The following is a 57,671-nucleotide window of genomic DNA, read 5'->3' on the forward strand; positions in this document are numbered from 1 at the left end:
GCCCGTCATGCCATATACGGCTTCAATCGCCGTCTCAAGCTCGAAAGCTTCTCCGCTGAAAGGCAGACCCGCAAGCCATTTCCGCTCGGAAATAAGCAAAGCAGCACCGCTGTCCTCCAAAATGTAGCGAATCCGGTCAGTAGGGAACGTCGGATCAATCGGCAAGTACGCGCCTCCGGCTTTCAAAATAGCCATAATGCCAATCATCATGCCGAGAGATCGCTGCGTAACAATCGGGACAACGGTATCGGCGCCGATTCCTTTTTCGATAAGCAGCTTTGCCAGTCCGTTTGAACGGTCGTCCAGCTCCTTGTAAGTCAGCTCACCGCCGCTCGTTCTAACGGCAATCGCTTGAGGCGTCTTAGCCGCCTGCTTCGCGAACATGCCATGAATCGTTTCTCCTTGCGGATAGTCGAACTCCGTCCCGTTCCATTGACTCAAAATAAGCTTTTTGTCCTTTGGCGAAGCCAACTCGTATAGAGCTGAGTCCTCCTCAAAAGAAATCGCTGCTTGCTCCAGAAGGGAAAGCCATCTCTCCGCGAATCGCTCCATCGTCGATCTGCGGAACAAGCGGGTGCTGAATTCCAGCTCTGCCGCAAAGCCTCCTTCCCCGGAAGGATAAAGATCGAGCTTAAAGTCCAGCTTCGCTGTTGTTCCTTCTCCCAGCCTTTCCAGTTGAAGAAGACGGCCCTCTCCTTCGAGCTGCAAGCCATTCTCCAGTTGGTTATGCACAATGAGCATTGTATCGAACATCGCATTGCGGGAAGGATCAAACGGCAGTTGGGCTGCTTCGACTATCGTTTCGAAGGCCGCTTCTTGATGCTCGTAAGCGTCCAGTAGCCTGTCATGCGTCGCTTTGGCGTACTCCGCAAAGCTTGTTCCTTCCGGCACATGAAGCCGAATCGGCAAAAAGCCGTTGAACATACCGACCGTCTCCGCAGCGTCCGGATGTGTTCTGCCCGCCGTCAGCGCGCCGACGACCAGCTCTCTTTGGCCGGTATGCTTTTGAAGAAGCAGCCCGTAGGAAGCAAACAGCAAGCTGCTTAAGCTGATGCCGCTTTCGTCCGCGAGCTTTTGCAACGATTGTCCCAGCCTGCCCGGAACGGAAAACGGGACCGTTTCCCCTTCGAACGTTTGTCGTTCGCCGCGGGCATAATCAAGCGTCATATCGAGCGCCGGCAGCGGAGCGGCAAGCGCCTCCCGCCAATAACGGCCATGCGCGAGCATCCGTTCCGACTCGTTCTGACGCTCCCTCCATACAGCGTAGTCCTTGTACTGCACTTTCACTTCAGGAAGCGGCTCCCCGGTGAGAAGTTTCTCAAGCTCCTCAATCAAAAGCGCCATCGATAGGCCGTCTGCCGCGATATGATGCACATTGAGGAATAAATAATGGTCGTTCACGCCGTCATCCAACCATGCCGCATCCAGCAGCGGAGCTTGGGACAGTTTCAGCGGTTTAACAAACGAGCTGAACTTCTCCCCCTTCCCGCCTGTACCGTCCGCTTCTTTAAGCGCGAAAGCGACGTCGGAATGAATCGTTTGGCGCGCCTCACCCGCGTGCAAATGGAAGGAGGTTCTAAGCGATTCATGCCGGGCAATGAGCTGCTGAAGCGCCCGTTCTATCCGTTTCCGGTCGATAGAAGAATCAACGCGAAGTGCCAGCGGAATATGATACGCGATGCCGGCCCCGCCCATTTGCTCAATTAGGAAAATACGCTGCTGAGCCGGGCTGAGCGGATAAGACGACTGCTCCGCAGCGGGAACAATCGAATCGAGAATCTCCGATTCCGCTTGATCGATCCATGCAGCCTGTTCCCTAATTGTGGGATGCAGAAAAATATCTTTGATCGGCATGCGTACTTGGAACTGCTTCTGAATTTCCGCAGCCAGCGTCGCAGCTTTGAGCGAATGTCCGCCATGATCGAAGAAATGATCGCACACGCCGATTTCTCCGGGATGAAGCACCGCTTGCCATACGGCCTTAAGCTTAGACTCCGTCCGCGAGGCCGGCGCTTCAAACGCTCCGCCTCGGCCGGCTCCGAAATCGGCTGCTTCCGGCTCGGGCAGCTTCTTTTTGTCCACTTTGCCATTTGCCGTAAGCGGAAGCTTGTCCATCCGGACAAATGCAGCCGGCATCATAAAGCCCGGCAGCTTCTCGCCAAGCTCGGCGCGGAGCCGCTCAATTGACCACTCCTCCGTATCGACAACCGCATAAGCGGTAAGCACGGATTGCCCGTCCCGCTCCCGTACCACAACGACCGTTTCACGTACGCCCGCACATTCCAGCAGCCTGCTCTCGATTTCACCAAGCTCAATTCGGAAGCCGCGAAGCTTCACTTGCGAGTCGATTCTATCGAGAAACTCCAGCTGCCCGTCCGGCAGCCATCTGACGAGGTCGCCCGTCCGGTACATATATTCCCCTTCCTTGAAAGGATGGGGCACAAATTTCTCCGCCGTCATGTCGGGAAGGTTCAAATAACCCTGAGCAACTCCTTCTCCGGCAATGCACAGCTCGCCGGTCATGAGCGGCGGCAGCCATTCTCCCCGCTCATCCAGAACGAGCGCATCCGAAAGCGCAATCGGCCGCCCGATTGGAATCGTCGCCGAATCCTCTTTCCTCTCCCGGACCGGATAACAAGTGGCAAAAACGGTCGTTTCGGTCGGTCCGTAAACATGCAGCAAAACGCCGGGGCCGAACGCTCGCAGAGCCTTTTTGACATGCGCCGCAGAAGCCCTCTCTCCACCGAATAAAACATGCCGGATATGGCTGAGAAGATGGAGTCCATTATCGACCAGCACATTAAACAAGGCCGTCGTTGTAAAAAAGACGGTCACTTCCTGATCCTTAATCCGCTGGAGCAATGCGCCCGCATCCAGCACATCCTCTTCGCTTGCCAGCACCAGCTTGGCTCCATTCAGCAGCGCGCCGTATAGATCGAAAGTAGAGCCGTCGAACGCATAATTGGACAATTGCAGCAAAACATCATTTTCCGAAAGGCGAATATAATCGGCTTCCACCGCAATTCGCGAAACATTGCGATGAGTCGTCAAAATCCCTTTCGGCTTGCCGGTCGAACCGGACGTATACATGATATAAGCGAGATCGGCGTTCGTAACTTCAGCCTTGAACTCGGACGGGTCCGCTCCCATCCATTCCTCTCTCCGCTCGTCCAAATCGTAAACTTGAACGTTGCTTAGCGATTTTGCCGCGAGCTCGCGGCTCTTTGCGGCATCGGCCGCACCCGTTAACAGCATTCCAGCCGCTCCGTCCTCGAGCATAAAGGAAATCCGTTCCTCAGGATACGTCGGGTCGATCGGCACATAGGCTGCGCCTGTTTTCAATACGGCTAGTATCGCTAGCGGAATGGAAAACGAGCGGCGAAGCATAAGCGCTACCCGCGATTTCGGAGCGACGCCGCGATCTCTCAGCCAGCTTGCAAGAGCGTTCGAACCCTCTTCAAGCTCACGGTAAGTCATCGCCTTGCCGTTCATCTCCAGCGCAACTCTCTCTGGATGCCGCTCCGCGATTAGCCGGAACCGCTCATGCAAGGGCAGCGGAGCATACTCTTCCGCCCGCGGGCTTGCGCTGAGCTCGGCCATATGCGCCTTCTCTTCCGCATCCAGAAGCGACAGCTCAAGCAGGCTCGCCTCCGGCCGCTGGACAAAAGCTTTGGCCAATGCGGCATAATGACGGGCAAGCTGCTTGACGGAATCGGCCCGGAACAAATCTTCCGCGTATTCAATGGAGAAGGTAATGCCAGCATCGCTTGCCGTACATTCCCATGTCATATCAAATTTGGCCGTACCCGTTGGAATCAAGCTCGATTTGAACACGGCCCCGCTTGTTTTGAAGTCGGGAATGTCCATGTTTTGAAGAGTAAAGACGGTGTCGAACAAGGGATGACGTCCCGCTTCCCGGGCAGCGCCGGACAGCTCTACCACCTCGTCGAACGAAATGTCCTGATGCCCGAGCGTTTCCATAATGTCTCCGCCGGCTTTTTTCAACCATTCGTTTACGGTAAGCTCCTTGCCCCCCGTCAATCTGATCGGGAGCATATTGACGAACAAACCTACCATATTCCGCACAGCGAGCTGGGTACGTCCCGCCGCCGCAGTGCCTACGATCATGTCTTCCGCTCCTGTATACTTGGAGAGAAGAGCATAGTAAATGGAAAGCAGAACGGTGTACAAAGTGCCTCCCGAAGATGCCGCAAGTCGGTTCAGGTTGGCCGCAAGCTCGGCGTCCAGCAAAAAGGTTTCTACAGAGCCCTGATGACTGGAACGAAGCGGCCGCGCATAATCGGACGGCCATTCAAAAGCGGGAACGCCTCCCGCAAACCGGCGGCGCCAGAAAGCGCGCTGCTCCTCAGCTCGCTTATCCCCTCTCGCCGTTTCTTCCCACATAGCTATGTCGCCGACATGCAAATCGATAGGCGGCAGGCTGCCCCCTTCGTACAAATGGAGAAACTCGCTAATGAGCACTCCCATCGAGGTGCCGTCGGTAATTAAATGGTGCATGTCGAACAGCATGAGATGATGGTTTTGCGAAAGCATGATCAGCTCGATGCGGAACAACGGCCCCTCGTCCAGCTTGTAGGGACGCAAGAAGCTTTTTATTTTCGCTTTTGTTTCGGCAGCCGTCCATGCCCGACCGTCCCTTTGCGAAATCGGCGGCTCCAGCTCCGCTTCAATCCTTTGCAGCACTTGCCCTTCTTTCATTGTAAAAGAGGTGCGAAGTGAGGCATGGCGTCTGACGAGCCGCTGCCACGCATTCCAAAATGCAATTCCATCCAGTGCGCCCTTAATATCTATCGCATACGGCAAATGATAGCTGAGCAAGCCCGGATGAATTTCCTCCAGCATAAACAGCCGCTTCTGCGCTGCCGTCGCGGGATAATATTCTCTTTCTTGCGCTTTTGCAACTAGAGTCCGGTTATCCTGAGCGTTCCCTCCGACTTCTTTCCCGTCCAGAAAAGCGGCCAGCAATCTTGCTGTCGGATACTGAAACAGTTCGCCAAGAGCGATGTCTAGACCCAGCGCTTGTTCTAAACGCGCAGCCGCGTAGGCAGCCAAAAGCGAGTTGCCCCCATGCTCCAAAAAGTGATCGTCCACACCCATAGTCTCGGATTTCAACAGGTCTCGCCATATATCGAGCAGGATTCGCTCCGTTTGGGTGAGCGTCTCTTCTCCGGAGGAATTGGCCTCGGACCGCACAGCCAGCTCCGCTGCCTCCAGCGCCGCAAGCTCCGCCAGTACGGCCGCAAACTCACCGCTGTTCATACTTTCGGCAAGCGCATACCGCTGAATTTTGCCAGACGTCGTTTTCGGAATTCGCTTCACCGGCACCACAAGCTTGATTTGCAACCCCGTCCGCTTGTTCAGCAAACGCTGTACGCTTCGCTTCAGCTCAATAAACGCGCCCACTTTGCCGCGATGCTGAATAAACACCGCAATTTCATCCTGCTTCGACACGTCGTCCTGAACGGCGCATACCGCGGTTTTGCCGATTTCCGCCCCTTTAATTTCACTCATTAGCGCTTCCAAATCATGCGGGTACACATTTTGCCCATTGGCGAAAATGATATCTTTCATCCGTCCCGTCACAAACAGACGGCCGCCGCGCATAAATCCAAGGTCGCCCGTATTTAGCCAGCCGTCCCGTGTAATCACTTCGGCATTGACGTCCGGGCGATTGAAATACCCCTTTGTTACGTTGCTTCCCTTAATAAAAATAAGACCGATTTGCCCTTCGGCCTGCTCGCCACCCGCCTCGTTGCCGATTCGAACGGCACATTCTTCAACGGGAAAGCCCAATTCGACAATTTCCACGCCGTCTGGATCGCTTGCATCGGCGAGCTGAGCTGTGTCGCCGATCGCCAAGCTTTTTCGGTTGACGTAGCTTGAGCCAAGGTGCTCTTCCACACCGGGGAACGTAACCGCAAGACTTGCCTCCGCGAGTCCGTAAACGGGAAAAATGCATTCCTCGCGCAGGCCAAATTCCCGCATCCGTGCCAGAAAGTCCCGGCAATGGCTGGCCGATATAGGTTCCGCTCCGTTAAAAATAAGGCGAATCGACGACAAATCCCAATGGCTCGCCGCTTCCGCCTTAAAGTGTTGAAGAAAATGAACATATCCGAAATTTGGTGAAGCCAAACAGGTAATCCGATGCTTATGCGCAATCTCCATCCATCTCATCGGATGAAGCACAAACATAGATGTTGGCATTTGCCACTGGTTCATTCCGCCGAGAATCGGCGTCAAATGGAACCCGATAAGACCCATATCGTGAGTTAGCGGCAGCCAGCTTAAGGAGGAATCCCGATCGGTCGATTTCGCTCCGTTCACAATAGCGCGCATATTCGAAATCAAATTGCCATGCGTCAAAACGACGCCTTTTGGATCCCCGGTCGAGCCGGACGTAAATTGCAAAAAGGCGGTGTCGTCCCAGCCCGCCGGCTGCGGCTTCCCCGCAGGTCCCTGCTTCGCCGCGAACAAATCCTCAAACGGCAGAAGCTTGCTCTGCAAGCCCGCGATAACGGATCCCTCGTCCATCTTTGCACCATAGGACTGAATGGACTCCCAAATATCGGCTTCGCAAAGAAGATAAGGCTCCCCCAATTGCTTGCAAACGGACAGCAGCTTCCTCCTGCCCTCATCCGTCCGTCCCGCCGTCAGCGGAACGGGGATAATGCCGCCGAGCACGCATGCCCAAAACGATGTCACAAACCGTTCATTGTCTTCCGTCTGGAGAACGGCGAACTGCTTCGCCTGCACTCCTCTGCCTTGCAGCTCTCCAAGTAGAGCCGTCGCATTCTCATAGAGGCCGTCATAGGATAAAAATCTCTCCGTCCCCGCCTCGCAGAATGTAATTCCAGCTCCGCTTGTCCGGACGGACGACAGCACTTCCGATAGATTGCGGACCGAGTTCATTAGCTCCCCCCACTTTCGTATCTGAAGTTAAACGATTGTCGAATGCAGTTCTTGATAAGAATCCGTCACAATACGGTTGTTCTCACCCATAATGACGACGTTTGGCTTGTACGTTCTCGCCTCCTGATCCTCCATCATGGCATAGGAAATAATGATGACCAGATCGCCAGGCTGAACCAGTCTTGCCGCTGCTCCGTTCAGGCAGATCATGCCGGTGCCTCTTGGGCCCGAAATCGCATACGTTTCCAGTCTGGCGCCATTGTTAATATTGACGACCTGCACCTTTTCATTTTCGAGAATATTCGACGCATCCAAAATATCCTGGTCAATCGTAATGCTCCCTACGTAATTCAAGTTGGCCTCGGTAACTACTGCACGGTGAATTTTGGACTTGTGGATTTCTCTAAACATCAAAAACACGCTCCTTAAGGAATAGTGGATGTCCTGCTTGTTTTTTAGGGGATAAAAAAATAAAGAGAATAATCGCCCATTTTCAAATTTATTAAAGTATTGTATAAATATGGACATAAACCGACATGGAAGCTCGCATCATGTAATTTGATTGTTTGCGGTACTTAAAGTTGTTGGTTGTTGTATCGTGATGGGCTGGGAGTGGTGCTAAAAGCTGATTAAGAGAGAGAAGTCTAGGTGAGTTAAGTGTGTGAAGCAAGTTGTATGAGGAGTCGGAACGTGTTGTGAGCCGAAATGGCGGCAAAAAAATGAAAGGATAAAAATCGTTGCTAGTTTGCAATAAATTAATATTTTTCAATGAACATTTGACCTATTTAATTATCAAAGAGCATTTTAGCTATCTACCAAATGTCAATTTTCTCGTAAGTTTTATATATTTCAATGATTTGTCTCATCCTTATAGTAGATGGAAAAAATTCATTCCGTAAGGGTGATTATTGTGTTTAAGGGGGGAAAATTTCATTATTTGATGCCATGCGGTCATGAACATGGCCAAAAGGCGCATTTACTAGGAGGTGACATTTACATCGGAGTTTCGGGTATGGCTGCAAATCTTTAGTCGTCGCATAGTTTGACAGAAATTGGCATGTGTCGGTCTCTGTCTCCCTTATTCTATTCTATTTAAGTTTCCGAGTATACGCTACAGTTTCATATCCGAAGGAGGTTAAACCCATGAATATGTTTATGCCTGCCTATGTCGTGCAATATTTTCACGTCAAATGGTTCGTCCGCGACCAGGACTGGACTCCGCAGGGATTGTCCCATATCATAACGCCCACTTTTTTATTTTGGCTAGTTTTTACAATGAGCGTCTTGCTGATCACTTCCATTTTGGACCCTAAAATCGAAAAAATCGGCTTTGTTCACAAAACCCATCTTTTTTTGGACAAACTAAAGCGCTACCAATTTCCGATATTGCGTATTGGCGTAGGAATAGGCCTGTTGCTTCAGCTCGTCACCGGCACCTACTTGGCTCCAACTTTAGTTCCAGCGCACTGGGGAGTTTATGTTTTGCTTGTGATCGCCATATTAGGTCTGCTGCACCAGCGAACACTTATTATAAGCGGGGCTGCAATAACTACGCTTTATATAATAGCCATTATGACCTACGGTTTGTTTCATATGCTTGACTATATGTTTTATATCGGAATCATCTATTATTTGCTCGCGGCAAATACAAAATGGCATGCCGCATCAGCGACCATGCTTTACTTCTTTACCGGCGTTTCGCTGGCATGGCTGGCCATGGAAAAGCTGACGCTGGCAAAGCTGGCATGCAGTCTTATGCACGAATACGGCATTGCCTCGCTAGGCTTTACGGTGGAAGACTTTGTTCTCATAAGCGCATTTATTGAGATGGCGCTGGCTTGGGCGTTTATTGCGGGCATTATGAACCGCTTTACGGCGCTTATGCTCACTGGACTATTCCTGACGACAACGGCTATTTTCGGCATTACCGAAATTATCGGCCATGCCATTGTCCATACTTTGCTTATTGTATTTTTGGTTGGCGGCCGGGAAGACAGAACGACGCTTTTCCGTTTTTTCAAAAAACCGATCATTCGTCATCTTGTCTTCACGTTTTCCTTTGCCGTTCTTCTATTCGGCCTCATGATTCCTTATATTTGGATGGGTCAGCCCGGCAACGGCTTTGTCATTACCTACAATCCGTTCCTCTAAAAAGCTTTGGATTCGGTCTCCGCTATAGAGCCGGTCCCAACTGCGGACGTCTGATGGTGCCGGTACAACAAGTACAGCAAGGAAGCCGCCACGCAAAAGACGCATAGGAACAAATACAAATATTGCGCTCCCAGACCGTCGATGACGATACCGCCCATCGCGTTGCCGATAATGCCTCCCACCCCCCAGGTTACAGCGGCATATACGGTCTGAAGCGTAGCCTTCGTTCCATCCGTAGCATAGCTTTGTACGACCTCGACAGCGGTCCCGGCGGCAAAAGCAAACGCAATGCCGTTCAAAAGCTGGGCCGCAAGCGTTAAGGTCACGTCAGCAAAGGCGAACATGAGAAAAAATTGAATGCCATAAATAAGCGCTGCCAGACTCAGCACCTGATATCTTCCTATTTTTTTGCTGAGCTTGGCGGCTACCCAAAACATAGGGACTTCAATAATGGCGGCAATGGCGAATGCACTGCCGATCCAGCTTTTGTCAAAACCAAGCTCCTTAAAATAAAGCGGCAAAAAGTTTAAATTGATTGATCCCGACATCATAATAAGCATGCTAATCACAGTGAACAAAATAAACGGCTTATTGCGGACAACTTCACCCATTTGCCCAAACAGGGTAAGCTTGCTCCGGGTCGTTTTCGTTTTCGGGAGAAATAAAACCATAATGGAAACCAACGCGCAAACGATGAGATAATAGAGGAAAATATCGTTGTATCCAAACCTTTCATACAAGATGCCCGTTGCAAAAGTCCCGACTGCGAAGCTAAGCGCCCCCCAAAGTCTTACACTGCCGAACGAAAATCCTCTCTGGCTTGCAATGTCCACAGCCACTGCATCCCCGATCGGTCCAACGGACGATTGAAACCAGGTAAACAGCACGGAAAGCACCACGATCCCAAGGAGTCCGTCTATCCAGTAAAACCCGAGCCCCAGCACCGCGGACACCAAAACGGACGCCACCAAAATGTGACGGGGGCGCTGGAAGCGGTCGTTCCAAATCCCCATTGCAGGCTGAGCGACGATGCTGACAAGAGCCCATAAGGACAAGATGAACCCGACTGTCGTATGGCTGAACCCTTTGTCGCTAAAATAAAGGCTCGTATACGGCATAAGAACGGAAATAGCCAAATACCACAAAAAATAATAACCGGCTAACGATTTCAATGTTTGGCCTCCTTGCTGCTTGAGCAACCTAAGTTGTTATAACAACATTTTATATTATAATATTGGTCATTACCATATGCGATTTTGTTTTATTTGTTATGATATTTGACTCCGGTTTTCGATGTTGATATTCTATTGGTGGACATAGATTCCAACAGTATATACCGTTCCGTTTTTTGAACGAGGAGGATTTCCGGATGCCAAACCCCAAACACTCTTCACTCTATACACAAGTAAAAGCCAAATTATATGAAGATATGCGCACAGGCGTCTATCAATCCGGCGATAGACTGCCCACCGAAAAAGAGCTTTGTGATATTCATGGCGTCAGCCGGACTACTATTCGTCAAGCCTTGCAGCAGTTGGAACTAGAAGGGCGAATACGAAAAATACAAGGCAAAGGCACTTTTGTCATGAAGGAGAAAATTACGCATCATACGCTCGCTCCGATGAGCAGCTTTGAAGACCATATGCATGAGCTGGGCAGACGTTCGGAGAGCAGAGTACTGGAGGCAACAGTCATTCCGGCTGAATCTCCAATTCATAACCTTCTGCATGTCCCGCTTCATTCGCCAGTCACCAAGCTGCTTCGGCTTAGACTCGCGGACGATGAGCCGATTTCCTTCGAAACCTCTTATATCCCATGGCATGTGGCGCCGGGCCTTTCCCAAGACAATTGCACCGGCTCGCTTTTTAAGCTGCTGAAAGAAAAATACGAGAAGCCGGTGTTGCGGTCCGTCGAAACGCTGGAAGCCGCGATCGTAGAGCCCGGCATTGCAAAGCTCCTCGAAATTGACGCCGGTTCCCCCGTTTTTCGTATAACCATAATGGCTTATTCGGATGGGGATGGGCTCGTCGAATACCGTATTCTTTATTTGCGCAGCGATGCTTCGAACTTTTCCATTGAGCGGCGTTATCCAGCAAGTCATGAGAGCCCATAGTTCGGCGATAACTGGTTTATTGAAAGGCCAAACATCTGATTTCTGCATTCCAGCTAAGCAAACAACTGGCGTACAACCGTTCATATAGATAAGTTGGACAAGGTTTGCAAGAGCGTTTGAGCCAGCCCCCGCGAAATTGGAGCATTTTATACGATTGTTAAGATAGCTGCGTTTTTGGTTCATTAGTAGGTGATCTACGCTTGTTAGGTTTGTCCTTTGTTACGTTGTGCTAAGTTGGGATGGATAAGATTGTAAACGCTTTAGCGGGCAAATAGGCTAAACAAACGAGAGGAATTGTAAGGGAAACCTGCTTCCTTCTCTTGCAGCGAACAGAAGCATGAAATAGGCAGATCCGTCGAAGAAGCTTTCTTTGTCGGTCTGCTTATTTTTTGCCGTTGCACAGGGGAAATTCCGGGTATTGCCATTTATAGGAATGCCGAATATAATAGTAGGTATATACCTAGATTTCCGATGCATAGATTAAAGACTTATTCTTGTCGAAGGAGCGTTGGCCGTTGAAAATTAACAAAGAGCTGATGAAAGGGAGCACTGTTATTCTCATTTTGTCACTGCTAGGGAAAAAAGATATGTACGGTTATGAAATGACAAAAGAAATCGAGTTAAGCTCGGCCGGCGTATTTACCTTTAAAGAAGGAACGCTGTACCCTATCCTCCATACGCTCGAAGTAGAACGAATGGTCGAAGCGTACTGGAGCGAAGAAGGAGGCCGCAAGCGGAAATATTACCGGATTACAGACGAGGGCAGACGCGGGCTGGATGAGAAACAAAAAGAATGGACGCTTTTCCGCACAACGGTGGACCGGGTTATCGGAGAGGGAAGCCTATGATTAGAGCGATTGATGGACATGCAGAAGTTCAGGCTTACCTTAACGAAGTTTGCGCGCAAGTGAAGGCTAAGGATGTCCACGAGGATATCAGGCTGGAAATGTTAAATCATTTGGAAGAGTTGACGGAAGAATTAATAGAAGATCGCGGTTTATCTGAAAAAGAGGCGGTCATAGCCTCACTGAAGCAAATGGGCGACGCCGGGCCCGTTGGCAAAAGCTTGCATGAAGCGCATAAGCCCAAGCCCGAATGGACCGTTATTGCCATCGTAACCGGGATGATTGTAATAGCTCTTCTCTCGTTGATCGCACTGCCTGCATCATCGCTGAGTACGAAGCCTTTTGCCCCAAAACTCATATATGGCATTGTTGGAATAGCCTTTATGTCCATCATGTATTTTGCCAACTATAAAAAGCTGCTGTACTTATCCTGGCCTCTTTATGGTGCAACCATTGGTTTCATGATTTGGGCATATTTAAACCCTCATCGTGGTGACGGTACGGGACACTGGTTTTATATAAACGAGAGCTTCCCTTTCGACATCTATTCCCTTTCCCCCTACTTGCTTATACTAGCTTTTGCTGGCATTTTGCACGCGCAAAAAAACAAAAGCTATTCGTCCAATCCCTATTTAAAGTTATTGCTCCGTGGAGTCTTTGCCATTAGAAATCTGTTTTTTATGGCGATTGTTCCGATGTTCCTGTATTTTCAGACACCTGATTTTGACGGGTTGATTTTTTTTATAATAGGTTTCTTAATTCTTCTGATCATTTCCGGAAGAAAGGGTCTGGCAGCAGCTATATGCGCCGTTGTTCCGATAAGTGTCTTATTTGACGATTATGATAAACATCAACTTATTTATGGCTTGCAACGACTTTGGGAAGGTCGTAACAGCCCCCTCGCCGCTCACTCTTTGGAAACCATTCGGGAGGGTGGATTATGGGGCAATGGAGTTGGTTTAGCATTGGATCGACTTCCTCTGATCGAAACGGAAATGCTATTTTCATATTTAGTTTACAGCTTTGGGTGGTTTTTGGGCGCAGCGATTGCTTTGGCAGCTTTCATGTTTATTTTGCGAATCATTCGAATGGCGCTTCAGGTTCAAGATGAATACGGAAAATGGTTGCTGATCGGCATAAGTACGATTTTTGCCCTTAAGCTGCTGTGGAATTTGCTGATGTGTCTTGGGATATCCCCATTCATTGCCGTCAGCCTCCCCCTGCTGCAGTGGGGTTCTTCCTCCGTTGTGGAGTTCGCTCTAGTCGGACTCATGCTGAGTGTGCATCGGCGCAAAGATATGATTGGCCGAAATAAGATTGTAGAGCCTTTGACTTAATTGTTATGTAAAAAGGAGCATCTCGGCAGATGCTCCTTTTGTTGCTTTTATGTGACGAAAATTCCTCCAACTGCTAAATCTCCTTGCGATGCATATAAGCAAGCCCCCCTGCTGCGAAAATCAGTAAGCTTCCGCCTATCGTAACCAGGATGTTTTCCATCGGCAAATTAAAAGCGCCATAGTCCATCTCTCCCGAAGAAAGCATAGCAAGCGACGGCTGCGCCCAAGGATAAAACGGGCTGAACTTGGCGGAATTGACAATTAAAATGTTCGGCAGCGTAAAGGCAACGTTGATCGCAAGCGGCATCGCAAAGCTGCTCCATCCGATAGAGGCCCACAATTGCACAGCTGCCAGGGGCAAGCATGCGAGCCAGCCGCTCGCGATCGCCTGAATGGCTGCGCTCCAATCCATACCGCCTTCAATCCCATGATAATAAACCGTCGCCATAAGCGAAGCTAGAATCAAGAGCTGCGTTGCGGCGAGAAGAGCCGCTATTGTCACAAGCTTGGCCGCATACAGTCCGCCTCTGGATACCGGCAGCGCGAGCAGGCTTTTCCATCCCCCGCCCCCATGCTCGAACCGGCATACAAATGACGAAAATATTCCGGTCAAAATGGGCAGCAGCAACAGGGCGTGCAGCGTAAATACGGAGGATTGCAAAATCGTATAATGCTGGGCCGCTGGAGCCTCGTCCAGCTCGGCGAACAAACCGATCACAAAAGCTAGCGCCGGGCTGATGGGCACCAAAAGCCAAATCGGGGATTTCGCCAGTTTCAGCCGCTCCGACGCCAAAAGCCCCAAAAATGCGCGCAATCGCATTTAGCTCACATCCTTTCGGTTGAAGTGGAGCATGCCGACCACAAGGACAGCCAGTCCGCCGAGCAATCCGGCCAGCACAAACCATTGCGGCTCCACACTAGCGTAAGCGAGCATGGGCCAGTTAAGCGGGACCCAGTCCCCCAGCGGAAAAATGGAGACCACCGCCATGACAATGCCGAGCGTGAGCGGAACCGACTGATTGCGCATCGTCACGCACAACCAGAGGAGCAAAGCAAGCAGCGGCCAAGATGCCAAATAAGGGAGGAAACTAAGCTTGGCAATTTCCGCTATCGGAATATCCCCGCCAAATCCCATTAGCAAGCCGAGCATAACGGTGCCGAGCGCCAATAACATGCTGGATACGGCAAGCATCGATGCGGCAACCGCAAATTTGGAGGCAAACACGGTCAGCCGGGATACGGGCAAAGCAAGCAATTGCTTCCAAGAACTTGTATGATGCTCGATGCTCGCCATAAGCGAGCAAAAAATCGCGATCCCCATTAACAGAGCAATCGGCACAAAGACGAGCAAGTTGTCCAGCAATGCTGCCCACATCTCTCCGCCGTACGCTGTTTGCAAATAATCGAATCTTAATCCGAAATTAAGCGCCTGCATCGCAATCAGCCCAATCGGTCCAAGACAGATGAGAAACCAAAGTCCCTTCCCCTTCAGCTTCAACAAATCGGAGGCGATCACTCGCCCCAGCGCAGTCTTCTTCCCTATCATAAGCTCCGGCCCTCCCCAACAATTTGCAGGAACAGCTCCTCCAGCGACTTTCGCCGCTCCTCAACACGAAGAACATCATGCCCCCCGTCTACCAGTTCCCTTACCGCCCTAGCAACGCTAGTATCATTCGTCTCGGCGATCGTCATCCAATCACCGTCCAGCTTGGCGGCGGCTATACCGGCTGCCGAGAGCGCCGCTGCCGCACGGTTCGGCTCTGAAACGCGCAAAGCAACTTCTCCTTTGGCTTGCTGCTGAAGAACAGAAAGCTTATCTTGAAAAACAAGCTCCCCTTGCCGAATAATGCCGACCGTGCCCGCCATCTGTTCTATTTCGCTCAGCAAATGGCTGGAAATGAGCACCGTAATGCCATGCTCCTTCGGCATCGCCTTAATCAGCTCTCGAATTTCCAAAATACCTGCCGGATCGAGACCGTTCGTCGGTTCATCCAAAATAAGCAGCTCCGGACTCCCGAGAAGAGCGCTGGCGATGCCGAGTCGCTGCTTCATGCCAAGCGAAAACCCTTTGACGGGACGCCGAGCTTCTTTGCCAAGACCGACTATATCCAGTACTTCGCTAATCCGGCCTTTGGGCGCATCAATGATTCTACGAATCGCCTCCAAATTATCTGTAGCGCTCAAATGACCGTAATACGACGGATATTCCACCAAAGAGCCGACCCGTCTCAAAATTGAAAGCCGATGCCTGTGCAGCGACTGTCCAAACAATTCGATATTGCCGCCCGACGGTTTAATGAGCCCAAGCAGCATTCGAATTGTCGTCGTTTTGCCCGCTCCGTTCGGCCCCAAAAATCCGTAAATTTCCCCTTTCGCTATTTTCATGTTCAAATGGGATACGGCATATCTGCCCTTATAACGCTTGCTTAAACCGCTTGTTTCGATAATCCATTCCTTCATCTCATTCACCTCGATTACAAGCTTATCTTCGCAAGGTTAAAGGAACAGCCGCCTTAGTTTAAATTTCGTTTAAAAAAATAGCGGCTTCAGCCTCCGAAACGGAAACTAAAGCCGCTTAATGTCATCTGCTGCCGGATTCCCCTTTGCGGACTCCCACTTGCAGATGATTCAATGCACTTATACGTGTTCATTTAAGCGCTCATTTTGGACTCCAATCCAAATACGAGTACCCTCTGCCGAGCTTTCATTCCGCCAACTTAGCCCCATCTCCCCCACAAGATAATCCACGATGGCAAGCCCGATGCCCGCCCCGTTTCCGTTGGAAAAGGACGAAGCCGCCTCTTCGGAAGAAGGGTCGAGGAACATTCCCGGCCCCCGATCGGCTATAACCAAAGAAGTGGCGCCGTCCGGCCCTCTCTCCACATAAATACCGACGTAGCGCCCACTCGCGGCATGACGCATTATATTTTGGAACAAATTGTCCAGCACACGGCGGAACGCTTCCTTATCCACGCTCCAAATGAGCGATTCGCCCTCCAGACGAATATCGGCTTCCATTCCTTCCTGTTCCCAAGCTGGGTACCAAGCCGCCGCGCTTTCCCGGAGGAGCCGTACTACATCTTGGCGCTCTGGCGCCAGCCGGTAACGCCCGCTTGTCATCAGCGTATAGGACAACAAGTTATCGATGAGCGTGCCGAGTCCTTCTGTCTTAAGCCCCATCAACTTAAGCGCTTCTTGGCCCGCTAAGCTCAGCTCCTCCTTGTGCAGCCGATACATATGCCCTTGCATAACCGTAAGAGGCGTCCTCAAATCATGCGACAAGTTTGAAATGAGCCGTTTTCGCAGCTCTTCTTCCTCGTTCTGGCGCCGCCTGCCTTCTCTTAGCTGCTCCACCATGCCGTTAAACGCTTCCTCCAACCCGCCGATTTCATCGCGGCGCAGTACCGTTACGGGAGTCGGAATGCCCCCGCTATCCCTCTCTGTCAGAGCGGATTGGAGCAGCAGCAGTCTTTTTCGAATACGCATAAAAAAGAAAAGAGACAGCGCCGCAAAAAAGGCAAACATCGCAAACACAAACAAAATGATAAACGGAGTGTTCACCTTCCCGCCCGAATCCCCTTGAACGGCTGCCCTCGGCAATTGTAGAACGATGAATCCGGGCCCCTCGTTGTTTTCCCCAATAAAGGCGACAACGGTAAACGGGTCCCCGTTTACGCTCGATTTCATAAAACGGATGGCCTCATCCGCCGTCCACTTTGCAGGTAAACCGCTGCCGCCCTCCATTCCTTCCCGTGCAGGCAGCTCAAGCTTCGTATTTCCCTGCCCGTCTACCCAAAACAAAGTGGCTTCGGTGTAAACCGCACTAAGCTCAGCCATCCTCTTCTGGACTAACTCGTCATTTTCGCCGGACAAGGCTCGCGCCTCGGCATGCCAATCGGCTTGCACCTTGGCTGCGCTGCCGTATTTCAAGGAATCCGAATCAATGCCTCCCGACGCCCAGTGAAAAAGAACAGGTATGAATGCGCCAAGCGGGATCATGACCGGGATAAATAGAAAAGCGCCGAGTATGATCAGCAAATACCGCGACAACAGGCTGCCGTTTGAAGACCGTCTCCAAAACGAGCGCCGCCGCCGCTTCTTATCCGAACCTGCCTTCATGTCCTCACCCGATATCCGATTCCTCGCACCGTCTCGATAATTTCCGGCTCCGCAGCGTTCCTCTCAACCTTTTCCCGCAAATAACGGATGTGAACCATCAGCGTTTTGTCCCCTTCCAAATAAGGCTCGTCCCAAACCGCCTCATATATTTGCTCTTTAGTCATAATCTGTCCCCGGCGGCTAAGCAAATAGTTAAAAATATGAAACTGCTTGCCGGTCAACATAATTTCCTCGCCTGTGTCCGCATGAACGATACGGTTCTCCTTCTCGTATACAAGCAAGTGCTTAACGGCCAGCGGCAAAGGGCTTGCCTTCTCCGATCTCCGCAGCAGCACCTCGATCCGGGCAGTCAATTCATCGGGATGAAAAGGTTTCGTCAAATAATCGTCCGCGAACTGCAGCCCTTGCACCTTGTCGTCAATTGCCGTTCTCGCGGACAGCAGCATGATAGGCATAGCCGGCGCCGCCTTTTTCAATCGTTGACCAACCGTAAATCCGTCCAAGCCCGGCAGCATAATGTCCAAAATGGCAAGGCTGGCGCCTTCCGCCACCTCTAAAGCGCGATCCCCGCTTCTAAGCCAATGCACTTCATACCCGCAAGCTTGCAAATGATCCGTTACAAATTGCCCAATTTCTTTGTCATCCTCTATATAAAGCAGCTTCGCTCCCATTACCCGTTTCCCTCGCTTGTACATTTAAGGTAAAATTTATACAACCATCCTAATCGTCATTCAATATCATTATACAGGAAAAAAACAACAGCCGGGGGTGCAAGGCACATGTGTTACTTTTTGTATTTAGGGACAGTAGAGCCAATTTCTAATCAATTGATTAAGGATTATTCCAAAAAATACTCGATCGCCATCGACCGCATCAATGCTTATTTAAAAGCTCCAACCACCCATCATTATTACACCATTCACCTTCAATGCGCTTGCGATTTTATTGGGAAAAACGCTAAATATGCGGAAGAAACCATTCGTTTGTTCAAAAGTGTTCAGCAGCCGTTCGAAGTTATTTTACTTGACGCCTCCAAAAATCCAAATACCGATGAAAAGCTGAATGTCCTCATTGCCGATAGGCCGCTAACGGAAACGCTAAGTGTAGATGAATGGTTGACCATCTATCCAGCCCATTTATCGGTTGAAAAGATTTATTGTATTGCTTAATTCATTGTTGCGGCTCATACGAGGTATGATTTTCCTTTCCTTAGCAAAGCTATACGGTAGAAGGAGATGAATGCCATGTCGCAAATGACAACGCTTAGCCGGTTGGCAGCAGCTATCATCGTCACCGTTGCTGTTCTTCCGTTTGGTCTAATAAATGGACCAGAGAGGGCCGAAGCCGCTCACCCTCCCGCCATTCGGCTCATCGTCAAAGCTTCGCCCGATTCCGACTACGAATCGTCCATTCCGCTTGCGATTCCTTCGTTGCTCGAAGGAGCTTCCGCTTCGGCGGAAGCTGCATTGCCCGCTGTGGACACATTCTTGACGATGAACAAAGGAGCGGAAAAAACCGAATACCGGTTAGACGCGGACGGCCATTTGCACTCAAAGGATGGGGAGAAGCTGACGCTGAAGCCAGCAACTCGGCAAAAGCTGCTTGCAGCAGCCAAAAAGCTGAGAGCCAGCCATTACGGGGAGCTGCTGCCGTGGAAGGAAGCGAGATCCGCCGTCCCCCGCAAAGCGGTCGTCACGGTCATCGATCTTGAAACGGGGCTGCGGTTTAAAGCGCAGCGGAGAGCGGGCAGCAGCCACGCGGACGTCCAGCCTTTGACCAAAGCGGATACCGAAATTATGAAAACCATCTACAATGGCGAATGGAGCTGGCACCGCCGGGCTATTGTCGTGGAGGCGAATGGGCGCAAAATCGCCAGCTCCATGCACGGGATGCCCCATGGCGGCGACGGCATTCCGGACAACGGCTTCAGCGGGCACTTTTGCATTCACTTTGAAGGAAGCACGACGCATCGCTCCGGCCAAGTTGACCTCGGTCATCAGCTCATGGTTGCCAAAGCTTCCGGCACGCTGGACGCTTTTTTCAGACGGCTTGGCCCTTATGAAACGATTGACGCTTTTTTCCTCGCCAACGAATACGGGGATCATGGGCTTATGGCAAAACTATTTCCCGATGCTGAACACCCCGAGGCGGCGAAGACGCATTTTGGCGCGGAGGAAGGCAAAATACGCCATCACTACATAGACGCCGAAACGAGTGCCGACGAGGGATTAGCGCTTGATGTAGCTTTGGAAACATGCATTGCACGCGCAAGCGGCTGCTCCGGAAGAGCCAAAAGCGTGTTCCATCTGCGCCGAATGTCGCCTATCGAACCGTGGCGCATCGATGGCATTTTTCCATTTTCGTAAAAAAGGATATTGTCAAACGGTGGTTTATCCTGTAAGTTAATTGATGAATCGCATACACGGGTGCTTGATAAAGTCTTGCTGAGATTGTGGCCGAATGCCGCTGACCGTCAATCTGATCTGGGTAATGCCAGCGTAGAGAACATTTATGCATTTTTTGCGTGCATAGAATGAAGCCTGCCGGTAAACCGGAGGCTTTTTTTGTTGCCCTGCCTGCGAATTCAACCAATTATCGTTGTTCAGGAGAGGAAGAGGGTTGTTATGACTGCAACACATGCTCAGAAAAAGGGACTTACGTTAACCGACGTACTGGTGACGATTATTATCGCTGCCGTATTCGGCGTTATTTACAAACTTTGGGGGCCTGTTTATGATCTGGCCAAACCGTTAGGCACCAATGCAGAGCAAGGGCTATATGGCATGTGGTTTATTGCCGGAACGCTTGCATTCCTTATTATCCGCAAGCCGGGCGTTGCTCTTCTCGCCGAAGTGGCGGCTTCCACCGTTTCTGCACTGCTAGGCAGCGAATGGGGGATCGCTACCTTGTATTATGGCGCCGCCCAAGGCCTTGGAGCCGAGCTCTTCTTTGCCGCTTTCCGCTATCGCAAAATCAACGCATTCGTCGCATCGCTCGCCGCGCTCGGCTCAGCGGCCGCTTCGCTGCTCGTCGACTATTCCTACAACTACATCGAATATTTATCGGCATGGAACTTGACGCTGCTGATCGGTCTGCGCTTGCTCGGCAGCATTGTCATTGCGGGAATTTTCGCTTACGCGCTTGCCAAAGCGCTGGAGAAAACCGGCGTCACGCATTTGCTGCGGCCCGCATCCAAAAAAGATTACGAGATGCTGGGATAAGAAGCCATGTCTCCTTCTATAGCAGCAGGTTTTAACCATTTGCGTTTAAAATATCCCGGAGACGAAAATGGGCTGTTGTTTCAAGGGCTCTCCTTCTCCGCCTTGCAAGGGGAAAAGGTGCTGCTGCTTGGCCCAAGCGGATGCGGCAAATCGACCGCCCTCCAAGTGCTCAGCGGGCTCGTTCCCCGAACCATTGAGCTGCCTATGAAAGCGGACGCTATCATCGTGCCGGATCGCTCGGGTTATGTTTTTCAAGACCCGGATGCTCAGTTTTGCATGCCGTATGTGGACGAAGAGCTCGCTTTTGTACTCGAAAATGTTAGCGTACCTAGAGAGCAGATGGACGGCATCATCAAAGGGCTGCTGGATACAGTCGGGCTGAAGCTGCGGGAGTCGCACACGCTCATTCAAACCTTGTCTCAAGGCATGAAGCAAAGGCTTGCCGTAGCGGCTGCTTTGGCGCTGGAGCCAGATGTGCTGTTTCTGGACGAACCGACCGCTCTGCTCGATACGGAAGGCACTCGCCAAGTTTGGGACACGATCAAGCGTACGTCCGGCGACAAAACCGTTCTTATTGTTGAGCATAAAATCGACGAGATCATCGACTGGGTGGATCGTGTCGCCGTTATGGGGCCGGATGGCACATGGCTCGCCGACGGGTCCCCGAGGGATATTTTCGCATCGCATCGAGAGTTGTTTAAAGCCTATGGCATTTGGTATCCGGGCGTATGGGAGGATCGAATGGAGATTTCTCCCCTTCGCGAGTTCGGAACAGGCTATCGTAGGAATGGGACGGAGAGGGCAACTGGGTTTGAGCTTGCAAGCAGGAATAAAGACGAAGCCAGCAGAGATAAAGACGAAGCCAGCAGAGATAAAGACGAAGCCAGCAGAGATAAAGACGATGCAAGCAGGAATAAAGACGAAGCGAGCAGAGATAAAGACGAAGCGAGTAGCTTAGTTGCAGCATCGACGAGCTCCGGCGGAAATCCGGTTCTTTTGCAAATGGAGAATTTCAAAGGTTTTAGAGGGATAGGCGGAACGGCAAAAATAACGGTGGATCGCTTGAACGCTTCGGCTGGAGAGTGGATTTCCGTCATTGGTAAAAACGGAGCCGGAAAAAGCTCTTTGCTGCTTGCAATCATGAGGCTTATTCGAACGGAAGGGCTTTGCTTGGTCAGAGGGAAAGAACGAAAAAAGGTTGTACAGCTGGCCGATTACGCCTCGTTCGTTTTTCAAAATCCCGAATTTCAGTTTGTTGCCGGAACAGTCGAAAGCGAGATTGCATTTTCGTTGCCCGCAAGCTTGAGCAAGGACGAGAAAGAACGGCGCATTCACGACATTTTGGAGTCGTTTCATTTGCTGCCATTGATAGACAAGCACCCTTATGCACTGTCTATGGGCCAAAAGCGCCGTTTGAGCGTGGCCGTCTCAATCGAGCGGGGACAAAAGCTGCTGCTGCTGGATGAGCCGACGTTCGGGCTGGATGCCCGCAATACGTTTTCCATGCTGGAGCGGCTGGAGCGGCTTCGTGAGGATGGGGCCGCCATTATAATGATCACCCATGACGAAAACATCGTCCGGCATTATTCCACGCGCATTTGGCGGGTAGAAGAAGGACATTTGGCCGAACTGGCTGTAACCGAGGAGGCACCGGTCCTATGCAACTGACGTTTCCGCATCGGCAAACTTGGCTGCACCGGGTCAACCCCGGCGTCAAGCTGCTTCTTTTCCTCGCGCTGTTTATTGCCGTTTTGCTTATTCATCAACTGAATATGCTTATTTATTTTACAATCGCTGTTTTGCTCCTGCTGCTGTGGTCGGGGCACCCTTGGAGGAGACTGCTGCTGTACGCCTCACCTTTCCTGCTTATTTTCGTCTCCACTTCGACAGGAATGATGATGTTCGGAACGGGCAGCACCACTTGGTTTCGTTATGGCTTGATCCACATTACCGAAGAAAGCTTTTACCGAGGGCTCCACTTGGGCTTTCGTGCGCTCAATATGGCCGCCGCCGGCTTGCTGTTCGGCCTTACGACTAGGCCGGTCGCTTTATTTTATTCGTTAATGCAGCAATGGAGGCTCTCTCCAAAATATGCCTACAGCTTTCTAGCCGCGATGCGAATGCTGCCTTTGCTTGCGGAGGAGTTCCAAACGCTGCGACATGCACTGCAAGTTAGGGGCGTCCGTACCCGCTTTACGCCCAAAGGACTTTATCTGACGATTCAGCGGTACGCCATTCCGCTGTTAGCGCAGAGCATCCGTCGCGCGCAGCGCACAGCCGTTGCGATGGAAGCCAAACGGTTCGACAGCAGCGCCTCCCGAACCTACTATTATAAAATCGGCTATTCGGCATGGGATGCCGTATTTGCGCTTTATTTTATCGCGGCTATCTTCGCTTCCGAATGGCTGGCAGCCTATTTGCCTTATTTTCAAGTTGGAGATGTGCGGTAACAGAGAAGTACGTTGTTACGCAGATCCGGGAATTAGTTGTGCCACAAACCAAATCCAACCAGAGTGCCAAATCCGGGGCTCTAGTTGTTTCACAAACCACTAATCCAACCAGAGGGCCCCAATCCGGGGCTCTAGTTGTTTCACAAACCACTAATCCAACCAGAGGGCCCCGATCCGGGGCTCTAGTTGTTTCACAAACCACTAATCCAACCAGAGGGCCCCAATCCGGGGCTCTAGTTGTTTCACAAACCACTAATTCAACCAGAGGGCCCCAATCCGGGGCTCTAGTTGTTTCACAAACCACTAATTCAACCCGAGGGCCCCAATCCGGGGCTCTAGTTGTTTCACAAACCACTAATCCAACCAGAGGGCCCCGATCCGGGGCTCTAGTTGTTTCACAAACCACTAATCCAACCAGAGGGCCCCGATCCGGGAAATTCAACAATAAACACAACCAAAAACACAACCAAACAGCACAGTGTCCAAACCACTTTGGCTTGGACACTGTGCTGTTTAACCTATGAGCGTGTTCTGCTCATTTCAATTTCCGCCTCTATTGAGGCACGTCATTTATGGAGCACTACTCGCCACTCCCGATGAGGCGAGCATCCTTCTCCCTATTTCCCCAAAATTAAGCTATCAGAGAAATCCCACTCCCCGGGAGCGGTCCTCTTTCATCCACTCTCCTGTTTTGCTTTTGGAGAAATCCGATTTCATGGAAGCGGCAAGCTCCTCCAAATCGACATCGCCTTCGTAATGCTTCTGCAAGGCCGCCGACACATACAGCTCGCTAAGCTGAGCGCATGTAAAACCTTCCGTTCGCTTCGCAATCAAAGCAATCGTCTCGCGATCCGCCAGCCTCTCCATCCCTTTGCGCAGCAAATATTCGTACCGGAGCGGCTCGTCCGGCGATTTCACCTCATAGGCACGGTCGAATCGTCCCGCCCGGTTCATTAAGGCAGGGTCGATCCGCTCGGGATAGTTGGTCGTTCCAATTAGAAACACGCCTTCCTTCGACGAAATGCCGTCCAGTGTGTTCAAAAAGTAGGACCGGCAAGATTCCGGCATGGAATCGATGTCCTCAATGACGAGCACCATCGGCGCAATGCGCACAGCGGCTGAAAAAACTTCACTGATCGATTCGCTGCTCGTATACTCTGTAATCTGCCAATAAGCAACCGGCGCATTTACGGTGGAGGAAATCGATTTGACGAGCGTCGTTTTCCCGTTGCCCGGCTTGCCGTAGAGCAGAATGCCCCTTTTGTACGAGATGCCGTATTCACGGAAAAACGCTCCCTCGCCCGCAAAAAACTCATCCACCGACCGGTAAATATGAGTTTTCAACGACTCCTCCATACACACATCGTCCCGGGTGACAGGCTGAGTGGCGCTCATTCTTTCCGAATCCAGACCGTTTCTTGTATCGCTGTACAAAATGATTTTCCGATCCGCGAGCTGCCGTTCCCTCATATGTTCCAAAAAGCGGCTTAACGCCTCGTCGCTCTCCGCAAACATAATATCTTCGGTGCCCAGCCCGTGATAGTTTTCTTTCGGAATACGCGCAAACGCCACACGAAACTGTGGATACACAAACAGATTGTTTCTGACGGAAGCACAAATTTCATATTTGGTTTCCCGGCGAGTTAGATCGGACTGAAAACGAAACATATCCGTCTCAACCAGATCGTAAAGGCTGGCGGCATGCTCCACGCCGCCATCCCCCCTTCGGATGTCTTCCTCCAACATATCCCAAATATCATTATTGTCCTCTTGATAATAAAGCCGAATGCCGCAGTCGAGCCGCTTCTGCAAAAAAGCGACAATACGCTGCATCATCGCAACATAGTCAAAATAAGGCTGCTCCCCATTCGCAGCCGTCATCATTTGTTCCGATGAAACGAGAAACGGTACCTTTTTGCTTTTCAAAATCGTCATCGTCATCCTTATACCCCCTTCACGGTCGCCAAAGGACTGCACTTCGCTACCACAGAGGCAAGGCCTGCTCCAACGACGCTTTCTATAATTTGATCCACATCTTTGTAAGCTTGCGGCGATTCATCCAAAATGGACTCCAGCGCCCGATGGTTGACGACAATTTCATCGTCCTTTCCGACCCGCATCACTTTTGCAAACTCATCGACCGAGACCAATTGCTTCGTCGCGTTTCTCGACCGAATGCGTCCGGCGCCATGACAAATGGAATAGTAATTGCTTATCCCGCCAGCAGCGCCTACCATCAGGTAAGAGGCCGTACCCATGGAACCCGGTATAAGCGCGGGATGCCCCGTCTCCAAATAAGGCTCCGGATTTCCGGGATGTCCGGCGGGCAGTGCCCTTGTAGCGCCTTTCCGATGGACGAAATAAGCGTCTTCGCCTTCCGACTCTTCACAAGCATAGTTGTGCATTAAATCGTACAACGTGCGGAACTCGATTCCTTTGCCAAGCGTATCGAGAAAAGCTTCCCTTACCGCAAACCCGAGCAAATGGCGGTTCACAATGGAAAAGTTCAAAGCGGAATACATCATTTGCACATAGCTTTCTCCGGCCGCACTGTCAAGCGGAGCAAATTGCAGCTTCGGATCGGCCGAACCGAGACGGAGCTTGCTCATCGTCTTTGCCACTTCCGAGCCGCAATATTGATTGACCGCTCCTCCCCACGCTCTTGACCCGCTATGAATCATCACAATGACTTGTCCATCGCGCAGACCCCATTTTTCCGCAATAGCGCGATTGTCCTCATGGATTTGCACCGATTGGAGTTCAACAAAATGATTGCCGCCCCCAAGCGTCCCAAGCGTCCGGTGCGAACGATGCCATACCTGCTCCGGCAACCGGTCGAGCGCATCTTCCCGGAACCGGAAGCCGCTGCTTTCCACATGGGTCAGCGAGGTCGCCTTCTTCGGCGTATAGGAATCGGGAACATATTTGTTAGGCAAACCATGCAGTCCTTTGCGCAGCACATGCTCCAAACGAATATCGGAGAAATAGCCGCGGGCATGATTTTCGACGGGAATCAATTTTTCAATCGCCTTCACCAGCTTTCGGCGAAGACGCACATCCCTTAACTCCTCGGCTTGCAAGTTCGTCGTCAGGACGCGCATGCCGCAGCCGATATCGCTGCCTACAATGGACGGAGAAACATAACCGTCCTCCCGCCCCCATACCGCCGTCGTGCCGATGCAAGTTCCCATTCCAACGTGGGCGTCCGGCGTATAGCTCATATATCGAATATTCGGGATTAACAAATTGTTGTTTGCCATCTCCAGCACCTTGTGTCCCATGTCTCGGAACAACGGGTCGCTGGCATAAACGTGAAGATCGCCCGCCGGGAGATCCACTCTTCTGTAATAAGTGTGTTCGTTACTCATCTATCTTTCATTTCCTCTCTATAATTAGAAGTTTTAAGGTATGCAAAAAGACCGCAAGCCTGGCAGCTCACGGTCTTCAAGCATAGGAGAATAGAACCGGACAATCGCGCGCCGCAGCCATAAACGCCGTGACGGGATGCCGATTATCCTTTACTCAGGCCCGCTGGAGGCCGAAGGACAATGAACGTGCAGGTTATGAATCTCTCTCTGTAAATAGGCGCCTTCGTCACGCGCATAGCCCTCAGCCTCCCTTCCAAATAGAATAGGTTAATCATAATCTAACTATAGCCCCGCTTCAATGTAAAAAACGGCTATAATCAAATACGCGTTATTTCGCTCCCAGCATCTCTTCCACAATTCGCAGCAATTCAAGCGGGCTGAACGGTTTCGGAATAAAGCCGCGCGCCCCTGCTTCCATCGCTTTTGTCCGATCCGAATCCTGCGCTTTGGCCGTCAGCATCAAAATCGGCATTTCCGCCTTTTGCTCCGCCGGCAGCCGCTCCAGCAGCTCGATGCCCGTAAGCTCCGGCATCATATAATCGAGAAGGACCAGATCGTATTTATCCTTGCTCAGCTTCTCCAGCGCAATGCGGCCATCCTCCGCAACATCGACCCGGACATCCAAATCTTCCAAAGTATCTGCAATCAACATGCGAAGAATTTCTTCGTCGTCGACAATTAATATGTTTTTCATAGGCGCTCCGCTCCCGATGCCGTTATTTGTACAGTTTGTGCATGAGCCTCTCCACGCGGGAAAGCAGCTCCGAAACGAGGAACGGCTTAATAATATAGTCGTCCGCTCCTTGCTGCAACGCATAAATAATATCCGTCTGATTGGTTCTGGCCGTCAGCATGGCAATGCTGATGTCGCGTTCGGGATAGCTTTCCCTAAGCTTCTCCAACACTTCAACGCCGTCCATATTCGGCATAGCCCCATCCAGCAAAACAATATATTTGCTCCGGTCCGAATACCAGTCCGATTCCAAAAAGCGGCCTCCGTCCTCATACCCTCTCACCGTCACTTGCAAGCCGGGAAGAGGATTCCAGAGCGTCAGCTTGGATATGACAATTTCCCGGATAAGCGGATCATCGTCTATGATTATAATGCCAAGCTTTCTTTGCTCGACCTCTCCGCTGCCCATCTGCGAGGAATAAAGCGCCGTTTGGTTCCGGCCCGATTGCTTGCCAAAGTAGAGCGCTTGATCGGCCTCCTCCACCATCTTTTCGGGATGGGAATTGCAGCCGTTAATATCGGTGATGCCTGCCGTAAACGTCACCTGAAACCGCTGGTCGCCCGCGGCAAACCACTGTGACGAAAACGATTCCCGAATAGGCTCCAGCAGCTCGGCCGCTTCATCCCTCCGGACATGAGGAACGATGAGCGCAAACTCTTCGCCCCCATAGCGGCACAAAATATCCACTTCCCGCTTCAATCCCATAACGGCGGAAGCAAAACCTTTCAACACTTCATCGCCAACCAGATGCCCATACGTATCGTTTACTCTTTTGAAATGGTCAAGGTCCAGCAAAATGAGAGAAAACATCCCGCCCGACCGTTGAAAATCGGAAATAAGACGCATCATCGTCCAGTTGAAATGTTTGCGGTTATAGGCTCCCGTCAGCTCATCCACAATGATGGACTGCTGCCATTGAAGCTTCATCCGAAAGCGGTTGTCGATTAACGCCAAAAGCAGCTCCTGATCGATCGGCTTGGCGAAAAAGTCCATGGCGCCGTATCGGTAAGCGTGAATACGCTGTTCTCTTGTATCGCTCGTGCTAATGACGATAATGGGCGTATGTTCCTGATGCGACTTGTCTACGATCAGCTTGAGCACTTCAAGCCCGTTGGAGTCGGGCAACAAAATGTCCAGCAAAATCATATCCGGCTTCCAATCGTAAAAAAGCTTGAGCCCACGCTCAGCCGTTAAAGCGATATGGACCGGATAGCCCTTCTCTTCCAAAATCCCTTTTAAAAAAGCCGCCAAGTCCACGTCGTCGTCAATAATTAAAATGCGCTTTCCTACGGAATCGTTCATCGGGAGCGACAGGTCTGTCTCCCCAGCTTCATTCGCAGCTCCGTGTCCGCCCGGCAGCCCCGCCAGCAGCGGCTTCAGCAAGCCAAACCATTCCTTGTAGCTGAAAATGCGTTTGCCGTTTTCTGCTACAGCTTGCAGCAGCCGCTCCGCCTCGGCCTCTAAATGGGCCATGCCGACGGTACCCGCCGTTCCTTTTAAATTGTGCAAAAACCGATAGATTTCCCTTTCCGCAACGGAAGGCTCACCAGCCCATTCTTCAAACGAGCTTTTGATTCTCATCTCAACCATTTTTTTGTATTTATCGTCAATCACAGTAGTTCTCCTCATACGATGGAATTCAGTCGCTTTCGAATAGGCTGTGCTGCACGAAACTTATTGTTTTTTGCTCTGCAAGATGTGTTCAATGGATTCCGATAATTTGTACGGCACATAAGGTTTAATTAAAAAGTGGGCAACACCTTGCTGCAAAGCTTTTTCCTTCTCTTCAAAAGCGCTGGAAATGACAATCGGAATATCTTTAAGACGATTTGACGCCTTCATTTTGCCAATCACTTCCCATCCGCTCAAATCCGGCTCCAGCTTCAAATCCAAGACGACGATATCGGGCGGATGAGCCTCCATCGCCTTAAGGGCGCTGCTTCCGTCCATAAAGACGGCGGTTCGGTAACCCTGCTCCACGAGCTCGTCCTGAAGCATTAAGGACAAGCTATGATCATTTTCGACCAGCATGACGTCAACGGAACCCGATACCCGCTCCGAAGGTACAGCCTCCCCGCCGCGTCTCTCGTTGTTTCTTGTATAGAGCGGCAGCTCAATCGAAAATACGCTTCCTTCGCCCAGCTCCGACTCAACGCTAATTTCTCCCTGATGCTGCTGGACAATTTCTTTGACGATCGCAAGCCCCAGCCCCGTCCCGCCAATTTCCCTGCGGTCCGTGTTGTCTACCCGGTAAAATTTCGAGAACAAATGAGGCAGAGCTTGCGGCGGTATGCCGAGACCTTCGTCCCTAATTCCAATTCGCATTCGGCCGTCCGTTTCACTTGCCGATAGTTGAATGCTGCCGCCGCCGGGCGAATATTTGACCGCATTGCCAATCAGATTGACCAAGGCCTGGAGCAGCTTGTCCCGGTCTCCATATACTTTAGAGCCTTCCTTCGGCCCATCCCATACTATCGTATGTTTGGCTGTGGCGGCCTGTTGAAGCTCCGCAACTTCGCCAATCAAGCTATACATGTCTACGGGCTTAAATTCGTAAAACTGCTTGCCGCTCTCCATCCGCTGCAAATCGAGGAAATCGTTTACCAGCTGAGTGAGACGACTTGCTTCTTGGTGAATCGTCGACACATATTTTCGTTGCCGCTCCGGCTTAAGTTCCCGGTGAAGCATCAATTCCGAGAAGCCCAATATGCTCGCAAGGGGGGTCCGCAGCTCGTGGCTGACCGTGCTCACAAATTCCGATTTCATTCGGTCGACCTCGTACTCTTTAGTCATGTCGCGGTGAACAAGCAGCACGCCAAACGGGATGTTGTTGCGGTAGATTGGCTCCCAGTACATTTGAATATAGCGAACCGGCTGTGTAGCAAGCTCATACGTCATGCTTCTGTCTTGCTCCGTCCCTCGCAAAGCCCCTTCAATAAAGGAAAGCAAAGCGGTAGGGTCCTCCACTCGCGCGGCCAAAAGCTTTTTGAATTCGGAGAAACCCGCTCCGTTCAATTCCGCCCCCTCATAAGGAAGTCCCATTAGCTCATACAGCTTCTCGTTGACCCGCAGCGACTGTCCATCCAGACTCATCAACTGAACGCCCTCTTGTATCGTGTTCAGCATGACCTGGGTAAGCTGCCGCTCATTTTCCGATGTTTCGTACATAGCCAGCTTATCAAGCGAAAGCGAGATGCTGCCGGCAAGTCCTTGCAAGTCCGCTTCTTCCCGCTTGGTCACAGCTTTGCCGGTTCGGGTCAAGATGAGACATGCCGCCGCTTCCCCGTTTCCTTTGTACAAAGGAACAAACACGTCATATGCGCTTAGGTTCCCTAACAGGTATCCCTTCTCCCCTTCGGTCGCCTCCCTTTCCCTCACAAACAGCTTCCCGCTCTCCAAAGCTCTAACGGCCGCGCTCTCACGGAATCCGCTGATCAATTGGCGGACTTCCTCCTCTGACAACCCATAGGACGCATAGTCCAATGTCTCGTTCATCCGCACAAGCATGCCCTTATCCATCGCCGTAATTTCGGCCACGTTGCGGATAATGCTCTCCATCAACTGATGCTGATCCAGCTTACTCGTCAAGGATTGCGTCAGCATGTTTCGCTTGTTGAGATAGATTTCGTTTTCTTCCATCTGTCCAAGCACTTTCTGAAGCTCGTCCTGTTGCGCCTGCAATTCGTCTTGCTGCGCTTGCAGTTCTTCGTTCTGCGCAAGCAGCTCTTCTTCTTTCTCTCTAATTTCATAGATCATTTTATTAAGCGATCTAGACAAAAGCCCGATTTCGTCAGGCCGATCCAGCATCGTTTTGTCGATGCTTTCTGCTTTTGCATAGGTGGCCGCATGTTTGGACAGTCGTTGCAGCGGATGACCGATATCCATCGCCAGCCTGCGCGTTATGAGAAGCGAAAAGATAAGCACCGCAACCCCATAACCCATTAAATAAACGCCTTGCAAAAGCAGAGTGCGAAACAGCTTCTCGTTTTCTTCATTCAACTGTCCCCGAATCAGTTCCTCCGATTGCTTCGCGTATTCAATAATGTCGTTGGTTGGATTGTTTTCCCCCAGCGTAATCAGCTTACGAAGCGACGTATAGTCGTCCACCTTGGCAAATGCCGCGCCTTTGGGCAATAGATTATTAATATAGTTGTCAAAATACTGCTCAATGCGAACAATCAGCTCAAGCTCCTCTTCGGTCAGCTCCGTATTTTTAAAAGCGGCGATTGACTTTTCCAGCTCTTTTTTGGCAACAAAAATTTGCTCGTATTCGTAGTCATCCAAATACGCGAAATATCCGCGCACGCGCAAAATGATTTCGTTCGTATGATTGACGATACTGGTTACATATTGTTGACTCTCTCTCAAATGACGGGTTTCCTCGTCGTAGTTTTGAACGTAGCGGAACGTATTGAGCGGCACAATAATGGCGCCCACCAAGATGAGCAGCAGGCTGACAACCATCATAGAAATAATTCTTCGTTTAATACTGGAGCGTACGATATGAAGTAGCTTGGACAATGGAAGTGCCTCCTGAACGTTAAACATTCGTCTCAATATTGTATAATTCGACAAATTTTTCGTTTCCCCTCTGCATGGGCAAAAAAATACCGCCATACAGTCTAGCTGCATAGCGGTTGGACGGCCGTTTCGCGGCCTTATTTTTTGAATATCCGAAACGGTTTGCCGACAGGGAGAAACTCCCGGCCGAAATGGACATTAAGAACGGCTGCCGCCGATCCGTAAAAGCTGAGCAGAGCAATACACAATTCCGCAATCGCCGCCACTTTATGCATCACATGCTCGGCAATGCCGAAAGAGCTGAACGTCAACCCCACAAACAAAACATCGATAAACACAAAAATGAAGAACAACACTTTATGAGTTTCCATCGCTCCGATGGTCATAAACAGGGTGAAAATCAAATAACCGAGGAAAGCGACGCCCAGTTGATGAGTATCCGCTCCCGCCTTCATCGCTTCGCCAAATACGCCAAGCTGAATCATCCAAGACGAAGCAACGGCAAACCAGAAAAAGGCGTAGGCGCCAAACGCCGTTGTGCCAAACGTGTTTCCTTTTTTCGCATCATGGATGCACGCAAATAACTGCGCGAAAGCTCCGAGAAAAATCGCCCACGGGATCACTAATGAAGTGCCGTCCGTCCAGCCCAACTTTTGAGAAGAGGCGACTAGTGTAACCATAGCGAGTCCAAATAAACCTAAAGCGCTTGGATCCGCTGTTGAAATTTTAACTTGCTGTGTTTCCGACTTCATTGTCAAAACTTGCTCCTTTTATGCTGATTCTAGTTGTAGCTGCCGTCATTTATGAAGTTTTCATAAAGATGAACAACAGACCTTATCTTAGCACAGCCGGACAGTTTAGGGAAACACGTTTCGTGAAGGATTTGTGGCGGTTGGGGGAGCTTATACTCCCCGCCTTACTTACTCTCTTGAATTGGTACGTTATTTACGTAGGCACTGTCGCTATTAAGAATTTCCAGCTCCCAGTTTTGATTAGAGATATAATAGAAACCGTCTTTAATAACTACCACTTTCCCTAAAATGGTTTGATTATTTTTATAATCCCTTATCGTTTGCAGTTTCCTAGGTTCCTCAGCTGTAAAATCACGAATATATTGTCCCCCCAGCGAAGCCAAGCTGGGCGTTAATGTTCCTACGACAATAATGATTATAGACAGAGAAGTTAATATTTTCGCTTTCCCTTGTTCCTTCAGCGAATTCAAATATTGTTCCGACCGGAACAATTTATCATTTTGGTTTCCATCTCCTTCGTTACTGTTCTCTTGATTAACCGAAAGTGTATTCAAGTTAAGTTTTGGTTTCCAAACTCCACTCACAAAGGCCAATATAATAGAGCCGATAAAGAGCCACATTAAATATTTTTCCGAAGCAAAAGTAGTATCCATAATGTAAACAGCTACAAAGAAATAAGGCCAATTTATGATTACCCTATAAAGATAATACCTATAGCAGCTCTTTTGAAAATAAGTAAAAATAGTACCTGTCAAAAAAGCGGTTAACGGTACTAGCAATTGATCCAACGAGCTCCAGTTTCCGAAAAATACCTTGATCATTGAATAAATGACAATTCCGTAAACGGCACCCGAAAAACCATTCCCGAAACTAAGCAAGCTTCGATAGGACCAAAATAACATAACCGAAATAAAGACGGGCACCACCCAAATGATTAAAAACCCGAGCACTTTTTGGCCTATGTCTGTACCGTCAACAAAAAAGATCGATAAACTGATATGAAAACCAATACTAAAAATGACGATACTTAATCTGGTCTGCCATCCGCCTTTTTTAACCAAAGAAGCCGCCGATAGAATATAAGTAACAGCGAGACCAATAAGCAGCGATATAATTAACAATGAGTGGAAGTTAAAGACAACGGGACTAATAGAAAGAGACAAAAGGGATTGATACGTATTAGCTTCATTTCCCGAAAAGTAATATCCATACAGAAAGCTAAAACTTAGTGTGAAAAAATAAAAACTGAATGCCCCTCCAATGAAAGCAAATAGACTTATTGCTCTAAATATATCTAATACCCTTTGAATCTTTTCATTCCTGCATAAATGAATAACTCTAATGAGAAACGACAACTGTCCTGCCCCCTTTTTATTTTGAAACAACTGCACTTATGGCTTAATTTGTTCTTTGTATCCCACCAGCGCATTTAGCTGCTCCAATAAATTCCCGCCGCCATTAAGTGAAATATGACCGACGCGGTCGCAAATTTTTTCCAAAAACTCAAGCTCCTTAAGCCGGTACAAGGTGCTATTATCCTCCATTAGCTTGGCCGTGTTGAGCAGGCTTCGAGTAGAGGCCGTTTCCTCGCGGCGGGTAATGAGGTTCGCTTGTGCCTTTTTCTCCGCAAGCAGCACCGTGTTCAAAATGTCCCGTACGTCTCCGGGTAAAATGATGTCCTTTACGCCAGCGGAGAGAAACTCAATGCCGAACCTCTCCTTCTTCTCGTTCAACCGAGACAGCACATACGTCCCGATTTCCTGTTTGACTTTAAGCAGATCGTCCAGCTTCATCGTGCCGACATATTCGCGAAGCATAAGTTGAAGCATAATGTAGATTTGCTCCTCAAACCCTTTGATGTCGAGCGCCTTCACCGGATTGACGATTCGGTATTGGCATACAAAGTTAAGCCGAAGCGTCACTTTATCCTCCGTCATCATCTCTTGGCCCGTCATGTCCAGCTGCTGCTGCCGAAGATCGACCTTCTTTACCTCTGCAGTGACGGGGCCTCTCCAAAAATAATATTTGCCTGGCGCCAGCTCCCGCTGGAAAACGTTGTTGAAAAACAACAGTCCACGCTCGTGGCTGGCCACCTCCGACAGGATGCAGTGTCTAGGAAGCTGCGAAGGAATGGCAGCGTTAATGTCCGCAGGCAGCTCCGGGTTCCGAGCGTCCGCTCTCAAAAAGTGATTTTTCTTCAGTACATTCCAGAAAGCATAGCTGCCTGAAGTGAGCAGGGAAGAGAACCGTCCGTTTTCGTAGTGGAGAACATATTCATGATCCGCGACGTCGACTACTGTCAACTCTTTCAACAGCTCCGCATCGTGGAGAAAAACTCCCAGCTCTTTGCCGCGAACCGACAAAGGCTCGGCTATATTTTGAATAACGACTTTATGTTTGGACCAAGCAGCGTAACGATATGTACCTGGCTGCAAATGCTTCACATAGCTCCCTTTGCGGAAAAGCAGCCCTCTTTCGTCCGACTTTACCGTGAAGACATTAATAAAGTGATCCATCGTAATTAAATCTTCCATCGTTAGCACCTCTTCTAAGTAAATGTTTATCGCTTAGTTAGCGACTGTATCGTTCATTCATTGTCTCTCGTCTAGGGTTTTAGGGAAGTTAATTGATTTGCGGCTGGATCGTCCTCTTGCGAAGGACGGGATCGAATTAAGAAGGGCATCCGCCTGCGTAGGGCCGGCCATCATTCAATAGAAATCGGAATCTCATACCTTCCTATTCTCTACTGCTTTCTGGACCGGACTTTCGGAATGGCTTCTCCCCATCGGTATCCCCCGATCGCATGGTCCGGCAAAAGTGGAAGAGCGAATCAAGCCACTTGACCGCTTGCTCGTTCATTCCTGACAATCCCGCCGAAAATCATTCTTTTACATTGTATTATCCTCAATCCCACATTGAGTGCTCTACCATGAGCTTCGCGTGAAAGGCGAATTGGGAATCGAACCCAACAAATATACTGGCGGATTAGTTACAGCTAATCAGTATACCGGAGCCAAACGGCCCGGCACTGCGGAACGTCCGAAGTTCACGCTCAAGATCGCCGTTGATCATTAACCCACCTCATCATGCCAAAATAAGGAACTCCGGAACATGGCGAAAGTATTACAAAATGGTTTTATGGAATAAAGAAAAGCCGCGTATCTCATTTAAATGAGTACACGGCTCTTCTTTATTTATTGCCTTGCTACTTCTTAGTTCAAGCGGATGCCGTCGAAGTGAACAATTGGTACATCGATGTTTCTTCGTCCATTGCTTTCGCTAGGGCGAATGCTTCCTCGACCGTTTTTTTATTTTGGATTAGCTCATAATAAAATCGGGTCGCAAACATAAGTGCGGAATTGCCATCCACATAGTCGTTCGGACCGATGTACGCTGTGCATCCGCCGTCCAAAAAGGCTTGTGCCAAAGCATTTTCGCCCAAAGTACAGCCGTTACCGAGGACGACCTTCCCTTTCAGCTTGGCAAAACGTACAATTTGTTCCGGCCCAAAATCCTCTCGCGGCTCGTCTTCCTCGTAGACCTCTTCGCCGAGTTCCGGCATAACAAGTTTGCCCTCATCACCATGGAAGCTAAAAACGATATGATCCGTTCCTTCGTACAACCCTTCGCCGGACAATACGTCTATTAAATCGTAAGGACGGCCAATCCAATAGGGAAATACACGCGCTCCAAAATATTCAAGCGACGCTCTCAGCGCGACCGCTTCCAAATCACTGTTGGGCCCGCACACTAAAGCTACTTTAAATTCCGACTTATTCAAACGCTCTCCTCCATTGCTTCTCTTTTTGAAATCCTGACAACGCAACTAAAGAGACGACTATGGAGGCGCTCTGGCCCTTGTGGTACGTTACTTCTTCCAATTGTTCATAACTGGTATGATCCTCCTTTGTTGTTATGATTATCTATATTAGCACACACTCACTGTAAACCGCCAAATGAGGCGACTGTTCATCTTAAACGACCAGAATCTTATCCAAGTTGCATGAGTTGAAAAACCGTCAATTCTGGCGGAGCGGATAGACGAAGCGGCAGCCGGGTTGTTCCGATTCCCCGATTAACATAAAGCGTAAGCGGCTTGCTGCCGCCTTGCAAAGTGTACATTCCTTCTACATACTTGCTTCCAAGAGAAGTGGTCACGAGCGGTTTGAAAAAGGGAAGGCGGACCTGCCCTCCGTGACTGTGCCCGGACAACTGAAGATCGATAGAATAATCGACAAGCCGATCCGCCACATCGGGCTCATGGACAAGGAGCAAATTGAATTCCCCCTCTTGGAGCAAGCTTAATGCCGCCTCTGCATCCGGTCTGCCTAGTAAAAAATCGTCGAGTCCTGCAATCGCAATCGACTCCCCGGAAGCCGATTGAATGGAGCGGCTCTCATTCACTAATAAAGTGAATCCCGCTTCTTCCATTAACCGCCGATAGCCTCTGCTGCCTCCACCTCCCCGGTCATGGTTGCCGTAAACGGCAAACTTCCCGTACGGAGCATTTATTTGGGCTAGAACCCGCTGAGCCTCCTCCCTATTTTCAGAGCCGTATTTTCCAAAATGATCGATAAGATCGCCAGTAAACACCACAATGTCCGGCCCAAGCCGACGGATAGCCTCCACCAGCATTTGCAGCTGCTCCACCGAATAATCAGGCCCTAGATGCGTGTCGGAAAACTGAACAATTTTGAAACCGTGAAAGGAAAGCGGAATCCGCTCGTTCACGATATTAAGGCGGGTTACGGTCAGCTCATCGGGTTCAACCTCCATGGCGTAATAAAAGGCTCCCGCCAATAAGAGCAGCAGGATAAGTACAAACTTTATGATTTTCATGATGCAACACCTCAAAGCCATCTTACCCGGCCAATGTTACGCCAGTATGACAAAAAACATGGCAGCCCGTAAGGCCGCCATGCTCTCTTGCTCCTCTATTTAGCTGCTGCGCAAACCAAAATAAAATTCGATTTCTCCGTCTTCCTCCCGGACGCCGTACCGCGCATTATGACGCTCCAAAATCGCTTGAACGATGGACAGTCCGAGGCCAGATCCGCTCAGTTCTTTACTCCTTGAGCTTTCCCCTACGTAAAACGGCTGCCAAAGCTGGTTAGCCTCCCTGCCCTGCCTTTCGCTAACGGAATTTCTTATTTTAAAAACAAGCCGTTCCCTTTCATTAAAGGTTGTAATGACGATTTCCGGTTTGCTGGCGTATTTCAAAGCGTTGCTTAAAAAATTGTCCAGCACAACCGCAATCTTTTGCTCGTCCCCCCAAACGATCGGCTGGTGAAGTTCGCTATCCTCCACTTTAACGCTCTTCCCGCCCAGGCTAAACGCCACACGATAACGATCCAGCGTCACGTCAAGCAAACGACTGAAATCGAAAGCGTCTATCGTGTACGGATCCGACTGGAGCTTTGCCACATAAAGCAGCCTGTCCACTATAGCGGACATGTCATCCGCCTTCTGTTTAATTACGGCTATATAAGAGCCGTCATCCAATCCGTCCTCAATGCCGGAGGAGTAGGCCTTAATTAATGCGATTGGCGTCTTAAGCTCATGGGAGAGATCGTTTATGAACGTTTTTAAGTTTTTGTTCTTTTGCTCTAGCTCTGCATGGGCGCTCTTCAGCTTTTCGCTCATTTCACTAATGCTGTCGGCAAGCAGTTCAATCTCATCCCCGGTGCGGATGGATACCGTTTGAAAGCGAAGACCCGCTATTTGCTCGGCGTTCCGCGCCAGCTTCCTAATCGGCGTTACAATCTGTCTTGTAATGAGCCAAGACAATCCGAGCGTCAGCAACAACGCGCTTATTGCGGCGTACAGATTAAACCTGTTGACTGCACGAAGTGATTGCTCCGAATGCGCGATGGAGTCTCCCGCTACAAACAACGTATCCTCCACTCGTAGAAAGGTTGTCAAAAAGCTGGTGTCGAGCTTAGCCTGATTGTATAGTTTTCGCACCTGCTTCCCTTCCGCCAGAGAGCTAATGCTCTCCTCAGTCAGCCAGAACCTGTAAAGTGTAATTCCTTCGCTGTACAGCTTGCTCTTGACCGCTTCATTCAGCAAGTTCGGATTGTTCACAAAGGGCGTTGCCACGATGGTCGCTTCATATCGGCTTTCCAGCTCCGCCTCCTTCTCCCGCAAAGCCTGCACCGAAAGCTTCCCCATCTCATCCGTTAGTTGAGCCAAGTTTTGCTTCTTCTCGTACAGCATGTATCGGGGCAAAAAATAGGCGTTTGCGGCAAACAAAAAAGCGAACACAAGCAAAATCATCCCGGACATGCGCCAAAACCATTTGCGGCTTAACTTACTCATGGTTCATCTCCAGACTATAACCGCTGCCACGATGCGTCTTAATCCACTGCTCCCCGATTTTCTCCCGGAGCCTGCGTATATGAGTGTCCACCGTTCTTTCTTCCCCGATATAGTCAAACCCCCAAACCCGGTCCAGCAGTGACTTACGATTCAAAATTTGCCCCTTGTGCTGGAGCAAACATTTCAGCAATAGAAATTCCGTATTTGTCAGCTTTAAGTCAACGCCAGACCGATAAACCTTGCCGCCTCGCATGCCAATCCGAAGTTCTCCGAGCAGGATGTCGTCCTCAAGCTGGAGCAGCTTTTTGGCTCGCAAGACCAAGATTCGCGGCTCAAACGGCTTGCGAACATAATCGTCGGCCCCGATTTGCAAAGCGGCAAGCTCGTCCTCCTGCTCCCCTTTGGCCGTCAGCATCAGCACTTTGGCGTATTGCCTCCTCTTCAGCTCCTGACAAACAGCTACCCCGCTTGTTCTAGGCATCATCCAATCCAGTACAGCTAGATCAATCCGGCTCTCTGCACTTAGCCGTAATGCTTCCTCTCCGTCCCGGGCCAGCAAAGTTTGAAAGCCCTCTTTCTTGAAATAAGCGTCTAATATATTCAACATATCAGGATCATCGTCCGCTATTAAAATGTTCATTCTGCTCTCCTTCCGCCAGCTGCACGTTCCATTATAGCATCGACAGGAGCCGCTTTTCCCACACATGCAAAAGAGCCGATTGCTGGCAATCGGCTCTTTTCTCTCATATGGAAATCGTTTCGTATATTTGCTGCGTAACGGCCGAAGGGCCGACATGAAGCTCCGCCAGCTGGACGGACAGCCTCTTGTACGTGCGATGCACCTGCTCATGTTGTCCAAGCATTAAATAGGCTTGCATTAAAATCCGGTATGCGTGCTCATCGCATGGCGATAGATGAACGACACGGTCCGCCGTCTCAATCGCTTTGACGAAATGGCCTTCGGCCAGCCTCAGCTCCGCCGCTTTAAGCAGCCATTCCAAGGCTGTTGCTTTCAGCTTCTCGCTCGCCATAATCGCCCAAGGATAATCCTCGTCTTGAAGCAGATTTCCTTTGTATTGCTCAAGCGTCTCCTCCATAGAGTCAATGGTAGAGGCCTCCGAATCTTTCAAAGTACTGAGATTGCTTTTGAACAGCAGGGCGTCCACTTCGACCCGATCCGCATCCAGCCTGTATCGCTCTTTGTCGTACAGCAGCAGGCCGCTCAGCCCGAGGCTCGTCAAATGTTTGCGGATTAAGCTGATACATGTATGCAAATAAACGCGGGCTTTTTGAAACGGGTCGTCCGGCCATAAATCCTCGATAATGCGGTCGCGATGAACAGGAGTGCCCTGTTGCAGCGCTAAATAAACAAGCAGTTCCTTTTCCTTGGCCGTCCGCCATTTAAAGACCTGCTTAGAGGAAGTTTCCGCGTAAAAGGTTCCCAGCATGCGAATCGACAGCTTCTCCTCTTCCTTTGTTAGCGGTGCCGTCACGGCACGAGCAGCTGCCTCCTTGTTCAATCTCGCGATCGTGCGGAACAGCCTGTCCTGCTCAAGCGGCTTGAGCAAATAATCGAGCGCCGCATGCTCAAATGCTTTTATCGCATATTGGTCGTATGCCGTCACATAAACGATGGCTACATCCGGGTCATAGCTGCGGATACGCTCCGCCAACTCCATTCCGTTCATGCGCGGCATCTCAATATCTAAAAACCATACGTCCGGCTTTTTCCTCTTCTCCAGCTCATGCAAAGCGTCTAGCCCGTTGCTGAACCGGCCCGTTACGTTCACCATGCCCGATCTTGTCAGAAACAACTCCAGCAATTTAAGTGCCGGCTCCTCGTCATCAACCAAAAAGGCTTCTATCATGTTATTCCCCCTAACTCTTCCCGTTAGCTCCATTTTAGAAGACCCCGCTTAACACACACTGAAAAACATCCACTCTCTTTGCCGTGCCTCGCTCTGCACATTACTCAAGCGGCATCCAAATCGTCACTTTCGTACCGTGAGCGAGCGAGCTTTCCACAAGCGGCTGCTTGCCCGTTTGATGCATCAGCCTTCTTGTAATATTGCGAAATCCGACGCCTTGATTAGCCGCGGCAAAGCCGAGCACTTCCTGCACTTGCAGGGCGGTCATGCCGACGCCGTCATCCTCCACCGTTACCCGCATCAGCTCGCCTTCCCGCTGAATGGAAAGTTTGACCCGGCCGCCCTCTACTTGTTTGGAAACGCCATGTCTGATCGCATTTTCGACTAAGGGCTCAATCGTAAGCGGCATAACTTTTGTGCTGTACAGGGATTCATCTACATCAAACTCCACTTGAACGCGGCTTCCGAACCGCTCCTTCTCGATATCGACATAGGCCCCGATCAGTTCCATCTCTTTGCCTAGCGTAACGGTCTCCTCGGTATTGTCCAAGTGGAAAATAATACGGAGATATCGGCTTAGGCTGCTCAGCAGCTCGCCGGCGCGGGCCCCGTCCGTATAGCAAAGCGACATAATGGTGCCAAGCGCATTATATAGAAAATGCGGTTTAATTTGCGAACGCAAAAAAGCCATTTCGTTCGTCGCCGCTTCCTTCACTAAACGGTTCATGGAAAGCAGCGTATGAACCCTTACGCGGACTTCGCCGGCATCCAGCGGCCGGGAAATAAAGTCGCTCCCCCCGGCGGCAATGCCCGCTTCAATGTCGGCCGGCGTACTCCGCGCTACTATAAACAACACTGGCAGCTCCGCCTGATTGTAAACTTTACGTATCGTGCGGCACAGCTCATAGCCTCCACTATCCGGAAGAAGCACGTCAATGATTGCGAGATCGGGACGCCTCGCTCCGCTCAGCAGCGGCGCGGCCTCCGCATCGGAGCCCACACAGTTGACCGTGTATCCTTCCAGACTAAGCATCCCATACAAATGCTCCACATTGACGGCATCCGCCGAAGCGACGAGCACATGGCCAAGTCTCCTCTCAGGAGCGATGCGGCCTTCACCTAATGGGGCTTCGCGGCTTGCAGCCGTCTCGGCGAGTTCATCCCCCCAAGTCGGATATTGCCGCTTAGAGGCGTTCAGCCAAAACGTGACGATATAGCCGTCTTCGCTGCATTCGAACTCTCCGCCCATCAGCTCCGCCAGCTCCCTTGCGATCGACAGTCCCACGGGCAAGCTGGCCCTTCCCGGAATTGGCTCTATTCCATCTGAATCAGATTCGCGAGAAGCTTCCCCCAATCCGCCTAATCGAATCGAAATCCGAATTCGGCCCTTTTCCCGATCGCTTTCGATTGCGGCGATCGTATCGCTTTTTTGCCGGAGCAAATGCTGAATGACGCTATAAAACATTTGCAGCAGCCGATCCTCGTCGGCCACGATCATTCTGGCGTCCGGCGCAATACGGTGATAGAGCTGGACATTGCGTCCTTTTGCCAAAAAGTCAAATACCTCCATCACGACCTGGACACATGGAATGAGATCGACCTCGCCCATTCGGACTTCCAGCCGCCCGTCTTTAATACGGGACGAATCGATAATATCTTTGACCAGATTGGACATCCGGTAAGCCGTATTTCGAATCAGCTGCAGCTTCTCCCGAACTTCCCGTTCGTTCACCCGGTTTAAAGGAGTCGACAGCAGCGACTGCGACATGCTAATGACTCCATGCAGAGGAGTATTCAGCTCATGCGAGGTAATAAGGAGGAAATCGTCTTTCATTTGATCGGCCATTTGGAGCTGATTCGTCAGCCGCCGCATCGACTCGTAGGCATTCAAATAGTGGTAAATCAATAAAATGCCGATCGACAAAATAAGAAGCAGTCCCGTCACATTGGTGAGCACAAGAGGGACCAGTCCGGCCGAATTCAGCAACACCACAATTACGCAAAGCAAATAGAGCCAGTAACCGGCCAATAGAAGCTGAAATTGCCTCTCGTCCAGCTGTGAAAATCGGCGCTGCTTGTAGTGACGGAACAAAACTGCAACCATGACGGCGTTCATGACAAAAATCATCATATAGAACGATCCTTGGAACATGGAATAAATGCGGAACGGGAACAACAGAATGACCGCGTTATATCCCGCTAAAATGACAATGCAAATTTGAAGCGCACGATGAATGCGGCTTCGGTCCATCAGTTTCCAAGCAATAAAAAACAGCAAGGTAGGCATCAGATAAACCGATAAATATTTAATTTTAAACGCAATTTCGAAGGGCGTGTCCGGCATAAGCTGCAGAAACAGCCTCTCCCCGTTTGTAATGACATTGATGGCGAAACAAATCGAAAAGGCGGCAAATACGAGCAGCAGCATATCTCCCCGGTACCATATATAAAGGGACAAAAAAAGCAGGGAAAACAGCAGCAGCAAGCCGAAGCTCATCAGCTCCAGTCCCGAACGGATATTGTTCCGCTGCGAAACCTCCGAGCCTAGTCCGAGGTCAATGGAGTTGAACACCCCTCCATGGCCGTAATCGAAGTTCGCCGCTTGCAGCACAATATCGATGTCTCCGCTGCTCGTCCGGAAATAGGAAGTGTATGGAGAGTTGCGCGGCTCATAGCTTTCACGAGTTTCTCCCGGCTTGCCGGACTCGCCATACAGGTCTCCGTTTATATATAATCGGTCGGAGAAACGGACATATTGTTTGGCAATGGCAAGCGTAACGTCGGTCGGCGCATTTCGGATAACTAGCCTATACGTGCCGTACCCTTTGCCTTGCATGGTGCTGCCGTCCTTTTTCTTCAAGCCGTCCCAATTGCCGGGCACATGAACATATAACGGATTTTCCGCTTGCTCCGCCAAGTCGCCAGGCGCAAGAAGCTGATCCGGGTAAAAGGCCCATTCACCGTCCAACGAAAAAATGTCATGCTCGCGCTCATCCCATCCGCTTAGATCGAGCATCCCTTGCTCAATGACGGGAATGTCCTTGTCTTTATTAAAATGAAAAATAATCATAACGATCCATATACAAGTAACCGCTATCATTCCGATTGAAAAAGCATTTTTGCGAAGGCTCACCGGCAATCCCCTTCCCCAAGTAGTCAGTCCATTTATCATAAGTGGAGAATGGCGAACGCACAATCCTTTTTTCGTTGCTGCGCCGTACAGCAAAAAAAGCCCGCCCGTTAAAGGGCGAGCGATCTTAATTTCTTTTTGGCACGGTGAATTTTGGACTTCACGGCGCCGACGCTTGTCCGTTGATAATTCGCCAGCTGCTCGTAGGTCATCCCATATTCATAGACCATAATAAGCGACTGTCTTAGCTGCGGTTCAAGCGCCAACAACATATCTTGAATAGCGCATCTCCGGATAAAACGATCCGTTCCGTCTTCTTCCGAAGCGGCGTTCGCTTCAATATGAAGCACTGACACTTCCTTGCGGGAAGCTCTGCGCCGGCAAAAGTCGATGGCCGTATTTCGAGAGATTGCTTTAATCCATGCCTCTTTATTGCCGTTGTTTCGGATAGTATCGAGGCGGTTGTACACTTTTATAAACGTTTCCTGAACGATATCCTGAACGAGATCGGCATCGCGGATGACACGGCTAGCGGTAAGAAAGGCCGCTTTGTAATAGTTGTTGTAAAGCTCTTGAAACATGTCGTCGCTGTTTCTCTCCTGTCCGCTCATGAGGATAAACCTCCGGACTCTTTATCTAGTTCTTCTATATATTGCTTCAAGCCGTCTACGATCGCCTCGGCAATCCGTCCTTGCCCAGCCTCGCTCAAAATGAAGGCCTCCTGCGTGGCATTGGTCAAATAGCCGGTTTCCAGCAAAACCGCAGGTACGGTGCTAAGCGTCAATACTTTTAACTCGTTCAGCTTGGCTCCCCGGTCACGGAACCCCGTCGCCGACACTACCTTTTGCTGGATTGCCGCCGCTAGCGCCATGCCGCTGTCATAACGGTAGAACGTTTCGGTCCCCTCTACGCTACCATCCTCATACGTATTCCCATGGATAGATATAAGGGCATCCGCATCCCAAGCATTCGCCATCGCCGATCTTTCCTCGATCTCCACAAATGTATCGTCGGTGCGGGTTAAACGCACCTCAAAACGTGAATCTTTGCCCAGCAGTTCGCCTACTTTGAGCGCGATCGCCAAATTGCTTACCTTTTCCTCGGTGCCGCTTACTCCCGGTGCTCCCGGGTCTTTGCCGCCATGTCCTGGATCGATCATTATTTTATAAGTTCCATTAGAATTTTCGACTGGCTTTACCGTTTCCTCATTGTCCGTGCCCGATTGTTCTTTCTTGCCGGACAAAGCTTTCGTCGTTTCTCCCGATTGCTTCGGCGATTGATTCGCCATCATAAAAAGACTTCCCGCTATGATGATTAGAAGGAGCGGAATGAGCACAACTTTGGTCATCTGTTTCTTCTCTCTTTGTAAGTGCATAACATCCTCCCGATTCGCTAAATGATGTTGCTTCTACCAAAGTGTAGCTTCTTGAAGTCACGGGAACGTCTCCAACTTGTCACGAAGTTGTCTCTAAATGATCCTGCGGATGTCTATAAAACTAGATTAATAGATTAAAGGATATTTTGGAAGAACTATTCGAGGAAAGAGAGCGGGAGTAAGAACCGGGAATTGGGCAGGTCAAAAAGCATAGAAAAAACCTCTCTTCCGCAAGCTGGAGCCGAGCTCCAAACAAGGCTAAAGAGAGGTTGCATCTAGCCGGCATCCGGGATGTCGGCTACTTGAAATCAATAACGATTAATTGTCTGCTAAATATTTCGGAGCTGTACTTTACCTTTGCTTCCGGTTCTGGCGCGATCATCTCTTCATAAGGCTTGCGGCCTAACACAAACAGCGATCCGTTATTCGGACTCCATCCCATTTCACTAGCAACAAAAGTATGGTAAACCGTTGATTTATGGAGCAAATTGTTCCCTTGCAGCTTGGCAACGTCTATCGTCGCTTCTTCCGTGGAATAAGCGATATATTGCTTGTCAGCAGACAGCGCAAACCCGCTTACCTGATCCAAAAGAACATAAACGCTGTCGTTGCGGCGGTCGTAGCAAAACAAAGTGCCGTCGGTTCCGACAAACGCAATCCGGTCTTGATCAAGCCAGACGACGCCGAGGCTGGGGTTTAAAGTATGCTTATATTCGCTCACAAACTGGCCATCCGCCAGCTTGCCCAGCTCAAAGCCCGCCGGCTCGCCGCCATACTCTTTGATGAGAACGGCACTGCTGCCATCTTCCGAGAGCTTGATAGCGTAATAAAACTCTTGTTCGTAATGATCCGCCAATTTATAACCCGTCAGCTTTTGTTGTTCGATATCATAAACGTTGATGCTTAATTTATCGCTTTGGTCTCGGTAAAGGTAAGAGAGATATCGGCTATTGTCCGACCAAGACAGTGTGGTTGTCCCCATACGGTAGGACGATACTTCACCGTTCTCAATGTTTTGGCGCCCTCCGTTCTTCAGGTCCACTATCATGATCGGAAGCTTATTATCGTTCGACTCCATTATAAAACCAGCGTAATATCGGCCGTTCGGCGACAAGCCGGAGTAATCCACTAAAAAAGAACTAAGATCCAGTATCTCTTTTGTCTCTTCATACGGCGGCGTCAGCCGGTCAACGGTAGCCACCATTTTGTTGCCCACCGACAGGCGCACCATTTCGTTTTCCCCCGACCACCGAAAGGGCCCGACATATTTTTCATTCATAGTAAACATCGGCTTGTAGTAGATTTCCGCCTCAAACGGCTCGCCTTCGGACTGGGCGGGCGGCTCCGTTTCCGAATCCGCAATAACAATCGTCTCCGTCCGCAATCCCCCCGCTGAGCAACCGGCCAAAAGAACGATGGCGAGCAAGCTTATCTCAAACAGCCGCCGAAACAACTGTCGGCTTCCTTTTCTATCTCGCCTCATGTCCGTTCCACCACCTCTGAGCAGGGAATTTCCACCGTTATGCTCGTTTCCCCGTTTTCGCTTAGCATCCTAATGTCCCCACCCATTTCGTCCACAATCGATTTGGCAATGCTCAGTCCAAGCCCAACGCTGCCCTGCTCCTTGGAAGAACGGTCGCCTACGTGGAACGCTTCAAAAATATGGGCAAGCCGCTCCGGGGCGATGGGATCGCTCGGATTGGATAACCCGATTCGAATGATGCCGCCCTCCTCCATAACTGCTTTTACCGCAATATCCGCATGATCATAGCTGTATTTGATCGCATTGTCGATCAAGTTTATGAACAGCTGACGCAGCTTGTCCGGCTGGGCTTGCACATATAAGCCGGATTCCGCTTCGATCCGAATCGTTTTTTTGTAACGCTGAGCTTTAAAAGCCATCGCTTCGCATACATCCTTCAGCAGCTGCCCCGCCTCAACCCGGCCTTTCTCCTCCCAGCCCTCCTGCTCCTTCGACGTTTCCAGCAAAGAGATAACCATGCCGTGAAGCCTTTGGCTTTCGTCGACAATATGCTTCATCCCTTTTTGAAAAAACGCCGGGTCGCTTTCACCGTTTTCCCGGATCATCTCGGCGTACCCAAGAATAGAAGTAAGCGGCGTCTTCAGCTCATGAGTCACGTTGTCAAAAAAATGTTTGCCTTGCAAATGCAGCTTCTCCAGCCGGTCGCGGTCGCGCTCGATTTTGCCGATTTGACTGCGAATTTGCCCGATCATGTCGTTAAAATTGTTCGCCAGCCGTCCAATCTCATCATGCCGGTTCATGGCGAGGTTGACCTCCAAATTTCCCTTCATCACTTCCGTAGAAGCGGCCGCCAGCCTAGACAGCGGAATCGAAATATGGCGGGACAGCAAGTAGGAAAAGAGGAACGCCGCCGCAAAAATAGCGAGCGCGATATAAAAGATGGCGTTCAAGATACGATCCGACTGCTCATACAGCAAATCAAACGGCTGGGAATAGCGCAAAATGCCGACTTTTACTCCATCGATCACAACGGGATAAGAAAAAAACACGGAAGCCGTCCCTTTGTCGTAGGCGATTGTATAGGCCGTTTTTCCGCTTAAAGCCTGCTTCAAGTCGTCGCCTTCCGCTCCAGTAAATAAATTCGGGTCTGTGGCGTGCAGCAGCTCCCCGCTTACTGTATAGGCGCTGACATGGCTTGAAGTGGCGTAATGGAGATCGCCGATAATCTCCTTTGCCATTTGGCCGAAATAAATATCGTCATTGGAAAAATGGTTGATCATAAACGCTTGGCGAACGTAGCTGTTGCCCGTTTTTTTCAGCTTGATTAAATCATCGGTAATAATGCTCTGATTGCTCGATTGAATGATGCTGATCACCGTTTGATTCAGCAGCAGGAACGAAACGGAAAAAATAAGAAAAAAGCCGACGACAAACTTGGTGCGAATCGACCGGATTCGGATGCGCAGCTTCATGACTCTACTCCGCATCCTTTTCAAATTTGTAGCCTATGCCGAATACGGTTGTAATGAGCTCATTGGCATCCAGCTTTTTGCGAAGCCTTTGGATATGATTGTCCACTGTGCGGGTCTCTCCCGCATAATCGTAACCCCATACCAGTTCAAGCAGCTCTTCCCGCGAAAAGATTCTTCCGCGATTGCCGCTTAGCTTCATCAGCAAATCGAATTCTTTCGGCGTCAGCTCAACCGCCTCCCCATGCCGTCTGACAAGGCGCTCGGTCCGGTTGAGCTCCAGATGACGCACTTTCATCTTCTCGCTTTCGGCTTCGTCGCCGCTGCTGCGGTTTCCATTCGCTTGCGCTACCCGTCTCAAAATCGTGCGAATCCGGGCAATGACCTCACGCAAATCAAACGGCTTCGTAATATAGTCGTCCGCCCCGAATTCCAAGCCAAGAATTTTATCCGTAATATCGGATTTGGCCGTAATCATTAGAATGGGGACGTTGAGACTCGACGTCACTTTTTTGCAAATGTCCAGTCCGCTCATGTCCGGCAGCATCCAATCCAAAATAAGCATGTCCGGCCGGAAATGGTCCACTTCCTTAAGGCCCTCTGCCCCATTGGCGGCCGTCTTCACCGCATATCCTTCTTTCATAAGCCCGTAAGCGAGAAGATCGGCGATCGCCGATTCGTCCTCGACTATTAATATTTTGGTTTTCTCCATGAGGGTGTCTCTCCTGCTCCATGAAAAATAGTAGGTGTGCTTTCATCATAACAGAGGGATCGGCTTAAATAAAACGAGGCTGGAGCTACGGTTGTTTGACCTCGGCAGGACTGCTGACAAAGGAATCGTATTGCAGCAGCAGCTCCTTGGAAGGACGGATGCCAAGCTCCCGGCTTAGCAGCCTCACATAATCGGTGTATTGGGCGGTTAGAGCCTTTTTGTTTCCTTCCTGCCAATGTTTTTTCATAAGCAGGCTTACGACAGATTCATCAAGCGGATTTTGGTCATGCAGCTTTCCGAGCAGCTTGGCCGCGTCTAGCAACCTTGGGATGGAGAGAAGCAGCTCCGCAAGCCGTTTTGCAAAAGAGGAGTACATGCCGGCCAGTCGTTCCGTTTCGTGAACCGCCCAAACGTAAGCTTTGGACCCAAACAGCTCTCCCGTATACAGTCTTTCCGTTTGCAGCAGCGCTTCTGCCTCTTCCGGCTCAAAAGCTTGCCGCCCGCCTACCCGCCGTTCGAACTCCACATAATCGACTTGCACTCCGCTGAGCTCCAAAACATAGCCGTCGTTTTCCGAACGGATGGCCTCTTTAAGGCCAATCGGCTCCAGCGATTTTCTCATTTGATATACGATTGTATTTAAATATTTGTTTCCGCTGTCCTGCGTCATACCGCCAAAAATATCGGCAATGAGCCGCGACCTGGCGATTCGCTTGCCGCGATGCAGCAGCAAATACGCGAACAGCTCCGCACTTTTGCTGGATATCCATTTGACGCGTCCTCGTTCGTTCTGAACGGAAAAGTCGCCTAATGCCGTCACGGTAATGCCGGGCATTCCCGCACTTTTTGCAGATTGCTCCTTCGCTAGTCGCATAGAAGCACGTCCCACCAGCACGCGGTTGACCGTTCGTTCCAGCCGTTCCTGGGACACCGGCTTGACCAAATAATCGAGCACGGACAATTCGTATGCTTCCAAAGCAAATTCTTTATGCGAGGTAACAAACACGAGCTGCACCCCGCTTCCTTCCTCCGCCAGCCTAGCCGCAAATGACAGCCCGCCGCCTCCCGGCATGGAAATATCGACAAAAGCGAGTTCAATATCATCGTTTTCCTTTAGAAAAGCGGCGGCCGACTCCGTTTCTGTGAAAGCTCCCGTAACCTGCACCTCGGGGAGTTTCAGCAGCATTTTCCGCATAATGAGATGCATGACGGGTTCATCATCAACCAATATGACTTTCACGAGCATCCACCCCCGATCCCTTTTCTAACGAGTCGCCGCGATTTTTAAAGCCGGGCAATGAAAAAATAAAAGCCGTTCCCTCCTGCGGGACACTTTCAAAGCGAAGGCTGCCTCCATGAATCCTCACAAACTCTTTGGCCAGCATAAGGCCAAATCTCATTTTGCCGCCTTCGCTTTTGGCCGCCGACTCCTTAACGAACAGTTCCTCTTGCCTCAGAAGCTTCGCCGTTTCCTCATCGATTCCTTCTCCGTTGTCTCTTACGGTAACCATTACCTGACTGCCCTCCAAAGTCGCGCTTATTCCAATGCTGCCCCCGACTCCGGTAAATTTAATCGCATTCGAGAGCAAATTCCGCAATATGAGATCCAGCATTTCCTTATCGGCGCTTATCGTGAGCGTTTCATCTATCGTTTCATATAGGCTAATGCCTTTCATATTTGCTTTCGTACTGGATAAGGACAGCGCCTGCCGCACGACTTGCTGCACATTCCACGCCATCGGCCGAAATACCACCTGCCCGTTTTGGCTGCGATACCAATCAAGCAAATTGTCGACAAGCCGAAACATCTGGCGCACTTGGCCTTTTACTTCTCTGAGCACTTCTGCGTGAAACGCGTCGGGCTCCCCCGGCTCCTCGTCAAGCAGCTCCGTCAGACTTACCAAGTTTGCGATGGGGTCGCGTATATCATGGGCTACGACGGTAAACAGCTTATCCTTAAAAGCGTTAAGTTGAGACAATTGCTCGGCGCTTTCCCGCAGCCGCTCCTCGTTTTCCATTAGCTCCGTAATATCGCTTAACATCAACATTTTTCCTATAGGAACCGTGCCGGTATCGTAAATAAAAGAGAGGCTGCAAATATAGTGCTTATGCCGGCCACCGATCCCCTTGTGAAAAGGAAATCTCTCGTCCCGATAGCCCGGTTCCAGAATTCGACCTTGCAGTTCGGGATAGCCCTTAAGCGCCTGTTGGAAGGGAATCGGGAAATCGCTAATCCCCCGAAGCTCATGAAACACTTCTCCAGCCGCTGAATTGTAACTGACGATTTGATTGTCATGGTCGAGCAGCAATACGCCTTCCCTTATCGTATTAAATACTTTCTCTAGCGCGAGCGGCGTCAGCCTGAGCAGACTAAAGCGGAAAATGCCCCAAATGTAGACAACTCCCGAAACAGCGAACCCAAACGGGGTAAAATCGATTGTTTTCCCAAACATATAAGCAAAGTTAAACAGAAGAGGCGCCGCCGCTCCGAGTGTAAGGACGATGATTTGATTACGCACAATCGGCATCGACCGCCAATAAAACGGGATAAACAAAAAGAGGCCGCATACTAAAATAAAATAGTTATAGATGCCGTGCACCACATACCAAGGACCTTTAATCGTTGTATAAAGAGGGACGAGCGAGTCCGTATTGAGTAGATAGCCCCTATAGATCAGATGATGCCAATCGTTCGTCAGATGCAGAATGAAAGTCACGACGGGGATGACGAACAGAAGCAGCGTAAGCTTCTTCCGATAGCGAGAAGCGGCTCCTGTAAATTGGATCACTAAAATAAGCCAAAACACCGTAACAAAGGGAATACCGATATATTGCAGCTGAAGCGCAGCCTTCACTCCTTGCAAACTTTCGCTAAGCAGTTCAAGAGCATAGCCGCCTGCATAAAACGCGGCCGTCCCCATAATAAGCATCATCGTCCGCGCTACCGGAAGCTGCCGCTTGCGGTACGCAAGTACAAGAACAAACAGCATCAGCGCCGCCGCCAAAAAAAGCAACACAGACAAACCTAGCCTTGTGTCCACAACAAACAATGCCCCCTTCGTCCATTCGACAAATTTCATTGTCACTTATTATATCATTGGGGGAGCACGGCAAAAAGAAAAACCAGCCGAAACGGCCGGTTTTAGACTTGCTATTTTGATGGCTTGAATCTTATTTAAGTTTCCATGAGGTCCCGTCCGTAAAATGGACGTTTGTCACTTTTACATCTACTTTAGTAGTGTTCTCGAATAGATTTAGAGTCCATACAAAAATGTTCTCTGCACCTGATGGAATGATAATATCTTGAGCAATTCCTAGGAACACATTGCCTTGTCCCGGGAAAGTAACCTCTCTACCAAACGTATCATAGCAACTGATTCGAATTTCAAGGGCATCTACTGTTTTGTTCGTCAAATTTTTAAATGAAATATGCGGCTGCGGAATTCCGATTGAATTATGATCGATTGTAACGCCTGTTACTTTTATTGGTTTATTTCCGTTGGCTTTCAACTCTTTGCTTAACTCAGACAACCGGTATTTTTCCATCATCTGAACATAATCCAAATACTTCGTTTTAATGTAATTCTGCTCTTCCTTATACAAAGGATTGACCGTTATGTTTCCTTCAAAATCTTCTGTCGCTTCAAATACTACACCTAAAAAAACATACTTCCAATAGGATTCTGTATAATCGCCAACAGTAGTTGTCGCGTCATGACTTTGCCAATTGGATGTTTCTTTGGCGTCGAGGCCAATTATGCTAGTAGAATATGTTTCGACTTTTTTTGTAGCCCGGTTATAAAAATAGACATCATAGCCCGCTTCTAGAAGGTCAACATTTGATAGATTTTTGGTCTTAATATTCACTTCCGAAAATGTATTGTCGTAACTAAGCATTAGTTGAAGCGGCAGATCCTTAAGAGCATATTTAGATAAAAGCAGACGTTGTTGTTTCAATTTTGTATCATAGCTAATGGCTCCGTACCGGAATAAATCTTCAGCATAAATAGCCGTGCCATTGCCAATATAGAAGGACGGTACCAGTCGATTGTCTAAAAGCACTGTAATATCGGTATGCTTGACATCTACAGGCTTAGCGCTAGTTGTATCCTTAACAGGCTTGAATGTATTCTCCTTTAAGTTACGCTTAATGGTAATGGACCGCAGTTCATTGTCCCAAGAAGACACAAAACCGTATTTGCCCAAGTCCTTTGTAAAAACGACCAGTTTATTATTAAAGGTTACCGCAGGGACTTGAGCTCCGTTAATAAAAAATTGAGTTCCCGATTTTTGAGCCTTACCCAGTACAACGCCAGACTTGGCAGGTTCAATAAACCCTTCGGCATAAACCGACAACGGGGTCAGCCAAATTGCAGCCATAAGAATAACTATAAGCCATTTTTTAAATTTCACTTTATATCCTCCCTGTCCATATTTTATGTATTACTTGAAACCATTCATCAAAACTTCCTAAATTATTACATACTGTTACATTCTACATGAGATTGTTTATGCTGTATATAAAACAGTCGTATTTTTCGACAATAATCTTAGTATTTCAAGTGTCGAAAGCGCAAACTTGCTTGCCCCCATCCTACCCACCTCATATCCATCTCGTTAGCAAAATGACCGCAAAAAAACCGGCCTATATGGGCCGGCTTTTGACTCGCTTCATTTTATTCGTCTAAACCTTATTTAAGCTTCCAAGTCGTTCCGTCTGTAAAATGAACGCTAACCACTTTTAATTCTACCTTAGCCGTGCCCATAAACTCGTCCAATGTAGCTACAAAAGTATCCTCTGATCCGGGTGGAAGTACAATGCTTCGTGATTGTGCCAAATATGTATTTCCATATCCGGGATATTCTACTGGCCTTCCAAATGCATCGTAGCACAAAGCTTCAATTTCAAACGCATCCACTGTTTTTGCGGATAAATTTTTGAACGTCATATACAGCTCTGGAACCCCAATATCATTATGCTCCACTTTACTTTCTACGACTTTGACAGGCTTGTTGCCATGGGCTTTCAATTCCTTGGTAAGCTCGGACATACGAGCCTTCTCAAGCATAAGGATATAATCCAAATATTTGGTCTTAATATATTTCGACTCTTCATTAAAGACTGGATTAGTCAGCGTCGTATTCGTGTTGTCTATTGCCGTCTCGAATACTAGCCCTACAAATACATATTTCCAGAACGCATCTTCTCCGGCAATAGACCAGAAGTTCCATTCCTCTGTGGCTTCATTAGGTAAATTAGCGTCTATCAAGTTAGAACTCTCTTTAAACGATTCAACCTTTTTAGTTACGCGATTATAATAAAACACGTCATATTTAAGATGAGCAATCGGATTATCCGTTAAGCTAGAATAATAAAAACTATTTCCATGAGCGTCTACCTCTTCATACATCGGCATATCTTTTACTGCGTATTTTGAAAGAAGAAGGCGCTGCTGTTTCAACTTCGTATCATAGCTTATTGCTCCGTAACGGAATAAATCATCGGCATAAATCGCCGTTCCGCTGCCAATATAAAAAGCTGGAATCATACGATTTTCAACAAACACTCGAATATCTGTATTCGATACATTTATAGGTTTGCTGCTTGTGGTATCCTTGACTGCTTTAAATGAATTCACTTTCAAATTGCGTGTAATCGCAATGCTTCTATTTTCATTGTCCCATTCCGTAATAAATCCGTAACTGGCAAGATCCTTCGTAAAGACGACCAATTTTCCGTTAAACGTTACCGATGGAACCTGTGCGCCATTAATAAAAAACTTCGTTGTTGATTTCTGAGCCTTCCCCAGTATCATGCCGGGCTTATAATCCATAATTTCAGCCGCGTATGCCTGAAAAGGCACTAGCCACATAGCAGCCATCAAAATTAATACGATCCACTTCTTCGGTTTCACCTTACATCCCCCAATATTTATGTTTATGTGCATAGTTTGAAGCAGCGAGTCAGCTTCCTTAATTATTTTGCACTACCATATTCTACATTGGATTATTTATCCTGTACATATTTTTTCGGTTATTTTTCGACAATTTGTTTCATTTTTTAGTTCAATTGGAGAGATTGACAATCAGTATATTTCCGTCCAATTGCCTACTATCACTCTAGCCTAATAGCCTAGAAAACAACTAAATCTTTACTAGAGAGGCAACTGTCCAAGCGAACAAACGGCTATTCGCATTGAATAGTTTAGAAAATCAAATAGGAGGGATATCCCTTGGCATGCAATACAACCGATTCCACACTAACCTGCTGCGCCGATCAAAATTATGTTCAAGATAAAGTATGTGCGCCATGGAGCGGAACAGTTGTGGCGACCGACGTCGAAATTGTCGTTTTTACGAACAATATTAATCAAAATATCGTCGGAACCGGATATGTTCAGTACGATGTAGGCCCGGACGATATTACGGTTGATTTTCTCGACAGTGCGGGCAACCCAATCAACGCCGCTCCTATTACGGTGGAAGCTGGAACGAGCCTCGCTTTTACGTATCGCCGCTTTAGCGCCATTCAAATCACATTGCCGGGCGCAACCGCCGGAACTTATCAGGGTGAATTTTGTATTACGACGCGTTATACGATTCAGTAGTTTAGATCCCCTTACTAAGATGACGAATAGGAGGTTCATTCTACATGTGCAATACTACTTCGCTCAGCTGCTGCTCGGACAAAACGATTGTACAGGATAAAGTGTGTACCAACTGGCAATTAACCGCTGCCGGCACGCAAACGATTTATTCCGATAATATCTCTCAAATCATTAGCGGTACAGGATATGTAAAATATGAAACGGGCACCGGAACGCTAACTGTCAATTTCCTTAGAACAGGTGTAGTCGCGCCATTGCAGACCATAACCATTCCAGCTGGCGGAAGCGCCTCGTTTACGGTTGCAAAATTCAATACCATCACTTTGACTTCAACTGCGGCCGCTACAGGAGAATTTTGTATTACGGTCCGCTATAGTCTGTAGCCCGGCTTGCTGCTCTCATAACGTTTGATGAGCAAATGCGGCGCTTCCGCTTAGGAAACGCCGCATTTTATTTTGCTATAAAAATATTATCGAAAAGGTTTGGGCTGTTTCATTTGAAGAGTAGTTGTAATCGAATATCTTCCTTCTACATATGGAAGCTCCTTGCTTTCATCCACAGATACGGAGACCGTGTGCACGTCTTCCCCAATATAGTTGCTCGTATTGCCGGGCTGTATCTTCATACGCACCTTTTCCCGGCCGTTGATCACAACGTTTAAAGCTTGGGTACTGTTGGAGTTGCAAAGAATGGTCACTTGTATGACGGACTTCCTTGATTTTACATCGCATTCCCATATGAGTAATCCCGGTTGGCGGTCTTGAATGAGTATGCTGCCGCAGCACTCTTTTTCAACCACTGTGCTCGGAGGGTCGGCTGGAGGCGGTACGGGATGAGTGCAATGTGTGCAATGCCGGCGGCGCCTCCCGGAGCCATAGTTGTAATGTAGCTTTGGAGGAGCGATATAAGCGGGCAAAAATCCGAATCGGAGCTCTCTGCGAGTCTCCCTCCGCCTAGTGCGGCTCTCGGGCGACCCATTGAACTCGGCCTGAGAAGGAGCTGAAGCCCCAGAGCGGGAGCACTTTCTGGGCGAAGTTGAATGGCTTTGCCCGGATTGTTTTTTCTTTTTCAGCATCCTCCCCCCCTCTGACCGCCGACTTGAATCTAATCCCTTCTATTATTAAATGTAAGTAGGCCGCATAACGTCCTTGCTATTGTTCAATAATCGAAAAAGTGGTTGCTTGCCTAGAATAGTTACGTCATCTCATGGAGCGACCAGACGATCCCATTGACGGCGCCGGTTCCTAAATTAAGGGCAATCGTCAAACCATTGGCGTTATAAAACAACCCTATGACATCCCCCGCAGACAACTGAAACTCTCCCGCGAGTGTGACCGCGCCGCTGCCGAGAATGACTCTGAGCGTGAGCAATAAAACAATGTTTACATTAAGGATAGGCAGCAATCCTGTAACCAGATTTGTTGCGGTAGGAGAGGTTCTTTGTATAGCAAAATAAGGGAATATCGCAGCGCCAAGTCCTGCTGTTACAGCTACGGTCGTGGCGAAGTTAATGGTCGCTGAAATCGAATATCGACCCGTAGTTGGAACCGTATAGTTTCCGGTCGTTGGATTAAAACTGGCGCTTGTATAATAGGGATTAGCCACTGACCAGTTCGTAAGCTGTGCGCTTGTCGATACCGACACCGTCGCTAAAAATGCGGAAAAGCCTTCTATCATCACATTTGGGCCCGTCGCGCCTGTTGCACCGGTGGCTCCTGTTGGACCAGTTGGGCCAGTGGCTCCTGTTGGACCAGTTGCACCTGTAGCTCCGGTCGCTCCAGTGTTTCCTGTTGGACCGGTTGGGCCGGTCGCACCCGTTGCTCCAGTGATCCCTGTTGGACCGGTTGGACCGGTCGCACCCGTTGCTCCAGTAATCCCTGTTGGACCGGTTGGGCCCGTTGCTCCCGTTGGGCCGGTCGGACCGGTTACACCTGTTACTCCTGTTGCACCTGTCGCACCCGTTGGACCAGTTGGACCCGTTGCTCCTGTCGCTCCTGTTTCACCAGTCGGGCCGGTCGCACCCGTTACTCCTGTTGGGCCTGTCGGACCCGTTGCACCCGTGACTCCTGTTGCACCTGTCGCACCCGTTGGGCCCGTTGCACCCGTCGCTCCTGTTACACCTGTCGCACCCGTCGCACCCGTTGCTCCTGTCGCTCCTGTTTCACCA

45 protein-coding genes (2 of these 45 cut by a window edge) are annotated in these 57,671 nt (G+C 49.6%); 12 read left to right on the forward strand and 33 right to left on the reverse strand.

Features of this window, described 5'->3' with window-relative positions; translation table 11 throughout:
- Window positions 1–6,930 carry the 5' portion of an amino acid adenylation domain-containing protein gene (locus ACFQZE_RS16670; RefSeq protein WP_379358985.1) on the reverse strand. The gene continues 5,172 nt to the left of window position 1, outside the view, so only the first 6,930 of its 12,102 coding nucleotides appear in the window; the start codon lies at window positions 6,928–6,930; its stop codon lies off the left edge, out of view.
- Between the two features lie 27 nt (window positions 6,931–6,957).
- A complete protein-coding gene (panD, locus tag ACFQZE_RS16675; protein WP_379358987.1) occupies window positions 6,958–7,341 on the reverse strand; it encodes an aspartate 1-decarboxylase in 384 nt (127 codons plus the stop codon).
- 732 nt (window positions 7,342–8,073) lie between these two features.
- Between panD and ACFQZE_RS16680 the strand changes: the two genes are divergently transcribed.
- A complete protein-coding gene (locus ACFQZE_RS16680; RefSeq protein WP_379358989.1) occupies window positions 8,074–9,081 on the forward strand; it encodes a hypothetical protein in 1,008 nt (335 codons plus the stop codon).
- On the opposite strand, the gene ACFQZE_RS16685 is transcribed toward ACFQZE_RS16680, so the two are convergent.
- The gene (locus ACFQZE_RS16685) at window positions 9,078–10,253 is read right to left on the reverse strand and encodes an MFS transporter (protein WP_379358991.1); all 1,176 of its coding nucleotides are present in this window, start codon (window positions 10,251–10,253) and stop codon (window positions 9,078–9,080) included. The genes ACFQZE_RS16680 and ACFQZE_RS16685 overlap by 4 nt on opposite strands.
- A gap of 197 nt (window positions 10,254–10,450) precedes the next feature.
- Here ACFQZE_RS16685 and ACFQZE_RS16690 point away from each other — a divergent pair, with 197 nt between their 5' ends.
- The 3 genes from ACFQZE_RS16690 (at window position 10,451) to ACFQZE_RS16700 (ending at window position 13,376) form a co-directional block, all read left to right on the forward strand.
- Complete coding sequence (locus tag ACFQZE_RS16690) at window positions 10,451–11,194, forward strand: GntR family transcriptional regulator (protein WP_379358993.1); 744 nt, start codon at window positions 10,451–10,453, stop codon at window positions 11,192–11,194.
- A gap of 515 nt (window positions 11,195–11,709) precedes the next feature.
- Window positions 11,710–12,042 carry a PadR family transcriptional regulator gene (locus ACFQZE_RS16695; protein ID WP_379358995.1) on the forward strand — a complete coding sequence of 111 codons (333 nt, stop codon included), beginning with the start codon at window positions 11,710–11,712 and terminating at the stop codon, window positions 12,040–12,042.
- Window positions 12,039–13,376: an FtsW/RodA/SpoVE family cell cycle protein gene (locus tag ACFQZE_RS16700; RefSeq protein WP_379358997.1), complete on the forward strand. Its 1,338-nt coding sequence runs from the start codon at window positions 12,039–12,041 to the stop codon at window positions 13,374–13,376. The genes ACFQZE_RS16695 and ACFQZE_RS16700 overlap by 4 nt, the downstream gene beginning before the upstream one ends.
- Before the next feature lie 73 nt (window positions 13,377–13,449).
- Here ACFQZE_RS16700 and ACFQZE_RS16705 read toward each other — a convergent pair whose 3' ends face one another.
- The 5 genes from ACFQZE_RS16705 to ACFQZE_RS16725 form a co-directional block, all read right to left on the reverse strand.
- Window positions 13,450–14,196, reverse strand: coding sequence for an ABC transporter permease (locus ACFQZE_RS16705; protein WP_379358999.1), 747 nt, complete (start codon window positions 14,194–14,196; stop codon window positions 13,450–13,452).
- A complete protein-coding gene (locus ACFQZE_RS16710; RefSeq protein ID WP_379359001.1) occupies window positions 14,197–14,922 on the reverse strand; it encodes an ABC transporter permease in 726 nt (241 codons plus the stop codon).
- Entirely contained in the window at window positions 14,919–15,836 is a 918-nt protein-coding gene (locus ACFQZE_RS16715) for an ABC transporter ATP-binding protein (protein ID WP_379359003.1), read from the reverse strand. The genes ACFQZE_RS16710 and ACFQZE_RS16715 overlap by 4 nt, the downstream gene beginning before the upstream one ends.
- A gap of 177 nt (window positions 15,837–16,013) precedes the next feature.
- Window positions 16,014–17,495 carry a sensor histidine kinase gene (locus ACFQZE_RS16720; RefSeq protein WP_379359005.1) on the reverse strand — a complete coding sequence of 494 codons (1,482 nt, stop codon included), beginning with the start codon at window positions 17,493–17,495 and terminating at the stop codon, window positions 16,014–16,016.
- Window positions 17,492–18,166: a response regulator transcription factor gene (locus tag ACFQZE_RS16725; RefSeq protein ID WP_379359007.1), complete on the reverse strand. Its 675-nt coding sequence runs from the start codon at window positions 18,164–18,166 to the stop codon at window positions 17,492–17,494. Before ACFQZE_RS16725 ends, ACFQZE_RS16720 begins: the two co-directional genes overlap by 4 nt.
- Before the next feature lie 108 nt (window positions 18,167–18,274).
- Between ACFQZE_RS16725 and ACFQZE_RS16730 the strand changes: the two genes are divergently transcribed.
- The 5 genes from ACFQZE_RS16730 to ACFQZE_RS16750 all read left to right on the forward strand — a co-directional run bounded on the left by ACFQZE_RS16730 (window position 18,275) and on the right by ACFQZE_RS16750 (window position 23,166).
- Entirely contained in the window at window positions 18,275–18,664 is a 390-nt protein-coding gene (locus ACFQZE_RS16730) for a hypothetical protein (protein ID WP_379359009.1), read from the forward strand.
- A gap of 75 nt (window positions 18,665–18,739) precedes the next feature.
- Window positions 18,740–19,861: a hypothetical protein gene (locus ACFQZE_RS16735; protein ID WP_379359011.1), complete on the forward strand. Its 1,122-nt coding sequence runs from the start codon at window positions 18,740–18,742 to the stop codon at window positions 19,859–19,861.
- Window positions 19,862–20,119: 258 nt separating this feature from the next.
- Entirely contained in the window at window positions 20,120–20,716 is a 597-nt protein-coding gene (locus tag ACFQZE_RS16740; protein ID WP_379359013.1) for an ECF transporter S component, read from the forward strand.
- Window positions 20,717–20,722: 6 nt separating this feature from the next.
- Window positions 20,723–22,384, forward strand: coding sequence for an ABC transporter ATP-binding protein (locus ACFQZE_RS16745; protein ID WP_379359015.1), 1,662 nt, complete (start codon window positions 20,723–20,725; stop codon window positions 22,382–22,384).
- A complete protein-coding gene (locus ACFQZE_RS16750) occupies window positions 22,375–23,166 on the forward strand; it encodes an energy-coupling factor transporter transmembrane component T family protein (protein ID WP_379359017.1) in 792 nt (263 codons plus the stop codon). The genes ACFQZE_RS16745 and ACFQZE_RS16750 overlap by 10 nt, the downstream gene beginning before the upstream one ends.
- Before the next feature lie 639 nt (window positions 23,167–23,805).
- Here ACFQZE_RS16750 and ACFQZE_RS16755 read toward each other — a convergent pair.
- The 8 genes from ACFQZE_RS16755 to ACFQZE_RS16790 all read right to left on the reverse strand — a co-directional run bounded on the left by ACFQZE_RS16755 (window position 23,806) and on the right by ACFQZE_RS16790 (window position 35,075).
- On the reverse strand, window positions 23,806–25,107 hold the full coding sequence (locus ACFQZE_RS16755) for an AAA family ATPase (RefSeq protein WP_379359019.1): 1,302 nt from the start codon (window positions 25,105–25,107) through the stop codon (window positions 23,806–23,808).
- A gap of 2 nt (window positions 25,108–25,109) precedes the next feature.
- A complete protein-coding gene (locus ACFQZE_RS16760; RefSeq protein ID WP_379359021.1) occupies window positions 25,110–26,534 on the reverse strand; it encodes an RtcB family protein in 1,425 nt (474 codons plus the stop codon).
- 328 nt (window positions 26,535–26,862) lie between these two features.
- Window positions 26,863–27,228: a response regulator gene (locus ACFQZE_RS16765; RefSeq protein ID WP_379359023.1), complete on the reverse strand. Its 366-nt coding sequence runs from the start codon at window positions 27,226–27,228 to the stop codon at window positions 26,863–26,865.
- 22 nt (window positions 27,229–27,250) lie between these two features.
- Window positions 27,251–28,882 (reverse strand): response regulator, encoded by a 1,632-nt coding sequence (locus ACFQZE_RS16770; RefSeq protein WP_379359025.1) that lies wholly within the window; start codon window positions 28,880–28,882, stop codon window positions 27,251–27,253.
- Window positions 28,883–28,942: 60 nt separating this feature from the next.
- On the reverse strand, window positions 28,943–31,789 hold the full coding sequence (locus ACFQZE_RS16775; RefSeq protein ID WP_379359027.1) for an ATP-binding protein: 2,847 nt from the start codon (window positions 31,787–31,789) through the stop codon (window positions 28,943–28,945).
- A gap of 137 nt (window positions 31,790–31,926) precedes the next feature.
- Window positions 31,927–32,541, reverse strand: a complete 615-nt coding sequence (locus tag ACFQZE_RS16780) for an acetate uptake transporter (protein WP_379359029.1) — start codon at window positions 32,539–32,541, stop codon at window positions 31,927–31,929.
- Between the two features lie 164 nt (window positions 32,542–32,705).
- A complete protein-coding gene (locus tag ACFQZE_RS16785) occupies window positions 32,706–33,896 on the reverse strand; it encodes a hypothetical protein (protein ID WP_379359031.1) in 1,191 nt (396 codons plus the stop codon).
- A gap of 36 nt (window positions 33,897–33,932) precedes the next feature.
- Window positions 33,933–35,075, reverse strand: coding sequence for a slipin family protein (locus ACFQZE_RS16790; protein WP_379359033.1), 1,143 nt, complete (start codon window positions 35,073–35,075; stop codon window positions 33,933–33,935).
- Window positions 35,076–35,481: 406 nt separating this feature from the next.
- Between ACFQZE_RS16790 and ACFQZE_RS16795 the strand changes: the two genes are divergently transcribed.
- The gene (locus ACFQZE_RS16795; RefSeq protein ID WP_379359035.1) at window positions 35,482–35,616 is read left to right on the forward strand and encodes a hypothetical protein; all 135 of its coding nucleotides are present in this window, start codon (window positions 35,482–35,484) and stop codon (window positions 35,614–35,616) included.
- A gap of 142 nt (window positions 35,617–35,758) precedes the next feature.
- Here ACFQZE_RS16795 and ACFQZE_RS16800 read toward each other — a convergent pair whose 3' ends face one another.
- The 15 genes from ACFQZE_RS16800 to ACFQZE_RS16870 form a co-directional block, all read right to left on the reverse strand.
- Entirely contained in the window at window positions 35,759–36,322 is a 564-nt protein-coding gene (locus ACFQZE_RS16800; protein ID WP_379359037.1) for a delta-aminolevulinic acid dehydratase, read from the reverse strand.
- 209 nt (window positions 36,323–36,531) lie between these two features.
- On the reverse strand, window positions 36,532–37,380 hold the full coding sequence (locus ACFQZE_RS16805) for a metallophosphoesterase (RefSeq protein ID WP_379359039.1): 849 nt from the start codon (window positions 37,378–37,380) through the stop codon (window positions 36,532–36,534).
- Between the two features lie 99 nt (window positions 37,381–37,479).
- Window positions 37,480–38,859, reverse strand: coding sequence for a sensor histidine kinase (locus ACFQZE_RS16810; protein ID WP_379359041.1), 1,380 nt, complete (start codon window positions 38,857–38,859; stop codon window positions 37,480–37,482).
- The gene (locus ACFQZE_RS16815) at window positions 38,852–39,499 is read right to left on the reverse strand and encodes a response regulator transcription factor (protein ID WP_379359043.1); all 648 of its coding nucleotides are present in this window, start codon (window positions 39,497–39,499) and stop codon (window positions 38,852–38,854) included. The genes ACFQZE_RS16810 and ACFQZE_RS16815 overlap by 8 nt, the downstream gene beginning before the upstream one ends.
- A 103-nt stretch (window positions 39,500–39,602) precedes the next feature.
- The gene (locus tag ACFQZE_RS16820; RefSeq protein ID WP_379359045.1) at window positions 39,603–40,727 is read right to left on the reverse strand and encodes a response regulator; all 1,125 of its coding nucleotides are present in this window, start codon (window positions 40,725–40,727) and stop codon (window positions 39,603–39,605) included.
- 100 nt (window positions 40,728–40,827) lie between these two features.
- Entirely contained in the window at window positions 40,828–43,860 is a 3,033-nt protein-coding gene (locus ACFQZE_RS16825) for a hybrid sensor histidine kinase/response regulator (RefSeq protein ID WP_379359048.1), read from the reverse strand.
- 107 nt (window positions 43,861–43,967) lie between these two features.
- Window positions 43,968–44,468, reverse strand: coding sequence for an RNA polymerase sigma factor (locus tag ACFQZE_RS16830; RefSeq protein WP_379359050.1), 501 nt, complete (start codon window positions 44,466–44,468; stop codon window positions 43,968–43,970).
- Window positions 44,465–45,232 (reverse strand): N-acetylmuramoyl-L-alanine amidase family protein, encoded by a 768-nt coding sequence (locus ACFQZE_RS16835; protein WP_379359052.1) that lies wholly within the window; start codon window positions 45,230–45,232, stop codon window positions 44,465–44,467. The genes ACFQZE_RS16830 and ACFQZE_RS16835 overlap by 4 nt, the downstream gene beginning before the upstream one ends.
- A gap of 298 nt (window positions 45,233–45,530) precedes the next feature.
- The gene (locus tag ACFQZE_RS16840) at window positions 45,531–46,715 is read right to left on the reverse strand and encodes a WD40 repeat domain-containing protein (RefSeq protein WP_379359054.1); all 1,185 of its coding nucleotides are present in this window, start codon (window positions 46,713–46,715) and stop codon (window positions 45,531–45,533) included.
- Window positions 46,712–48,187 carry a sensor histidine kinase gene (locus ACFQZE_RS16845; protein WP_379359056.1) on the reverse strand — a complete coding sequence of 492 codons (1,476 nt, stop codon included), beginning with the start codon at window positions 48,185–48,187 and terminating at the stop codon, window positions 46,712–46,714. The genes ACFQZE_RS16840 and ACFQZE_RS16845 overlap by 4 nt, the downstream gene beginning before the upstream one ends.
- Before the next feature lie 4 nt (window positions 48,188–48,191).
- Window positions 48,192–48,896: a response regulator gene (locus ACFQZE_RS16850; protein ID WP_379359058.1), complete on the reverse strand. Its 705-nt coding sequence runs from the start codon at window positions 48,894–48,896 to the stop codon at window positions 48,192–48,194.
- 85 nt (window positions 48,897–48,981) lie between these two features.
- On the reverse strand, window positions 48,982–50,136 hold the full coding sequence (locus ACFQZE_RS16855) for a response regulator (protein ID WP_379359060.1): 1,155 nt from the start codon (window positions 50,134–50,136) through the stop codon (window positions 48,982–48,984).
- On the reverse strand, window positions 50,117–51,937 hold the full coding sequence (locus ACFQZE_RS16860; protein WP_379359062.1) for a sensor histidine kinase: 1,821 nt from the start codon (window positions 51,935–51,937) through the stop codon (window positions 50,117–50,119). Before ACFQZE_RS16860 ends, ACFQZE_RS16855 begins: the two co-directional genes overlap by 20 nt.
- Window positions 51,938–52,067: 130 nt before the next feature.
- Window positions 52,068–53,309 (reverse strand): hypothetical protein, encoded by a 1,242-nt coding sequence (locus tag ACFQZE_RS16865; protein WP_379359064.1) that lies wholly within the window; start codon window positions 53,307–53,309, stop codon window positions 52,068–52,070.
- A 278-nt stretch (window positions 53,310–53,587) separates the two neighbouring features.
- Complete coding sequence (locus ACFQZE_RS16870; protein ID WP_379359066.1) at window positions 53,588–54,811, reverse strand: hypothetical protein; 1,224 nt, start codon at window positions 54,809–54,811, stop codon at window positions 53,588–53,590.
- A gap of 318 nt (window positions 54,812–55,129) precedes the next feature.
- Between ACFQZE_RS16870 and ACFQZE_RS16875 the strand changes: the two genes are divergently transcribed.
- Together ACFQZE_RS16875 and ACFQZE_RS16880 are read left to right on the forward strand one after the other, a co-directional pair.
- Window positions 55,130–55,504, forward strand: coding sequence for a DUF3992 domain-containing protein (locus ACFQZE_RS16875; RefSeq protein WP_379359068.1), 375 nt, complete (start codon window positions 55,130–55,132; stop codon window positions 55,502–55,504).
- A 44-nt stretch (window positions 55,505–55,548) separates the two neighbouring features.
- A complete protein-coding gene (locus ACFQZE_RS16880) occupies window positions 55,549–55,887 on the forward strand; it encodes a DUF3992 domain-containing protein (RefSeq protein ID WP_379359070.1) in 339 nt (112 codons plus the stop codon).
- Window positions 55,888–55,973: 86 nt separating this feature from the next.
- On the opposite strand, the gene ACFQZE_RS16885 is transcribed toward ACFQZE_RS16880, so the two are convergent.
- Both ACFQZE_RS16885 and ACFQZE_RS16890 read right to left on the reverse strand, forming a co-directional pair.
- Window positions 55,974–56,579: an S-Ena type endospore appendage gene (locus ACFQZE_RS16885; protein WP_379359072.1), complete on the reverse strand. Its 606-nt coding sequence runs from the start codon at window positions 56,577–56,579 to the stop codon at window positions 55,974–55,976.
- A 119-nt stretch (window positions 56,580–56,698) separates the two neighbouring features.
- On the reverse strand, window positions 56,699–57,671 hold the 3' portion of the coding sequence (locus ACFQZE_RS16890; protein ID WP_379359074.1) for a hypothetical protein. Its footprint extends 485 nt past the window's final position; the window shows 973 of its 1,458 coding nt (coding positions 486–1,458); its start codon lies beyond the right edge, outside the window; its stop codon occupies window positions 56,699–56,701.

This window comes from Paenibacillus sp. GCM10027627 (assembly GCF_042675505.1).
GTDB lineage: Bacteria > Bacillota > Bacilli > Paenibacillales > Paenibacillaceae > Pristimantibacillus.

What these genes read in the sequence shown, in the direction of transcription:
- panD (WP_379358987.1), bottom strand. Translation starts at nt 7,341, where the DNA reads ATGTTTAGAGAAATCCACAAGTCCAAAATTCACCGTGCAGTAGTTACC.
- ACFQZE_RS16680 (WP_379358989.1), top strand. Translation starts at nt 8,074, where the DNA reads ATGAATATGTTTATGCCTGCCTATGTCGTGCAATATTTTCACGTCAAA.
- ACFQZE_RS16690 (WP_379358993.1), top strand. Translation starts at nt 10,451, where the DNA reads ATGCCAAACCCCAAACACTCTTCACTCTATACACAAGTAAAAGCCAAA.
- ACFQZE_RS16700 (WP_379358997.1), top strand. Translation starts at nt 12,039, where the DNA reads ATGATTAGAGCGATTGATGGACATGCAGAAGTTCAGGCTTACCTTAAC.
- ACFQZE_RS16705 (WP_379358999.1), bottom strand. Translation starts at nt 14,196, where the DNA reads ATGCGATTGCGCGCATTTTTGGGGCTTTTGGCGTCGGAGCGGCTGAAA.
- ACFQZE_RS16710 (WP_379359001.1), bottom strand. Translation starts at nt 14,922, where the DNA reads ATGATAGGGAAGAAGACTGCGCTGGGGCGAGTGATCGCCTCCGATTTG.
- ACFQZE_RS16715 (WP_379359003.1), bottom strand. Translation starts at nt 15,836, where the DNA reads ATGAAGGAATGGATTATCGAAACAAGCGGTTTAAGCAAGCGTTATAAG.
- ACFQZE_RS16720 (WP_379359005.1), bottom strand. Translation starts at nt 17,495, where the DNA reads ATGAAGGCAGGTTCGGATAAGAAGCGGCGGCGGCGCTCGTTTTGGAGA.
- ACFQZE_RS16725 (WP_379359007.1), bottom strand. Translation starts at nt 18,166, where the DNA reads ATGGGAGCGAAGCTGCTTTATATAGAGGATGACAAAGAAATTGGGCAA.
- ACFQZE_RS16730 (WP_379359009.1), top strand. Translation starts at nt 18,275, where the DNA reads ATGTGTTACTTTTTGTATTTAGGGACAGTAGAGCCAATTTCTAATCAA.
- ACFQZE_RS16735 (WP_379359011.1), top strand. Translation starts at nt 18,740, where the DNA reads ATGTCGCAAATGACAACGCTTAGCCGGTTGGCAGCAGCTATCATCGTC.
- ACFQZE_RS16740 (WP_379359013.1), top strand. Translation starts at nt 20,120, where the DNA reads ATGACTGCAACACATGCTCAGAAAAAGGGACTTACGTTAACCGACGTA.
- ACFQZE_RS16745 (WP_379359015.1), top strand. Translation starts at nt 20,723, where the DNA reads ATGTCTCCTTCTATAGCAGCAGGTTTTAACCATTTGCGTTTAAAATAT.
- ACFQZE_RS16750 (WP_379359017.1), top strand. Translation starts at nt 22,375, where the DNA reads ATGCAACTGACGTTTCCGCATCGGCAAACTTGGCTGCACCGGGTCAAC.
- ACFQZE_RS16755 (WP_379359019.1), bottom strand. Translation starts at nt 25,107, where the DNA reads ATGACGATGACGATTTTGAAAAGCAAAAAGGTACCGTTTCTCGTTTCA.
- ACFQZE_RS16760 (WP_379359021.1), bottom strand. Translation starts at nt 26,534, where the DNA reads ATGAGTAACGAACACACTTATTACAGAAGAGTGGATCTCCCGGCGGGC.
- ACFQZE_RS16765 (WP_379359023.1), bottom strand. Translation starts at nt 27,228, where the DNA reads ATGAAAAACATATTAATTGTCGACGACGAAGAAATTCTTCGCATGTTG.
- ACFQZE_RS16780 (WP_379359029.1), bottom strand. Translation starts at nt 32,541, where the DNA reads ATGAAGTCGGAAACACAGCAAGTTAAAATTTCAACAGCGGATCCAAGC.
- ACFQZE_RS16790 (WP_379359033.1), bottom strand. Translation starts at nt 35,075, where the DNA reads ATGGAAGATTTAATTACGATGGATCACTTTATTAATGTCTTCACGGTA.
- ACFQZE_RS16805 (WP_379359039.1), bottom strand. Translation starts at nt 37,380, where the DNA reads ATGAAAATCATAAAGTTTGTACTTATCCTGCTGCTCTTATTGGCGGGA.
- ACFQZE_RS16810 (WP_379359041.1), bottom strand. Translation starts at nt 38,859, where the DNA reads ATGAGTAAGTTAAGCCGCAAATGGTTTTGGCGCATGTCCGGGATGATT.
- ACFQZE_RS16815 (WP_379359043.1), bottom strand. Translation starts at nt 39,499, where the DNA reads ATGAACATTTTAATAGCGGACGATGATCCTGATATGTTGAATATATTA.
- ACFQZE_RS16820 (WP_379359045.1), bottom strand. Translation starts at nt 40,727, where the DNA reads ATGATAGAAGCCTTTTTGGTTGATGACGAGGAGCCGGCACTTAAATTG.
- ACFQZE_RS16830 (WP_379359050.1), bottom strand. Translation starts at nt 44,468, where the DNA reads ATGAGCGGACAGGAGAGAAACAGCGACGACATGTTTCAAGAGCTTTAC.
- ACFQZE_RS16835 (WP_379359052.1), bottom strand. Translation starts at nt 45,232, where the DNA reads ATGCACTTACAAAGAGAGAAGAAACAGATGACCAAAGTTGTGCTCATT.
- ACFQZE_RS16840 (WP_379359054.1), bottom strand. Translation starts at nt 46,715, where the DNA reads ATGAGGCGAGATAGAAAAGGAAGCCGACAGTTGTTTCGGCGGCTGTTT.
- ACFQZE_RS16845 (WP_379359056.1), bottom strand. Translation starts at nt 48,187, where the DNA reads ATGAAGCTGCGCATCCGAATCCGGTCGATTCGCACCAAGTTTGTCGTC.
- ACFQZE_RS16850 (WP_379359058.1), bottom strand. Translation starts at nt 48,896, where the DNA reads ATGGAGAAAACCAAAATATTAATAGTCGAGGACGAATCGGCGATCGCC.
- ACFQZE_RS16880 (WP_379359070.1), top strand. Translation starts at nt 55,549, where the DNA reads ATGTGCAATACTACTTCGCTCAGCTGCTGCTCGGACAAAACGATTGTA.
- ACFQZE_RS16885 (WP_379359072.1), bottom strand. Translation starts at nt 56,579, where the DNA reads ATGCTGAAAAAGAAAAAACAATCCGGGCAAAGCCATTCAACTTCGCCC.